The sequence below is a fragment of the Streptomyces sp. NPDC059718 genome (assembly GCF_042733315.1).
In the GTDB taxonomy this organism is placed as follows: domain Bacteria; phylum Actinomycetota; class Actinomycetes; order Streptomycetales; family Streptomycetaceae; genus Actinacidiphila.
Window position 1 is genome coordinate 1 of the sequence record NZ_JBHWGA010000029.1, and the last position, 55,204, is coordinate 55,204.

Sequence of the window (55,204 nt, forward strand, 5' to 3'; positions counted from 1 at the left end):
GGGCTAGGGGCGGACGTTGACGGTGTCTCGGGTACGTGTCGACGGCGCGGCGCGGGCGCGGGGGGGGGGGGGCCGGGGCCGGGGGGGGGGGGGGGGCGACCCCCCCCCCCCGCCGCGTGAACGGGTCAGCGGTTGAGGTTCTGCATCCACTCCCGCAGCTCGCGCGCCTGCCGCGCGAGCTCGGAACGCGCCGCAGCGTCGCCGGAGGCCTTGTCGTTCGCCAGGGCGACGATCGAGTTCAGCGCCGGGATGGCGGTGGTGTAGTTGGTTGCCAGGTAGCTGTCCCGCGCGATGTCCAGGGCGGCGTCCGCGGCGTCCGCGGCGTCCGCGGTCAGCAGCCCGGCGGCTCGGTCAGCCTTTATCAGCAGGCTGGTCTCGCGGTAGGACGAGCAGTTGGCGTCCGTGCGGTCGGCGGTCGTCTCGATCCCGCCGAGGATGATCTGCATGAACGCGTCGTCGTAGTACTGCGTCCGGAAGTGGCCGAGGATGTTCGAGAACGCCTTGCCACCGTCCCAGTTCTGGCACCACGCGATCGGGTGGTCGCCGTTCATCAGCCGCAGCGGGGTGGTGGCCGCGTTGCCGCTGTTGAGGCTGCGCTGGTAGCTGTCCTCGTTGAGGCTCAGCAGCGTGTGCACGTCGGCCCGCATGTTGCGGTCGAAGTTGTAGAGTTCGTCGACCGTCATCCACCGGGCAGGGAGATGCGCGGTCGCCGGGTGCGTCTTGTCCTCGGTCACCACCTCGGCGTGGATGCAGCTGCCGCACTGGCCGAACCCGTTCTGGCCGTTCGGATGGCTGGTGAAGAACCCACCGGCGAGGTTGCCGTACCACGGCCAGGTGCCGACCTCGAACGAGTCGGCGGCGCCGTGGATGCCGACATAGCCGCCGCCCTGCTTCATGTAGGCCTCGAAGTTCGGCTGCTCGGTGGTCGCATTGAGCGGGCCCGGGTGCCCGACGTTGGACTCGAAGACGATCGTGTCGTACTGCTTGAGCGTGTCGAGGCTCAGGAAGGGGCTCGTGGGCAGCGTGACCGTCGGGAGTTGCGGGTCGTAGACGTCGACGTTGAAGTTGTTCGCGATGCCGAGCTTTTGGATCGCGGCCACGGTGTGCGGGATGTGGTCGTGCCGGAAGCCCGTCGTCTTGGAAAAGATGAGGACGTTGTAGTCGGCGTCCGGCTTGTGCGGGAGCGGGGCGAGCACCGGGTCCGGGATGAACTTCGGGCCCTCCGCGGGCTCGGACGTGAGGCCCGTCGCGGGCTCCGGCGCGAGCCGGTCGTTGAGCTGGTCGATCAGGTAGCGAGCATCGCCCACGAGTGTGCTGCGGGCCGAGCCGGGCGGGATCCGGCCGGCGATCGAGACGAACCCGTTCAGGACCTGGGTCGCGCGATTGGCCGAACCGGCGTCGGCGAGCGCCTTCGCCTGGTCGACCTTGGCTTGGAGCGCCTCGCCGACCTCCGCCGGGACGCTGCCGGCGGCCACGAACTGGTTGATCAGCGTGCCGACGTCCGCGAACGAGGTCGTCACGATGAACGTCTGCGTGTACTTCGCGCTGCTGGAAGCAGCGTCGGAGAGATGCACCGCGAGCGTGTGCACGCCGAGCGACAGGTCGGAGGTCTGCACCGGCAACGGCGGGACCAGCTTGCCGTCGAGGTACATGTTCAGCACAGCCACTGCGCCCGAGCCGGGGGTGGGGTCCGTGCGCGTCGGGATGAGCGTGGCGACGTGACCGACGTGACCGTTGGTGATCGCCGGGTACGATGCAGCCGGCGCGCGCGTGTCGATCCGGACCGAGATCGAGCGGAACGCCGCGATGTTTCCGGACGTGTCGACCGCGCGGTACCGGACGCTGGTGTTGCCCTCCTGCGTGATCACCGCCGACGCGGTGGCCGACGTCGGCGCCCCCTCGACGGGAACGTCGATGTAGGCGGCGCCGCCGTTGAGCGAGTACTGGAACTTGGCGATGCCGACGTCGTCGGTCGCCGACACGTTCAGCGTCACCGGGCCGGTGTACCAGCTGTTCTGGCCGGTCGGCGCAGAGGGCGACAGCGTCGCCACGTTGATCGTCGGCGGTGTCGTTTCCTGTGCCCATGACGGTGTCGCGGGGGTGAGTGCGGCCGCCGTCAGGAAGGCGGCCACTGCCGATGTGCGAAATCTTCTCCGCATGAGTGTCTTCTCTCCTGCCGCTATACAGGCGGGTGGGCTGGGTGCGGATGCCCGTGCCGACGAATTCGGTTCGTCGGCACGGGCGGGTTCGCTAGGTGCCGACGCCCGTGCCGATGAACTCGGCCCAGTTGAGGTTGAACAGGTTGCCGCCCGTGGCGCCGGACGAGACCGAGCGGAACACCAGGAACAGCTCATGCGTCCCGGACATCGAGACCGGGAACGTTTGGCTCGTCCAGGTTCCCGTCCCGCCGGTGGACACGAGGTCGGCCGTGGTCAGGATCGGTCCGGTGACCGAGTCCTGACGGACCTCGATTGCCGCCAGCGGCGACCCGGCCGTGCGGCCGTTCGCCGCGTCCGCCGCGCGGAACGTCATCGAATCGATGTTGGTCAGGTTGAATGGGCCGTTGAGCTGGAGCCAGTCGCCCGAGCCAAGGCTGCCGCGGTGCACGCCGGCGCCGCCGTCGGTGTTGGTCGCCGTGTTGGTGCCGGACTGGTTGACGACGAACTCCACCTCCTGGTGCTTCTGGCGTATCTGGTGCTGGCCGGTCGTGGTCAGCTGCGGGACGCCGCCCGGACCGCCGTGGTCGGTGTAGCGCGCCTGGACCACGCCGGAGACGTTGCCGCCGTGTGAGACGTCGTCGGCGTCCGTGTGGAGCACGCCCGAGCAGCCGTTGACGGACTCCTCGGCGTGGCCGTGCGCGTCGTGGCCGAGCACGAACGTCACCTGCACCTCGGAGCAATCCACCGTCCCGTCCTCGGGGTCGGTGACCGTGACCGAGAACGGGATGTCCTCGCCGAACGCGAACGTCCCGCCCTCCACCGGCGTATCGACGACCACCGTCGGGCTCGTGTTGCCCACGGTGATCACGGTGCTGGTCGAGGTTTGCTTGCCGGACGAGTCGAGGACGGTCAGCACGGCCGTGTAGCGGCCGGACTGCGTGTAGGTGTGTGTCGGGTTCGGGTCGGTCTCGATCGCCGAGCCGTCGCCGAAGTTCCACTCGTAGCGGATCGAGTCGCCGGGATCCTCATCCAGCGAGCCGGCGCTGGAGAATTTCACGGCCAGCGGCGTTGAGCCGTCGGTGCGGTCCGTGGTGAGCACGGCCTTCGGCGCGCGCTTGCCCTTGACGTACTCCCACTTGTACATGCCCGCGTCGGGGCTGATGACGTTGAACCCGTTGCCGTAGGTCAGCAGGTAGAACGCGCCGTCAGAACCGAACTGCAAGTCCATCGGGTTGTCGCACTCGAACCGGAACGTGCCTGCCCCGGCGTTCGCACGGCTGCCGCAGTCCAGGAAGTTGTTGATCTTCTGGACGTGGTTGGTGCCCTTGTCGAGCTTGACCTCGCGCAGCGTGTCCTGCGTCCACTCGCTGATGATCACCGAGTCGTCGTAGTACGGCGGGAACTTGTGAGGGTTCGGGTTCTTCGGGTCGTAGTGGTACTTCGTGACCCCGTGCGGACCGACGCCGCCGGTGTAGAGCTCGGGGAACAGCCGCGGGCATTCGCTCGTCGAGCCGGTCGCGATCGGGCCCGGGGTCGGCGCGTAGTAGGCCTCGCACGGGGTGCCGAGCGGCGCGCTCGTGTTGTTGTCGCGGTAGGAGTACCAGATGTCCGGGTCGGTGACCGGCGGGACGTCCCTCAGGCCCGGCTCGACCGTCGGACCGCCCTCGATGTTCCACAGCGAGTCGTTGCGCTGCGTCGGCCCGTTGCAGTCGAACTTCTGAGGCGGGTCGTTCAGCGGCGTGCCCGGTGTGGTGGTGCCGGGCGCGAACTCGTGGAAGTTCCACTGGTAGTGCGCGAGGTCGCGCTTGTAGCACGTCGGCCAGCCGTAGTTGGACGGCTTGCGCACGATCTCGTAGCGGCCGGTGCCCGCCGGGCCGTGCGAGCGCTGCGGTGTCTGGGCGTCGGGCGAGTAGTCGCCGATGTAGGCCACGTCGTTCTCGTCGACCTGGATCCGGAACGGGTTGCGGAACCCCATCGCGTAGACTTCCGGCCGCGTTTTGTCTCGCGGCTTGCCCGCGACCAGCGGGAACAGGTTGCCCGGCGGGATCGAGTAGGCGCCCGTGCCGGGGCCGAAGGCGGCCTTGTTGGCGTCGGCGGCGGAGATGTTGCCGTCCTTGACCTTGATCCGCAGCACCTTGCCGCGCAGGTCGTTGGTGTTCAGTGCGGTGCGGCGCGAGTCACCGGTGAGCCGCTGATACCAGCCGCCTTCCTGCGCCGTGTTGGTGGCGATCGCCGGCGTGGCGGTGCCGCTCAGGCCGGCGCCGTCGGCGGTGATCTGCGGCTGAGCGGACTGCTGCTTGCCGCGGCGGAAGAACACGTTGACGCTCGACGTGTTGACCGGGCCGCCGCTGGTCTGGATCTCGTCCGCCTCGATGTTCGAGAGCGCCTCGAGCGCCGCGTCGATCGCATTGCGATCCGCGTTCCACGCGATCGGCTCCGTCGTCTGGCCCTCGAAGGTCAGCGTGAACGTGCCGCCCGTCGCGTTGGTGACGCGCACGGTCTGCTGCTCGTCGGTCTTCTGCGAGTTGTACGGCCCGTAGCCGCCGCCGTTGATGCCGCCCGCGGGCGTGTCATCGCCGGTGACCATCCAGAGGTTGCCGTGCTTGTCGAAGTCGATGTCGCCCCCGACGTGGCAGCACTCCTGGCGGTTGACCGGCACGCGCATGATCTGCTGCTCGGAGCCCATGTCGAGGTGCGCCGGCGTGCTGTCGGTGGCGTCGACGAACTTGAAGCGGCTGAGCTGGAAATAGCCCACGTACGGATCCCACGCGGTCTTGGACGCTGCCACGTTCGGCGGGGTGGTGTTCGGCGTGATCTGGGTGACGACCGATCCGTCGCTCAGCTTGACGTCGGTGACCTCCTTCGCCGAGTAGTAGAGGTAGACCCACTTGTTGGTCGCGAAGTCGGCGTCGACCGCCGGGCCGTAGAGCCCGTCCTCGCCCGCGGAGTAGATCTGCTGCGTCATCGGCAGGCTCGGATCGGCGAAGTTGGCGACGACCGTGGTGACGCCCGTGGTCGAGTCGTGCATGCGCAGCGAGCCGAGGCGGTCCGTCTGCAGAACGCGGCCGTCAGGCAGCTGGTCGAAGCCGATCGGCTCCTGCAGGTTCGGCGGCGAGCCGATCTTCGTCTGCTGGTAGTTGGCCAGCACGGTCGCGCCGCAATCGCTGTAGGCCGGGTCGGCCTGGCCCGCGGCCCAGCCGATCGCGCCCTTGAGGTGCTTGGTGAGGCCGGGGTCGAAGCTCGCGGCCGTGTTGCCCAGGCCGGTGTAGAACGAGCGGCCGCCCTGGTAGTCCTTGCACCACGAGACCGGGTGATCGGCGCCCATCGTGCCCCCGGCGATCCCGTCGAGGTCGGCGCCCTGTGGCTGCGGCCCGAACGGGTCCTCGACGACGGTGTCGAGGACGTGTGACACACCGCGGACGTTCTTCTTGAAGTTGTACCACTTGTCGGTCCGCGACCAGATCTGCGGCAGATCCTTGCTCGCGTCGTGGACGCGGTCGGCGACCTTCACGTCACCCGATTGCACGTCGGTCATGCCGGACGCACGTGTCCCCAGGATGTCGGTCAGGAACGACCAGGACTCGTCGGTCTCGACCGCCGAGCCGACGCCGACGAAGCCGCCGCCGTCGCGGAAGTAGCTCTCGAAGTTCGCGCGTTGCGCGTCCGTGAGCGGGCTCGCGAGACCCGTGTCCAAGAATACGACCGCGCGGTACTGCGCCAGCTTCTTCTCCGTGAAATGGTCGCCCACGTCAGCGGGCCCGGGCGCCACGGCCGTGAAGTGACCGGTTCTTGCCGCATCCTGGATCGCGGCGAGGCCGGCCGACGACACCGCGTCCTGGGTGCTGCGCACCACGAGCACCTTGAAGCGGGCGTCTGGTGGTGCGGGCTTGGCGGGAGGCGCGGGCTGCTGCGGCGGCGCCGGTGCAGCGACGGAAGCGGGCTCAGCCGCCGTGGGGGTCACGGCGCTCACCGGCGTCGCGAGGAGTGTGAGGAAAGGGGCGATGAGGGCTAAGGCCATCGTGGTCGCGGTGCGACGTCTCGGGCGTCGTCCGCTTTCTGGCAGGGCTGCGTCGAGCAGCCCGGCCCACGTTCGATGACGTGGTGACATGAAAAACCCTTCCTGGGGATGTCGGGCACAGCGCGCGCCGTCGCGCTTATTGCCACGTGGTGGTAGCGCATATTGCGGTTGCTGGAGGGTGCCGTCTCCAGGTCTGTGGGGCCGTCAGTAAGGTGCCGGCCTGGGGAAATCCACGATCGCGGTGGGGTCGTCGATGATGTGGTGGATCACCATGCTCGCCGCGCCACGGGAGGCGGCGCCGAAGCCGAGCGTGGAGGCGACGAATCGGCACTGGGCGGCTGGAGCTGCCACCACGAGCCGTCGCAGCTGAACTTGTGCGTGGAGCAGCGGCCAATGGGCCGGCGAGGCGAAACAGCCTCCGATGACGATCACTCGCGGGTTGAACAGGTTGGCCGGGATCGAGCCACCAGGTGGCCGACATCGCCAGAGGCCTGGCCTCTGGCGACCGGCGCATGACAATGGCGGTGGCACAGGTCGGCGAGTGGCTCGGGCTTCATCAGGGCAGGCCAGGTGTGGTCATGCCGATGCGGAGTTGATGGATTTCGCAAAGAGCTCCATCATCGCCCTGCCGAATTGCGGCATGTCGGGCCATCCCCGGCAGGAGACGAGGTTGCCGTCCACGACGTCGGGAGCGTCGATGACCGTCGCGCCCGCGTTCTCCATGTCGCCGGTGATGGGAGGGAAGCACGCTGTCTTCCGGCCCTTCAGCAGTCCGTACACAGCCGGGACCTGCGCGCCGTGGCACACCAGCGCGATCGGGAGGTTGCGCGCGAAGAAGTGCTCGGTGATGCGCCTGACGTCGGCGTCGACCCGGATCCACTCGGGGGCACGTCCCCCGGGGATGATGAGGGCGTCATAGCGCTCGACGTCGACCTCGGCCCAGGGAACGTCGACCGGCAGCTTGCGGCCGTTCTTCTCCACGTAGGCGTCGGAGTTGGGGTCGAACTCGTGGATGACCAGCTGAACGTCACGCATGGTCCGTGACGAGACGTCAACATCCCAGCCGCCCTCCTGCACGCGATAGTAGGGATACATGGTGTCGAGCTCCTCGGCGGCGTCGCCGGTCAGGAGTAGCGCTCTGGGCACCTGCTTCTCCTCGCATCTGAGGCAGATCCGATCCGATCCGATGTGTGAGCATTCCTCGGCCCAGTCCGCCCGTCAAGCCTTTACACCATTCCGTCCGAGCCCTCGGCCTCGTCGAGCAATCGTCGGAACCGCTCGCCGGACAGCAGGATGTGCCGACGCATGGCGTAGGCGGCGGCGTCGGGGTCGCGCGCGGCGATCGCGGCCACAACTTCTTCGTGCTCGGCCATGGCCAAGTGAGTGACCTGGGAGTCGTGGAGAAGCCGGAACAGGTGCACGTGCGTGTGCAGGCGGGCAAGCGCGTCGCGGATGACCTGGTTCTCCGCGCTCAGGGCGACGAGATCGTGAAAAGCGGCGTCGCGGAGCCCGAAGGCGCCATAGGCCATGGGCCCGCTGCCCCCCTCCAGCTCCGCCATCTCCTCCAGCATGTGTCGCAGACCGGCCACCTGCTGCAAGGATGCGCGTTCGGCGGATCTGCGCGCCGCTGCCGGCTCGAGGAGCAGGCGGAGCTCAAGCATGTCCTCGAATCGCCGGCGGGTGATCTGGGGGGGGATGTGATAGCCGGCGTGGGGGACGCGCACGACCAGGCCCTCGGCCTCCATCCGGTTCAGAGCGTCTCGGATCGGCGTCTGCGAGACCCCCAGCTCTCGCGCCAGGACGTCGATCGTGACGCGGGAGCCAGGCTCGATCCGTAGCGACATCAGCTGTCCGAGCAGCGTGTCGTACACGTCGTCGGCAAGCCGGCCACGAGATCTTCCCGGCGGCGTTTCGCCCGTCATGGCCCCACGGCCCCTCGCGATCATCGCTTCGTCGTCCATCGTGACGTGAGGTCCTTTCTTACGTCTTTGCGAACCTGTTGACACGGGTCGCATGCTGCGGGATGTTGATGCCGCCGCTTGGATCGTATAGGAAACGTGACGGACGCCAGCCATCCTTCACCCCATCGCGGAACCGCCCTCCAGCGCTCCGCTTCGACCACCTGAAGCTCCCCTGAGCATGCTCGACGTCCTGCTCGGTTCGCCATCGGGCCACACAAGGACCGAAGGGCCTCTCGACCGCCTGAAGCCCCCATGACGTCGCGGCGCACTCGTGACGCCGGTCCGCCGGTCAGCCCCCGCGACAGCCGGCGACACGCCTGCACCCAGCAACTGCGCGGCGAAGCACGCAGCAAGGCTCCAGAAGTCCCGACCCAGAAAGCAGGCACGAGGATGCGGTATCCCAAGCCAGTAGGACGACTGTCCGTTCCCGGTCGAAAGGTGCAGCTGGCGACGGCGGCCATATTGGTGGCCACGACCGTGGCGGCTTGCGGCGGCGACACGCAGGCGAGCGCCCCCAAGGCACCGGCGACCATCCCGGAGCTCACCAAGGACCCGCTGACCCTCAGCTTCATCTGGTTCGACTGGCCCCCCGCCCACGCGCTGGAAGCCTTCGCGAACGCGGAGTACGCCAAGGAGCGGCCGAACGTCACCATCAAGGTCAACACCGTGCCGAACGCGAACTGGCACGACGCGATGTTCACCCAGTTCGCAGCGCACCGTACCGACTTCGACATCCCGATCCTGGACTCGCAACACATCGGCGAGGCCGTGACGAACGGCAACATCCTCGACATCACCGACTTCGTCAAGAAGAACATCGACGTCCAGGCCTACAACCCGTACCTCCTGGCGGCCTACGGCCAGTTCCCCCAGGCGGAGACCGGCAAGCGCGACGAGAACGCCAGCATGTACGGACTGCCGCTGCTCGGCGACACCTGGACGATGATCTACCGCAAGGACCTGATCGGCGACAAGCCACCGCAGACCTGGGACGAGATGATCTCAGTCGCCGAGAAGTGCCAGGCGGACCACCCCGGCGTCAGCGGGCTGGCTTTCCACCAGGCCAACGGCTCCGACGCCGCGGCCGTAACCTACAACACGGTCAACGGCGTCTACGGCGGCAACCTCTGGGACTCCAAGACGCGCAAGATCGACGGCGTCCTCAACGACACCGCGGGCCATGAGGCGATGGACGTCCTGGTCAACAAGATGAAGCCGCTGACCGCCAAGGGCTCCGGCAACTGGTTCATCGACGAGGTGAACGCGGCGGTCGCCCAGGGCAAGGCATGCATCGCGTTCAACTGGATCGCCGCGAGCGGCGGCCTGCTCGACCCGAAGCAGTCGACGCTCGGCACCACGCGGGAGCAGATCCTCGACAAGCTCGGTTTTGCCACCCTGCCGAGCCAGAAGACGAACCTGGTGCCTCTCGGCGGCATGGGGATGCACGTGTCGGCCTACTCCTCAGAAGCGAAGCAGGCGGAGGCCCTGAACTTCATGAAGTGGTTCGAGCGGGCTGACATCCAGAAGAAGTGGGCCGCGGCTGGTGGCGTGCCCGCGCGCACGGACGCCCTGCAGTCGCCCGAGTTCCTCAATGCCGGGCCGTTCAACCAGGTGTACGCCGACTCGGTTCCGCGGATGCGGGACATGTGGAACGTGCCCGAGTACGCGCGCCTCGTCGACATCGAGAACACCAACGTGAACGCGGCTCTCAACGGCGCGGAAAAGCCGAAGGACGCGCTCGACGACATCGCCAAGGAACAGCAGAGCGTGCTCGACTCCGGCAGCCGCAAGGGCGGCGGCGGACTGTGAGTGACCCCATTCCTCTGACGACCGACCACGCCCGGCAGGTGGCGTCCACGACGCCGCCTGCACCAAGTCGGTCCCGCCGCTTGAGCGACCGCGGGCTCGCCGTGGCCTTCATCTCCCCGGCGCTGCTGCTGCTGCTCGGCATGTCGGTGTTCCCGTTGCTGTGGGCGTTGTACCTGTCGTTCACCGACTACTCGGCCACCCGCGGGGGGCCGGCCCATTTCATCTGGTTCGAGAACTACACCGCCATCCTGACGTCGGCGCAGGTCCACCTGAGGGCCCTGACGACGTTGATCTACGTGGTCGGCGCGGTCACCCTGCAAACCGTGCTCGGCTTCTCCATCGCCTACCTGATCTCACGGCGCACGCACGGGCGAGGACTGCTGACCACTTTGTTCCTGGTCCCGATGATGCTGTCGCCGGTCGTGGTCGGGCTGTTCTGGCGATTCATGCTCGACGCGCAATTCGGCGTGATCAACAGCTTGCTCGGCTCGCTCGGCATGGGGCAGGTGGAGTGGCTCACCCAGCAGCGAACGGCACTGATGTCCCTGATCGTGGTCGACACCTGGCAATGGACGCCGTTCATCATGCTCATCGCACTCGCGGGCCTCACCGCGGTTCCCAAGTACCTGTACGAGGCCGCCTCGATCGACCGGGCGTCCGAGTGGTTCCGGTTCCGCACCATCACTCTTCCGCTGGTGTGGCCGCTGCTCCTCATTGCGGTGTTGTTCAGGGCCATCGAGGCCTTCCGGCTGTTCGACCTCGTCTACATCCTCACCAGCGGAGGTCCGGGGGTCTCCACCGAGACGTTGTCGTTCCACGTCTACAAGGTCGCGTTCCTGGGCTTCAACACCGGAACCGCCTCGGCGTACGGGATCCTCATGGTCCTCGTCGTCATCGTCCTCACGCAGCTCTACCTGCGCTACTTGAACAAGCTCAAGGAGGACTGATGGCCGTATCCGTCGACAAGGCCGCGTCCACAGATCCTGTCCGGGATCACACGCCGCCCGCGCGTCGCCTCCGCGGCCGGGGCCGGGGCCGTTCCGTGCTGGAGGTCGCGCTGCTGACCGTACTGGCCGTCGTGATGCTCTTTCCGGTGCTGTGGATGATCGAGACATCCGTCAAGGAGAACCGGGACGTCTATGCCGTCCCGGCCAAGTTCTTCGACTTCAAGGTCACGATGGGCCATTTCAAGGACGTGTTCGTCGCCTCCGGCGGCGGTCGCTCGGCCTTGTCCGTCTCGTTCCTCAACTCCGTCGTGGTCGCCGGGGTCTCCACGGCGCTGGCCACCGTGCTGGGGGTCCCGGCTGCCTGGGCCTACTCACGCTTCGCCGTGAAGGCCAAGAAGGACCAACTGTTCTTCATCCTGTCCACCCGCTTCATGCCGCCCGTGGTGGTCGTGATCCCGATCTTCCTCATGTACCGCCAAGTCGGACTCATCGACACCAAGCTCGGCCTGATCCTCATCTACGCCGCGTTCAACGTCCCGTTCACGATCTGGATGATGAAGGGCTTCGTCGACGAGGTGCCCGCAGAGTACGAGGATGCCGCCATGCTCGACGGCTACACCCGCTTGCAGGCGTTCCGCCGATTCACCCTTCCCCTGCTCCTGCCCGGCATCGCCGCGACAGCGGTCTTCGCACTCATCTTCTCGTGGAACGAGTTCGTGTTCGCCATCTTCCTCACCTCCAGCGACAGCGTCCGGACAGCCCCGCCTGCCATCGCCGGCCTCATCGGTGGAACCACCGTGGACTGGGGTCTCGTGGCCGCCGCCTCCGTCGTGTTCGCCCTACCGGTCCTCGTCTTCGCCTACCTGGTCCGCAAGCACCTCGTCGCCGGTGTGACGCTCGGGGCGGTGCGACGCTGATGGCGGGCATCGAGGTGACCGCGCTGCACAAGCGCTACCCGGACGGGACGGTCGCAGTCGATCACGTGGACCTGTCCATCGGCGACGGCGAGCTGTTCGTGATGCTCGGCCCATCGGGCTGCGGCAAGACGACCACGCTGCGAGCCGTAGCCGGCCTGGAGAGGCAGACGACGGGCGACATCCGCATCGGCGACACGCTGGTCAACGACCTGCCGCCCGCCGAGCGCGACATCGCCATGGTGTTCCAGTTCTACGCTCTCTACCCCCACCTGAGAACCCGCGACAACCTGGCGTTCCCCCTGCGGGCCGAGGGACTGCCCAAGGCGGAGGTGCGCGAGCGGGTCGACGAGGCCGCCCGGCTGATGCGGCTCGGTCCGCTCCTGGACCGGCGACCGCACCGGCTGTCCGGCGGGGAGCAGCAGCGCGTCGCGCTTGCTCGCGCCCTGGTGCGACGACCGCGCGCCTTCCTCATGGACGAACCCCTCACCAATCTGGACGCGGAGCTGAGGGCGGACATGCGCACGGAGATCAAGCACCTGCAGGGGGAACTGGGGACGACGATGGTCTACGTCACCCACGACCAGGTCGAGGCGATGTCGCTCGGCCACAGAATCGCCATCCTCAACAAGGGCCGCGTCGAGCAGATCGGCACGCCGCTGGAGGTCTACGACCGTCCGGCGAGTCTTTTCTGTGCCGCGTTCATCGGCTCCCCGCCGATGAACCTGATCGAGGTGGAGGTGGCCGACGGGAAGCTGCGCAGTCAGGGCGGACTGGTCCTTCCGCCACCGCCGAGCCTGCCGCGCGACCGTCGCCTGGTCGCAGGCGTCCGGCCGGAGGCGCTGGAAGTCACAGAACCAGGGGCGGAGCGTTCGGCCCCGGGCCGCGTGGTCTCGGCGGAGTGGCTGGGAGACGAAGTCATCGCCGTGGTCGACCACGGCGGCCGGCGCGACGTACGGGTTCGGATGCCACCGACTGTCCGTTTCGCCGCCGGCGCGCCGGTAGGGCTGCGGCACACCGGCGGGCCCCCGCCGGTCTACGACGTGAGCACGGAAGAGCTGGTGGCCTGATGGGAACCGTGGCAGTGCACGGGCTGTGCAAGTCCTTCGGCAAGGTCCAGGCCCTGGACGGGGTGACGCTGGACGTGCCGGACGGCTCCTTCTTCGTCGTGCTCGGGCCCTCCGGGGCAGGCAAGACGACGACCCTGCGAGCGATCGCCGGCCTTGAGCAGCTTGACGCCGGGTCGGTGCATCTGGACGGGAGGGACGCGACCGGTGACTCCCCGGCCGCACGCGACCTGGCCATGGTCTTCCAGAGCTACGCCCTCTACCCGCGACTCACGGCGTACGAGAACATCGCTTCGCCGCTGCGGGCACGCCGCTGTTCCTCGAGCGAGATCGCCGCTGCCGTCGAGCGGATGTCGAGTCTGCTGCACATCGAACGTCTGCTGCAGCGTCGTCCCGCGCAGATGTCGGGCGGTGAGATGCAGCGTGTCGCCCTGGCCCGGGCGCTGGTCCGTCGCCCGCGCGCGTTTCTCATGGACGAGCCGCTGACGAACCTCGACCTCAAGCTCCGCGTCGAGATGCGCACCGAGCTTACCCGCATCCACCGGAGTCTCGGGGGAACCTTCGTCCACGTGACCAACGACCAGGTCGAGGCCCTGTCCATGGCCGACCAGGTCGCGGTCCTCAAGGAGGGGAAGGTGCAACAGGTCGGAACGCCGACCGAGGTGTACGAGCGACCAGCCAACCAGTGGATCGCAGGCTTCGTCGGGAGCCCGCCGATCAGCCTCCTCCCCTGCCACGCCGAGGGGGATCGTCTGGTCGGGGCGGAAGGCTGGACGCTGCCGCGGCCCCGCTGGACCACGGCTGAAGACCGTCGTCCGCTGCTGCTGGGCCTGCGGGCAGAGGACCTGTCCGTCGAGCAGCGCGGGGACGCGTCGTTGTCGGGTGAGCTCTACGGCCTTGAGCCGCTCGGCGACCGAACGGTGGTCGACGTCCGAGTGGGGACGGAGCTCCTCAAGGTCAAGGCACGACCCACCGTCACGGGTACGCCGGGCGAGCGGCTCCTTGTCACGGTCGACCTGGACCGTGCGCACCTGTTCGACGCGGGCACCGGGCTGGCACTGTCCGAGGCCGGGAGGTAACCGCGCAGGGTGGCGACGTCACCATGCGCCCGCACGTGGCAATCGAGCCTCGGCGGACCGTCACCGGTGAGCACGCCTTGATGACGCTGAAGCAGCCATGGCCCGAGAAGGCGATCGGTGGCGCGGGGCGTCGCCCTGCAACCAGGGCCACGTTCGACCTGCTCGGCAACCTCGACCCCGACGAGGTCGTGTGACCCGTTCGTCAACGCGCGTGGCGCGATCGCTGAGGTCACGCCGGACATCACCAAGAACATCACAGGAGGCGACGCAATGAGTGACCCGATGGACGTCTTGGACCCTGAACACCGGCGGCTCCGGATTGGCGACGTCTGGCGCGACGCCGCCGGCGGAGGCACCTTTGTCGTCGAGGACCCGGCCACCGGCAAGACCATCGCCGAGGTGGCGGGCGCCGGCGTCGTCGACGGGCTCGCCGCTCTGGACGCGGCGAGCAAGGCAATGGCGGAGTGGGCGGCGACCCCGCCGCGAAAGCGGTCAGAGTTGTTGACCGCGACGTACCGGGCACTGACCGAGCGATCCGAGGAGGTCGCCCGGCTGATAACGCTCGAGATGGGCAAGCCGCTCGCCGAGGCTCGGGGAGAGGTGGCCTACGGTGCCGAGTTCTTCCGTTGGTTCGCCGAGGAGGCGGTGCGCGTCGAGGGGCGCTACAACGCCGCTCCCGCTGGTGGATATCGCATCCTCACCGTGCCGAAGCCGGTCGGACCGTGCGTCTTCGTGACGCCCTGGAACTTTCCGTTGGCCATGGGTGCCCGGAAGATCGCTCCTGCGCTGGCGGCGGGCTGCACGACGATCACCAAGCCGGCAGCCCGGACGCCACTCACCATGCTGTTCCTGGCCCGCATCATGGAGGAGGTCGGCGTTCCCCCGGGCGTCGTCAACGTCGTGACAACCGAGCGTTCCGGCGAGGTGGTCTCCGCACTGCTGGCCGACCGTCGGACCCGCAAGCTTTCGTTCACCGGGTCGACCGAGGTCGGGCGCGTGCTGTTACGACAGGCGGCGGACAACGTGCTGCGCACCTCCATGGAACTGGGCGGCAACGCGGCCTTGATCGTGTGTGCCGACGCGGACCTGGACGTCGCGCTCGACGGTGCCATGGTGGCCAAGATGCGCAACATCGGGGAGTCCTGCATCGCGGCGAACCGAATCTACGTCGAGGAGCCGGTGCGCGAGGAGTTCACGGCGCGCTTCGCCCAGCGGATGGGCGCGCTCTCGGTGGGCCATGGTCTCGACGACGGCGTGGACGTCGGGGCGTTGATCGACGAGGCCTCGGTCACCGAGATCGACGAGCTCGTCGCCGACGCGGTCAATCGCGGCGCCCGTGTCTTGGTGGGCGGCGAGCGTCCGGATGGGCCAGGCCATTTCTACCCGCCTACGGTCATCGTCGACGTGCCCGAAGACGCGCGGATACTGCAGGCGGAAATCTTCGGCCCGGTGGCGCCGATCATCTCGTTCACGTCCGACGAGGAGGTCATGGCGAAGGCCAACGACACCGAGCACGGCCTGGCCGGATACGTCTTCACCCGTGACCTCCAACGGGCGCTCCGGTTCACCGAGGGGCTGGACACGGGGATGGTCGGCATCAACCGCGGTCTGATCTCGGACCCGTCAGCTCCGTTCGGAGGCGTGAAGCAGTCCGGGATCGGCAAGGAGGGGTCGCACGAGGGCATCCTTGAGTACCTCGACGTCACCTACGCGGCGATCGACCTACCGTGACCGGTTTGCTGCTCCGGGTGCCCGCCGAGGATCACCGCGCCCTGTGCACACATGACCTGACCGGCCTCCACCCGTGGGGCGGGACCCGGGCCATGGCCGGCACGAATCCGCCGGCACCCGGGGACGCCGTCGACTCCGCCGGTGTGCGCGCCACAGACGCGACCGCGGCGGTGGATGGGGCGATCAGCCCTTTCGGTGGTCCCAAAGGCTACGCCCTCGGGCTCATGATCGAGGTGCTGGTCGCGACCTTGACTCGTACCGCCCTTGGCGACGATGTCCGCGGGACCCTCGACCCGACTGACCCGCCCACCAGGGGCGACGTCTTCATCGCGATGGACCCGAGGGCGCCCGGGCACGACCGAGTCCGGGAGCCCGGCCCGCGCCTGCGCCACCCGGCAGCCGACGCCGTCCCGGTCTCGCAGGTGAACTGGACGTCCGCCCAGCAGATCACCGCCGACGTTCCAGAGAGGCACTGACATGCTTGAGACCGTCCGCGGACCACGCCAGCTGATAGTGGGCGAAGGGGTCGCGCAGAACATCCCACGAGTGGCGGCCGAGTGTGGCTCGCGAGTCCTCATCGTGACCGACCGGGTTCTTCTGGGGCAGCCGGGCGTGGCCGAGATCGTGGCTGCCGTGCGGGAGAAGGTCGAAGTCGTCGGGGTGTTTGCCGACGCGACTCCGGACGTGCCACTCGCCGATGTCGCCCTGGCCGTCTCGGTCGCCGCAGAGGTGGACGCCGACGTCATCCTCGCCATCGGGGGTGGCACGGTGATCGACCTCGCCAAAATCGTCGGCGTCATCCGGCGCCACGGTGGGACGCCGCGCGACTTCTACGGCGAGTCGAAGGTGCCGGGGCCGACGATTCCTCTCGTCGCGGTCCCGACGACGTCAGGCACCGGCTCCGAGCTCACGCCCGTCTCGGTGTTGACCGACCCGGACCGCGAGCTGAAGGTGGGGGTCTCCAGCGTCCACATCGTGCCCGACTTCGCCATCGTCGACCCCGAGCTCACGTACACCTGCCCTGCGACCGTCACTGCCCACTCCGGCATCGACGCGTTTTGTCACGCGGTGGAGAGCTACACCGCGCGACCCCGGGCCCACGGACCGCGCGACCCGGTGGAGCAGGTCTTCCTCGGCCGCAACCCGATCACCGATCACTACGCGCTCCTGGCCGCGAAGCGGATCGCCCGCAGCTTGCCCCACGTCGTCAGGGACGGAGGCGACAAGGACGCGCGCGCGGACATGTCCTATGGGTCCATGCTGGCCGGGCTCGCATTTTCCCACGCAGGCAACGCGGCTCCGCACGCCCTCCAGTACCCCATCGGCGCAGCCACCCACACACCGCACGGCCTGGGCGTCGGGCTGCTGCTGCCCTACGCGCTGGACGCGGCCAGGGATGCCATCGGCGACCGGTTGACCATCCTCGCCGGGGTGTGCGGGCTCGACGTGACCGACGCCTCGGAGGCCGAGGCCGCAGATACGTTCCTCACCTGGCTCGACGGGCTCCTTGCCGACATCGGCATCCCTGCCACCTTGGCGGACATCGGCGTGGCGCGCGCCGACCTCCCGCGCTTCGCGGAGATGGCCAGTGGCGTCACCCGCTTGATCCAGAACCATCCAGGCCCGACCGACACCGCCAGTCTGACCGCGATCCTCGAAGCGGCCTGGATCGGGGACCGGACCCGACACGTCCTGACTCCGGAGCAGAGATAGTGACGGCATCACCGGACCTGCATGATCTGAACTCCGTACAGGACCTAGTCTCTGTGCGGTCGGGCGCAGCCGGGTGGCACCGCCCAGGTGGCGGCCGGTGGGCCGGGGAAGGACTGATGTGGACTTCGAGCCGATCCTGCGCGCCGAACACGCGTTTCAGCAGGGCCTGTCAGCGCAGGAGATCCAGGCCATCGCCGGCCGCGCCTTCGGGGCCGCGGCCCGGGTCGTCTCGGCCGTGGAGCTGGGCCTGGGGATGTACAACAACACCTACCGCCTCACACTGGCCGGGCAGCAGCGGCCGGTGATCCTGCGGGTCGCCCCGGAGCCACGCAGGCAGTTCGTCTCCGAGCGGCAGCTGATGCGCAACGAGTACGCGAGTGTGCCGTGGCTGTCGGTGGTCGCCCCGTTGATGCCGCGCGTCATCGCCGCCGACTGGTCGCACGAGGTGATCGGGCGGGACTGGATGGTGCAGAGCCTGCTCGACGGTGTGCCCGCGCCGGGCCATCTGGGCACCTACCCCCGATCGGCATGGCCGGGCTTCTTCCGGCAACTGGGCGCGGTGGCCAGGACGGTGCACGCGGTGCGGGGCCCGCACTTCGGGCCGGTCACGGGTCCCGGGTACGCCACGTGGAGCGAGGCGGTCGCCGCCTCGCTCGAGGACATCGCCACCGACCTCGACGGCGTCGGCCTGGACGCGGCCGATCTCCGCAAGGTGGCGGCCGTGGCCATGGAGCACCGCGCGGTGCTCGACGAGGTCACCGAGCCGCGCATGCTCGCCGGCGACCTGTGGACCGTGAACGTCCTGATCGCCGAGGGTTCTCCCGAGCCCCGGATCACCGGGGTCCTGGACATGGACCGGACCTTGTGGGGCGATCCGGCGGCGGACTGGACGATCCACATGGCACGGGCCAGGCCCGGCAGCGAGCGGGAGGCGTTCTGGGACGCCGACGGCTACGGCTCGCCGACGGACTCACCCGCCGCGGTGTGGCGCTCCCACGTGTACCGGGCGCGTCACATCGGTGCGATCCGGCTGGAACACCATCGCCTGGGCAACACCGATGGCGTCCGCGGCACATACGAAGACCTGGCGGCCGTGCGGGCGGAACTGGCCTGACGCGTTGGGACCGGGCAGGCCCTACGGCCGGACGTGCCGGTCGGCGTCCTGTGGCGCGGGCACGTTCCAGCTGGCCAGGATGCGCAGCTTCTCCTCCGACGGCGAGCCCCGGTCGGCCCTGAAGACGATGACGCTCTGGCCCTTGCCGCCGGGCAGGGCCATCGTCTCGTAGTGCAGGCTCATCTCGCCGACGGTCTCGTTGAAGAACCGCTTCACGCCGTACGAGTGCTCGTACAGCCGGTACTCCGCCCAGTACCGCGCGAAGTCCGGCGAGGCCACCGCGATCTCCCCCACGAGCTGCTCCAGCACGGGGTCCGCCGCCCGGTCCGCGGCGACCTGGCGCAGCGCCGCCGCGACCTGGGGCGCGATCTTGTTCCACTCGGGGTAGACGGTCCTGGCCCGGGGGTTGAGGAACGTCCAGCGGGCGAGGTTGCGTTCCTTGACGGGCATGGCGTCGAAGTCGTCGATGAGGAGCCCCGCGGTGTGGTTGACCGCCAGCACCTCCAGTCGCGGCCCGTGCACCATGGCGGGCAGGTCGAGGGCGTGCACCATGGCGACGACGCCCGGCCTGGCCTTCACCGGGGGCGGCGCCGAGGGGGTGGGCCGGCTTCCCGCGTTCCGCACCAGCGTGCGGAAGTGCGCGCACTCCAGCTGGTCGAGGTGGAGTGCCTTCTCCACCGCTCCGAGGACCTCCTCGGAGATGCGGCCGATCCGCCCCTGTTCCAGCTTCGTGTAGTAGGCCACGCTCACGCCGGCGAGGGCCGCGACCTCCTCGCGCCGGAGTCCCGGCACCCGTCGGCTGCCGTAGCCGACCGGCAGTCCCGTCTGCCCGGGGTCGATCGCCGCCCGCCGGGAGACGAGGAAGTCCCGCAAGGCCCTCTCAGCGTCCATACCCCCAGGTATAGCCGAGCGCCGCCGCCGTGGGGCCCCGAAGGTGACTCTGCGAGTAGCACCCTCAGCACGGTCACGCTCCCTCTTCGCCGCGGGCCCCGCACCTGGTGGAGTCGAAGACGGAAGTTCTCCCCGTCCGACGTCGCCCCACCAGGAGACAGACATGCCTTTCGTCGTTCCCGCCCTCGCCGCAGCCGGCCCCGACGCGCCGGTCGAGCTCACGACCATCGAGCGCCGTGACCCGGGCCCTCACGACGTCGTCATCGACATCGCGTACACCGGCATCTGCCACACCGACATCGCCCTCCTGCGCAACCACTGGATGGAGGGCCTCTTCCCCATGGTCCCGGGCCACGAGATCACCGGGACCGTCGTCGCGACCGGCCCGGACGTCACCCGCTACACCGTCGGTGACCGGGTGGGCGTCGGCTGCTACGTCGACTCCTGCCGCACGTGCGTGAACTGCCTCGCGGGCGAGGAGCAGCACTGCCTCAAGGGCGAGGTCATCACCTACGGCGCGCTCGACTACGACAAGCAGCCCACCTTCGGTGGCTACAGCCAGAAGATCGTCGTGGACGAGAACTACGTCCTCCGCATCCCCGACGGGCTCGCCCTGGACGTCGCCGCCCCGCTGCTCTGCGCGGGGGTCACGATGTACGCGCCGCTGCGCCGCTGGGGCGCGGCGGCGGGCAGGAAGGTCGCCGTCGTCGGCATGGGCGGCCTCGGCCACATCGGGGTGAAGATGGCGCACGCGATGGGCGCGGAGGTCACCGTGCTCAGCCGGAGCCTGTCCAAGCGCGAGGACGGTCTGCGGTTCGGAGCGGACGACTACGTGTCCACCGCGGACGGTTCCTACGTCCGCGATCACGGGCAGAGCTTCGACCTGATCGTCAACACGGTGTCGGGCGCCATCGACACCAACGCCTACCTCGGGCTGCTGCGCCTGGACGGCGTGCTGGTCAACGCGGGTGTCACCGCCGAGGCCGCCACCTTCCAGGGCATGCTGCTCGGCAGCCCGCGCCGGAACATCACCTCGACGAAGAACGGCGGCATCCGCGAGTCCCAGGAGATGCTCGACTTCTGCGCGAGCCACGGCATCGCCGCGGACATCGAGACCGTGCCCGCGGACCAGGTCAACACCGCTCTGGAACGGCTGGACCGCGGCGACGTGCGCTACCGCTTCGTCATCGACGTCTCCACCCTCGGGGCGTCGCGGTGATCACCCGGCGGCGCCGGGGCGCGGCGTGATCCGGGTGTTGGTGATGTGCTCGTAGACGATCGAGGAGCGCACGTCCGCGATCTCGGGGCGCTGGGTGAGCTGGTCGATGACGAACGCGTAGAGCGCGTTGTTGTCGGGGACCGCGACATGGATGAGGAAGTCCTCCGTGCCTGAGGTCACGTAGACGCCGAGCGTGTCGGGCAGCGCGCTGACCCAGGTGCGGAAGCTCTCGATGACCGTGCGGGACGGAGGCCGGACGCGCACCGCGATGAGGGCCTGGACCGGGCGGCCGATCGCCGCGAGGTCGACGTCGAGGATCGCGCCGCGGATGATGCCGCGACGGCGCAGTGCCCGGGTGCGGTCGAGGGCGGTGGTGGGAGAGACCCCGACCGCCGCGGCCACCTCCCTGTTGGTCTTCCGTGCATCCGACTGCAGTTCCCGCAGGATCGCCGTATCAATCTCGTCCAGTGCCACCGAAATCGACCCTTCTCCGATACATGTACGGATGCTTTGCATCTGCTTCGTATGAGTGCCTAGCATTTCAGCAATCCACCCGTATTTGATACCCCGAGGAGATCGCAGATGGGTGAGCTGCACGAGGCCCGCCAGGACATGCCCGGCCCGGCGGTCGGCTTCGCACCGGAGGAGGTGGACCTGGACCGGTCGACCCGCGACGCCCGGCTGAAGTGGGTGGTGGTGGTCGACGAGGCGCTGCCGGCGGGCCGGGCGTCGAACGCCGCCGTCTGTGTGGCGGCCCCGACGGCGGCCCGGGTTCCCGGGCTGCTCGGCGTGGACGTCACCGACGCCGAGGGTAACGTCCATCCGGCCCTGCCCTGGGTGGGCTGCACCGTCCTGACCGCCGACGCCGCCGCACTGCGCGCGATCCGCGCCAAGGCCGGCGCCTCCCCCGAGGTGTTCGTCGCCGACATGCCGGCCGCCGCCCAGCGCACGCTGGTCTACACCGCCTACCGGGACGCCGTGGGCAGGACGCCGGCCGAGGCGATGGAGTACTGCGCGGTGAGCATCGTCGGCCCGCGCAACCGCGTCAACAAGATCGTCGGCAGGCTCCCGTTGATGGCCTGAGCCCACCTGTGCGGCGGTGACCGCCGCTCGGGCCGGAAGGCCCTGGCCCTTGGTGGGAAGCGTGCCGCGGCTACGCTCCCGCCATGACCAGCGAGGAGGGGACCGCCCCGCCAGGGCACCAGCCGTGGGCTGCGGCCGCCGAGACACTCCGGAACATGCTCTTCTGCCTCGTTCCCCTGGGGCTCCTGGCGCTGGCCGCGTGGCCTCTGGGCTGGCTGCCGGACAGTCCCGGACCGGTCTTCGCCGGCGCTGCCGCTGCTGGAAGCCGGCCCATCGCCGACCTGTACCGGGCCCGGCCCGCGGGCCGGCGCTCCGCGGTTGCCATGGCCCTCTTCGCCGTGGTGGGACTGCCGGCGGCGGGCGGTGCGGCCGCCTCGTGGATGTCGCCCAGCGCCGAGGACCTCGGATTCGCCCTGGGTGCGGTGGTGGGTCTGCCTCTGGGCGCGGCTGTGTTCGTGTGGAGGATCAACCATCGCGGCCGGGAAGGGAGCAGCCCCCGCCCGGTCCTGGAGGGGAGCCGTCCCGGATGAGGGGGCGTCGCCGTGCACCCATCGCGGTTGCTGTTGCAGGCTGGGGTTATGCGCACCGAGGGGCCGCCGGTGATCGTGGAACCGCCGGTCGACGGACGAAGGGTCGTGATCCGGGGCGAGTACTTCGGCACCGCGCACTCCCTGGCGGACCTGTTGCGGTACCTGTGGCTCGCCGGGTACGACGCGGGGACGGTCAGCTTGACCGACCCGGGTCAGGTGGAGTGGCATGGGGGCGGCCCGGAGGCGTGGTGACGGCGCCCGGCGCACCCGTGAGGGCGCGCGGGAGCGGGGTCAGCGGGGCGAGCTGTAGCGGGAGCCCGGCCGTAGGCGTACGGCCCTGACGCGCTGCTGCCCGGTGAGCCCGTCGTCCTGGCAGTCCCCGCAGAGTTCGTGTCGGCCTTGGTCGGTGATGACGGTTCCCCAGCCGAAGCAGGCTCCGCATTCGCGGGCCAGGTCGACGTTCGCGCGGGGAGTGGGGTACGGCAACCCCTCTGCTCCTCGGATCATGAGACACCCCTCTGCACTGCCTCCGGAGATTTTGCGTGGTTATTACCCACTTGCCACGACATACACCCATTCCGGGGCATTTCTGTGGCGGCGGCCCGTCCTCCCCCGCTACCGGGCACGGCGCAACCGGCGTGCGCTCCACTGCGCGAGGGGCTGCAGGGCGGCGATGAGCGCCTGGCCGTCGGGGGCGAGCGCGTAGCGGACCTGCACGGGGGTGCTCGGGATGACGGAGCGCTCGATGAGGCCCTCGGCCTCGAGTTCCTTCAGGCGCTGGGCGAGCAGCCGGTCGGAGATGCCGGCGATGACGGCGCGGTACTCGCCGAACCGGCATGCGCCCTGGGCCGCCGCGGCCAGGATCGCGCCCGTCCAGCGGCGTCCGACGAGTTCGACGGCACCTTGGAAGCTCGGGCACGCCTCGTCGTGGACCGAGCCGCGCTCCAGGCGCAGCGGCTGGGGGCTGATCGTCTCGTGGGATCGCGTGGTCATCCCTCGGAGCGTAGTTCCGCCCTGCCGCCCGGGCGGCCGTCGTGCCTGGTAAGGCCGGTACCAGGACGGGTCTTCCCTGGCGGCCGGGCATGTTCGCTCTTCGCCCTCGCCTGCATCGCGGTGAGCGTGCCCATCGTGGCGGTCGGCGCGGCGGAGTCGTGGCTCGGCCCACAGGGTGCGTTCACCGCCTTCGGGGTGTTCGTGGGGCTGACCGCTCTGGTCGCGATGATCGTCACCGTCCGCGGCCCCCGCCTCCGTCCGTGACGGGTGACTCCCGTACCCGGGTGTCCCACGCGCGGGCCCGCCGGTGTCCTCATGCCGCACGGCTCGACAGGCCCACGGGATATGGGGTCAGCCGGTGCAGCCGGGGACGAGAACGGGCCCACCGCAGTTGTTCGGGCGGTTGTTGCGCACCGTGGAGCCGGTCAGTGTCACCGTGCCGTCCTTGTGGTGGATGCCGCCGCCGTCGGTTCCAGCCGTGTTGTCGGCCACCGTGGAACCGATCAGCGTCACCGTGCTGTTGATGTCGTTCCAGATGCCGCCGCCTTCGGCTCCCGTCGTGTTGTCGCGCACCGTGGAACTGGTCAGCGTCACCGTGCTGTTGAAGATGTTGTAGATGCCGCCACCGGATCCGGTCGCCGTGTTGTCGCGCACCATGGAACCCGTCAGAGTCAGCGTCCCGTTGAAGTTGTTGTAGATGCCGCCGCCGTCGATCGTCGACGTGTTGTGCTCCACGGTGGAGCCGGTCAGCCTCACGGCGCCGAAGTTGATGATGCCGCCGCCGGAGTGAGAGGTGTTGTCGCGCACCGTGGAGCCGGTCAGCGTCACCGTGCTGTTGACGTCGTTGTAGATGCCGCCACCCGGGCCTGCCGTGTTGTGCTCCACCGTGGAGCCGGTCAGGTCCACCGTGCCCCCGTTGTTGCGGATGCCACCGCCGGTGCCGTTGATGATGGTCAGCGTGTCCAGTCGCACCCGGACGGCTCCGGTCACCGTCACGGTGGAGCCGGCTTGGTTGCCGTCGAGGACGGCGGGTTTGAGGCCGATCAGGGTCAGGTTCTTGTTGATGGTGAAGGGGCCGGTGCAGGTCCCGCTCACCCGGAGCGCCGCCCCCGGGGCGGCGCTGTTGATGGCAGGCTGCAGGGCTACGGGGTTTCCACGGCAGTCGACCACGGTGAATTGGCCGGCCGCGGCCGGAGCCGCTCCGACCAGGCCCACCGCTCCCGCCGTCGCCAGAACCGTCGACGACAGCGCCACACGAGCTGATCCCTTGAGCATGCAGCTTCTCCTGTCTCCGCGCGGGGCACGCCCGGGGTCCTGCGCCGCTGTCGTCCTTCGGGCATGGACGGCCTGCGCACCCACACCCGAAGACCACCGGTGCCCCGGCGGTGTGGGAGGCACGCCGATGCCAGGCCGCACGCCCCCCGAACGGCCTGGGACAATGACCCGTGCGGCCGAAGGACGGCCCGAGGCGAGCTCGATGCAAACCATGGGCACGATGGCTGTGGAGGTCTGCCGGGCGGCTTGCCCAGCACCTTAGAGGCGGTCGTAGTGGGCCGTCGGCTGGATGCGGGGGCGTAGGCGTTCGCCTTGAGGCCCGTACATGATCAGGTATTCGACTGGTGCGCCGAGTCCGGCGTTGGCGAATCCATGAGGGGTGCGGGTGTCGAACTCGGCGACCTCTCCGGAGGTCAGGACGAGGTCTTGGTCGCCGAGTGCCAGCCACAGCCGCCCCGACAGCACGCAGAGCCATTCGTATCCTTCGTGCGACGACTGGCGCGGCCGTGCGGGCTGTTCGTCGGTGGCCGGCAGGACGTGCTTGTGCGCGTGCAGCCCCCCGACATAGCGGGTCAGCGGCAGTACCGCCTTGTCGTCGACCCCACGCTGCCGCGCGGAGCGGGACGGCTTCGGCGTCGCTGCGGGGGTGGTGCCGGCCAGCGTGTCCAGGGAGACGCCATACGCCTTCGCCAGGCGCAGCAGCAGTTCCAGATTCGGTTTGCGCAGGCCGTTCTCGATCCGTGACAGCGTGCTGGAGGCGATCCCGGTCGCCCGGCTGACCTCGGAGAGCGTGTCTCCGCGTTTCTCGCGCGCGGCCCGCAGGCGCGGCCCCATGGCGGCCAAGACTGCGGCGACGTCGTCCGCCATCCCACTTCACCTCCCTCGCGTATCTCCTGACCTGCCATTTTGCCAGTTTGTCAACGCCACTCGCATCCCCGCCCGTCCACACCGCATGATCGACGGGTACCGCGGCCACCGGGGAACCCGAGGAGAAGCCATGCACCAGCCCACGCCGTCCGGCGACCTGCGCCACCACACCGTCGACGCGCCTGCCGGACGGCTGCACCTGGTCGAGCAAGGCAGCGGGCCGCTGGTCCTGCTCGTCCACGGCTTCCCCGAGTCCTGGTACTCCTGGCGCCACCAACTCCCGGCCCTGGCAACGGCGGGATACCGGGCGGTGGCGCTGGACGTGCGCGGCTACGGCCGCTCCTCCAAGCCGACGGAGACGAGCGAGTACCGTATGCGCGCCCTGGTGGAGGACAACGTCGCCCTGGTGCACGCGCTGGGCGAGGAGACAGCGGCGGTCATCGGGCACGACTGGGGTTCGAACATCGCCGCCGCTTCCGCCCTGCTGCACCCCGGTGTCTTCCGCGCCGTGGGCCTGCTCAGCGTCCCCTACGCCCCGCCCGGCGGACCGCGCCCCAGCGACGTCTTCGCGCAGATGGGAGGAGACCAGGAGTTCTACGTCTCCTACTTCCAGCAGCCGGGCCGGGCCGAGGCCGAGATCGAGCCCGACGTCCGAGGCTGGCTCGCGGGCTTCTACGCCGCCCTGTCCGCCGACACCATGCCGGCCCAGGGACAGCCCGACCCGCACTTCGTCAGCGACGGCGGAACCCTGCGCGACCGCTTCCCCGCCGGCCGGCTCCCCTCCTGGCTCACCGAGGCCGACCTCGACCACTACGCCGGGGAGTTCGAGCGCACCGGCCTCACGGGAGCACTCAACCGCTACCGGAACATGGACCGCGACTGGGAGGACCTCGCCCGGTTCAACGGCGCCCCCCTGACCCAGCCGTCCCTGTTCGTCGGCGGCACCCTGGACGCCTCCACCACCTGGATGTCCGACGCGATCGACGCCTACCCGACCACCTTGCCCGGCCTGATCTCCTCCCACCTCCTGGACGGCTGCGGCCACTGGCTCCAGCAGGAACGGCCCCAAGAGGTCAACCACCTGCTGACCACGTGGCTCGCGGCACTGCCCCAGCCGGCACTCCGGCGATAGCGGATCAGGGCGCCGGCGAGGCCGAAGAAGGCGAGGAAATGCTGTACTCGGCCGGGCTGCCGTTACTCACCGAAGGGGATACGGGGCCCCGTTCAGTGGCCGCCGCTGGACCCTACGTGGAACCTGGTCAGCGTGAACACGATGATGAGGTCGAGAACCATCACAGGAATCGCCCATGCGGGGTAATACGGAACGAACATGAACTGGGTGATCAAACTGATCCCTGCCACCGCTGCGCCGGCGCCGCGACCCCAGCTTTTGTTCATCAGGACACCGAACCCCGCGATGACGAGCGCCACTCCGATGACAAGGTGGATGACTCCCCAGACGGTCAGGTCGAACTGGTAGGCGTAGTGGGACGACGTGACGAACAGCGTGTCCTTTGCAATGGCGGCTGCACCCATGAGGATGCTGAGCGGCCCGCTGAGCATCAGCAGGGACCCGGCGGCAACGGACGCGCCACTGAGCATGTCGCCGCTGCCCTTGCCCCCGTCTCCCTGCCGTGCTGTGGGCATCGCTGTCATGACCGCCGCCTTTCCTGTACGGCGCGGCCACCGACGCACACCACTTGTACGAGAGCGGCCACGCTGTCTCTGACAGCATCACCACAAACGTCCGCTACCGCGACCGGATGCCTCCGCAGGGGTTTTCGGCGACTCGCGGGAGGTAGAGCGACCCGAGGAGCCGCAGCCCTCCTGCCCCTACGGCGTTCCCCAGAGGGCGGCGCCAGGGCGTGACGGACGGGAAAGCCCACATGAGCTCTGAGGGAGAAAGCCACGTTGGCCGACGTCATCGCAGCCCGTTGCCGCGACCTGTCGCCGACTGAAAACGCTGGGAACGCGGCCAGGTGTCAATCGCGCCGGTTCACAGTCCGGACATGACCCGGGCGGCCGACTTGTCGCTGGCGTGGCCTTCCAGTGCGGCCCACTCGGCGACGTCGAAGGGCCAGCGCGTGTCGGCGTAGGCGATGACGACGTGGCGGCCGTCCTGCCGGACGGTGTGCTGCGGGTCGCCTGGCTCGGTCCCGGCGGCCACCACAGCGGCGGCCGAAGAAGCGTTGCGGCACTTGAGGCGGGTCTTGGGCATGGTCAGCGCTCCTGCGTTCGCTGGGTCGACACGGCGGACGATCTGTGCGGGAGCCTAACCCGGAGGGTGCTCGGCCTCCTCCGACAAGCTGCAATCGGCGCAAAATCGCTGTCCCCACCTCGCCTGACCCTCGCCGTGGCGCAGCACAGCGGCCTGCACCCCACAAGGGCTCCAAGCCGCTGACGTGCCGAGATTCACCCGGCGGCCAACTGAAGGTGCGCTGTCCGCCGCTCCCCGCCCCGGACGCACGGCTGGGTCGGGCGAAGCCGACCGGATTCGAACCGGCGTCCTCGCGATTTTGGAGACCGCGCGCGACTACCTCTGCGCTACGGCTTCGCCCGGCCGAGATCCTAGTCCCGCCATCCATGCGCGGGGCGTACGGGCGCTCTCCGCCAGGACCCCACACGCTTTGCGAGTTCGTTGGTGCATGTCAGCGGCCGGTCTGTGGCCGTTCGCCTGCGTACACCTCTGTTCGGTGACGGAGAAATTGCGCCGGGGGGCGTCGTTCGCGGACCAATGACCCGTGGGTCCGGACCACTGAAGTCCGGCGGACGGCGGCGGCAGGCACGCGGGTGACCCTGCAGCCTTCGGCGCGCTGCTCGGTGCGGCGATGGGCCTTGATGCACCGCACCTCGTAGGCAGTCACGCCAGCACTGTGCTGACCACGCCATGGAACGAGGTGTTCGAGCCCGCGGAATGAAGACCTCGAAGGGCAAGAATCAAGATGCCGCCATCAGGGCGCGCAGATAACGGCGCCGGAAGAATCGCTGTGCCAATAGCAACGCCGGGAACAACATCCGCCATGGTCCGTGTGGAGCGGCACGGGTCAGGGAGCGAATCGTCAGTGCGACCGTACCGTCGGGTGAGCGGTGGACGACGAAGGCCTCCTCGCCACAGACAGGATGCCCGGGCAGAGTCCCGTAGGCGAAGCCGCAACGGTCCGGCATGTCGACCACCGCCACGACCCGCACGGGCTCCCGCACCACGAACGGGCCGAAGCTTGCGGTGATCCGGTACTCGGCTCCCTCGGCGACCTTCTCCCCGGCGCCGTCGCAGCTCGTGACGGTGAAGCCGCTTCGCCGCTTGACACCCCAGCGCAGAACGGCGTCCGCCGCGGAGCGCCAGTCCGCGTTCCCGCGTCCGATGACGACGGTGCGGGAAAAGGGGCGCAGGCCCGTGCCCTCCGCCGACCATTGCTGCTCCGCGGGACGCGTCGCTCCGACACTGCTGTAGTTGAGCGCACCGCCCGACGGGCGGCTCGTACTGCGCTCAGACATGAGACTCCTACCGAACGGTGAACGGTCATGGGCCCAAGACGTGGCCCGCCCCACAAAATGACCTATCCCGGGCCAGGGGAGCACGGTACAGCTCGGTTCAGAGGTGTTCCCACGGGCTGTCCCTGACCGCGTCGCATCAGTCCTCGTCGCCGAGTCCCATACGCCGCCTGAGGCGGCTGCGACGGAGCCGGAGCCGTACCGAGCCGGGTTGCCTCGTCTTGCGGCGGCATCCGGAAGCCGCATCTCCTCACGGAAGTGCACGGCTCGCATTCCGGTTCGAGCTCGTCCCGCCGACGTCACAAGGTGACGATGGCCAGCGGTCGGGCGGTGGGTGTGGGAGAGCCGCCCTGGGGTTCCGCGGTGATGCCGACCGCCTCGGCCCCTTGGGGAGTGCCCGTGAGCAGTTCGGCGCCGGTGGGCCGGCCGGGGGCGAGGAGTCCGGCGGAGTGCATGGTGCCGTTCTTGCTGTACCAGAGTTGGTAGACCCGGCTGTCGGGCAGGGCCGGCAGTGCGGTGTAGAGGAGGGCGGCCTGGTTCCGCCCGGAGGAGACGACGACGGTCGCCGTGCCGCCGCCGGCGAGATCCGTCGTGTGGAAGGCGGCGCGGGGGTCGGTCATGAGGGCGGCCAGGGTCGCGCTGTGCCGCTCCAGCTGAATGGCCCGCGCGCGCTGCCCTTCGACCGCGTGCTGGGCGTGGACGGCCCAGCCGCCGAGGACGACGGCGGTCACCAGGCAGGCCGCGGCAGCCAGGTGCGGAAGCGTGGGCCGCCGCCGCAGGCGGCGCAAGGGGTTGGTGATGCCTTGGGCTGTCCGCGGTGGGAGTTGCCTGGTCCGGGGCAGTGCGGCCGCGACCCGGGTGTGCAGGGACGGTGGGGGCTTCTCGGCAGTGGCCAACGCGAGGCGGGCCGCCGTCTCGTGGAACTCCCGTACCTCCAGGGTGCACGTGGCGCATCGTGCGAGGTGTCGGCGGAACGCCCGGGCTTCGTGGTCGGTCAGCGCGTGAAGGGCGTGGGCGCCGGTGAGGGCGTGGGGGTCGGTGGAGGTCATGCCGTGACCCCCAGGCAGTCGCGGAGGCGGATCAGGCCGTCCCTCAGCCGTGTCTTGACGGTGCCCAGGGGCGTTCCCAGCAACTCCGCGGTCTCCTGGTGGGTGTAACCGCGGTAGTAGGCCAGCGTGACCGACTCGCGCTGCAGGTCCGTGAGTTGCTTCAGGCAGCGACGCACCTGTTCGCGCTCCAGGCGCCGTTCGACCTGTTCGGTGACGACGTCGAAGGGTGTCTGGTGTTCACGGGCTGCGGCCTTGTGCTCCCGGTCGGAGGCTCTCTGGGCGGAGCGGATCCGGTCCACGGCCCGGCGGTGGGCGAGTGTCGTGATCCAGGCCATGGCGCTGCCTTTCCCCGGATCGAATCGCGCGGCTGATCGCCACACCTCGATGAGGACCTCCTGAGCGACCTCTTCGGACTGCGCGGCATCGCGGAGCATCTTGCGCACGAGACCGAAGACGGCGCCGGCCGTCGCGGTGTAGAGGGTGTCGAAGGCTTCTTGATCACCGCGTGCGATGCGGTCGACAAGTGACTCGAGGGCTCCCCGGCGTAGTGCCGCGGAGTGTTCACCGGATGCCGTGACGTGCATGGAGACCTCCAGAGCGGGTGACCCGCAGCGGTTCTTCGAAGCGGTACGCGACCTGGACGGGCCGGTGCCGGGCCCGGAAGGGGCACCGGGGAAGGTGTGTGCGGACCGCTGGACGCACACAGCCGTTTGCCTTCCCCGGGCCCGGGCTCCTGGGGTTGCTCCGCGGCGGGCCGGATGACGTGACCGGCCCCGGGGTGCGCCGGCTACTTCGGCATCAGGACGGTGTCGACGATGTAGACGGTGGCGTTGGCGGTGGCGACGTTGCCGCACACGACGTGCGAGGTGCCGTTGACGGTGTAGTCCTCACCGGTGCCGGAGGTGGTCACCTTGCCCTTCTCCAGGGTCTCGAAGGAGCCGTTCTCGAGCTGGGCGGGCGCGAGCTGCTGCCCGACGACGTGGTAGGTGAGGATCTCGGTGAGGGTGGCCTTGTCGTTGAGGACCTTGTCGAGGTCGGCCTTGGGGATCTTCGCGAAGGCGTCGTTCGTGGGCGCGAAGACGGTGATGCCCTGGGCGTTGTTGAGCGTGTCCACCAGTCCGGCCTTCTTCACCGCGGCGACGAGGGTGGACAGCGCCGGGTTGTTGGAAGCGGCGGTGGCCACCGGGTCCTTGGCCATGCCGTCGAAGCTGCCGGCGCCGTCCTCCGGCACCGCGGAACATGCGGCCCCGAAGGGCTTGTCCATGGCCATCGCGTCGCCGGGGTCCTGGCTCGCGGAGTCGCCGTCGGCCGGGTCCGAAGGTGTCGTGGTGGACGAGGTGCCGGAAGCGTTGTCCTTGCCGTCGTCGCCGCAGGCGGTCAGCGCGAACGGCAGGACGGCGGCCGCGGCCACCGCGACGGCGGTACGACGAAAACGCAGGGTGGTCATCAGAAATTCTCCTCGTGCTTCTCTGTCTTCCGGGGGTGCCGGTTCGCAGACCGGCCGGCTTCCTGTGGCGGGTGACGGCACTCGGTCAGTCCACGGTGATCACCACCGAATGTCGTCCGCCGGCCCCGTCGGGTGCGGTGCGGGCGCGCCGCGCGGTCTGGACCTCGCCGGTGCCGTCGGTGGCCCGGACGGTCAGGGTGTGCGGGCCCGGGGTGGCGTCCCAGGTCAGGGACCACAGGCGCCAGGTGTCGGTGGTGGCCTGGGCGGCGAGGTCGGCGTCCCGCCAGGGGCCGTCGTCGATCCGGACCTCCACGCGGTCGATCCCCCGGTGCTGGGCCCAGGCGACGCCGGCGATCGTGACCCGTCCGGCCTTGGGGCGGGCGAACGGCTTCGGTGTGTCGATACGGGCCTGGGTCTTGACCGGGGCCCGGCGCGCCCAGTCCCGCTTCACCCAGTACGCGTCGTAGGCGGCGAACGTGGTCAGTTCGATGTCCTGGATCCACTTGCAGGCCGAGACGTATCCGTAGAGTCCGGGGACGACCATGCGGACGGGGAAGCCGTGCTCCAGCGGCAGCGGCTCGCCGTTCATCCCGATCGCGAGCATCGCGTCGCGGCCGTCCATGACGTCCTCGACCGGGGTTCCCAGGGTCATCCCGTCCACCGACCGGGAGACCAACTGGTCGGCCGGACCACCCTGGGAAGGGGGTCGCACGCCGGCCTCGCGTAGCAGGTCGAAGAGGGGGACTCCGATCCAGCGGGCGTTGCCGACGTAGGGGCCGCCGATCTCGTTGGAGACACAGGTCAGCGTGATGTCCCGCTCGATCAGCTCCCGTTGGAGCAGATCCCGGAACGTGAGATCCAGCGGTGTGCCGACGCCCCGCCCGTGGACGCGCAGTCGCCACCGCGTGGCGTCGACCTTCGGCACCACCAACGCGGTGTCCACGCGGTAGAAGTCCTCGTTGGACGTCACGAACGGGCTGATCCCGGGGATGCGCGGCGCCGCCCCACGCGGGACGGCCGCCGCGGGCGACGCAGGCACCGGCAGCCTGACGGCCGCGCGGGAGGCCATCGCCTGCTTGCCGCTGGACGAGGCGAGGCCGCGTCCGAGCGCACCTGCGGCGGCGGAGGCAGCGGCCGCAGCGGCGGCGACCACCAGGAAGCCCCGCCTGTCCCATCCTCCCGGGGCAGTTCCCGCATCCGACGACCGGACCGATCCGTCGGTCAGGCGCCCGATCAGGACGTACAGCAGCAACCCTCCTGCGACCGCTCCGGCCAGGGACGGCAGGGCGTCGAGAGGACCGTCGGCGTCGGGACGGCTCATCGCCGCCACGGCTCCGATGGCCCCGAACAGGAGCACTCCGGCCGCTGCCGCACGCCGATGACGGATGCCCAGCAGGCCCAGTGCGACGGCCAGTGCGCCCAGCACGAGGAGGATGCCGAGCTGCAGCACGAGCTTGTCGTTGGTACCGAACGAGCGGATCGCCCAGTCCTTCACCGCGGCGGGAGTGCGGTCGATCGCCGCTCCGCCCACCGCCACCACCGGCCCGGCCTGCTGACGCACCGGCCCGGCCTGCTGACGCACCACCCCGGCGACGGCTTCCGCCACCGCGAGCGCGGCGAAGGCGGCCAGCAGACCGGACAGCGCGGCCGGGCCGCCGCGTGCCAGGTGCTGCTTGCTGTAGATCCTCACGCAAGTGATTCGCCACCCGGGCGGCCCGAGATTGGTGCACCACCCAATCGAGTGAAGCGACACGCCCCTGGAATTGCGGAACGTGCGGGCCGCAGCGGCGTGCGGCCTCTACTGAGGCCGTGCCACGACGTGTTCGCCCCACAGACCGTGCACCGGCGGAGGGCCGCAGGCGCGTGGAGGCCGGTGCCGCGTCGTGTCGGCCACGGTCGGGTTCCCCCAGGCGGGAGCATGAAGGGACGGTCGTCGTACGCGGTGTCCCCTGTCCGGGCAGACGCTCTGTGTGGCGAACTGCAGGGGCGATCAGGGAGGCGCGGTGTCGGAGGGTGCTGGTGAAGGTCGGCAGTGGGCGTCCCAGCCGGGATTCTGGCGGCAGGTCGTCGAGCATCTGGGGGTGTCCCTGGTCGTGATCGACCCTGCCGGGCGCGTCGTCGCGGTCAACCCGGCCGCCGAACGGCTGCTGGACCGCGCCGCCGACGCGCTGGTCGGCGAGGACTTCCACGACCTCGTGCACCGGCACACGGATCATGAGCACGCCGGGGGCCGGTGCAGGCTGCTCGAAGCCCTGACCCTCAAGGGTGCGGGGCGTGCGGACGGCGACAGGTACCTGTGCGGTGACGGCAAGCTGGTCGAGGTCTCCTGGTCCGCAGCGCCGGTGACGGACGGCACCTCGTTCAAGGGCACCGCGATGCTGTTCGCCGGCCTCACCAACTACGGCAGTGAACGTGCCGAGCAGATGCACGCCTTGGAGGACCTGACCGGCCGCCTGACGCTGGTCGCGCAGATCACCGCGGTGCTCGGCCAGACCCTCGAGACCGACGAGGCACTCGCCCGCCTCGGGCGCCTGCTGGTCCCCGGCCTCGCCGACTGGGTGGCGGTCGACCTGCTCGTCGACGACAGCGAGACGCACCGGGTGGCGGTCACCGGACCCGGGGGCAGGGACCGTGGGCAGGAAGGCTGGCGCGCCCGACTTCCCTCCGCGGGCGAATCCCGTTCCCCGCTGGTCCAGGCCGTGCGCGGGGCGGTGCCCGTCCTGCAGGACCCGGCCGGCACTGCCGCACGGCCGGACTCGCCACTGGCCGCCCTGCACAACGGCTTCCTCCAGGCGGTGGGCGCGGCATCGGCACTCACCGTGCCGCTCGGCTCGGGAAGGAACTCCACCGGAGCCCTGACCCTGGTCCGCACCGACCCCGCCAACCCCTTCGGCAACGACGACCTGCAGGTCGTCGTGGACATCGGCCGCCGGGTCGGCCAGGTCCTGGAGAACACGCGCCGGTTCGGCCGTCAACGAGACGTCGCCGAGGCCATGCAACGCAACCTGCTCACGCCCCTGCCCCAGCACGGACGGCTGCTCATGGCCGCGCGCTACGAGCCCGCACCCGCCGCGTCCCAGGTCGGTGGCGACTGGTACGACGCGTTCCAGCTCAAAGACGGCGTGACCGCGTTGGTCATCGGCGATGTCGTCGGCCACGACCTGACCGCCGCCGCCGGGATGGCTCAACTCCGGGGCATACTGCGGTCCTTGGCGTGGGATCGCACCGAACCTCCCGGCGCCGTCGTCGACCGCCTCGACGACGCCATGCCCGTGATCACCACCGTCCCCATGGCCACGCTCGTCCTCGCCCGCGTCGAAGGCCCCCAGAACGGCCCATGGACCCTGCGCTGGACCAACGCCGGACATCCCCCGCCGCTGCTGCTCACCCCGGACGGCCCAGGCCGCTACCTCGACGACGCACGAAGTCCGCTGCTGGGCGCCCGCATCGGCGTCCGCGAGCCCCGGCCCGACGCCACCACACCCCTGCCGCCGGGGTCCACGCTCCTGCTCTACACCGACGGCCTCATCGAACTCCCCGGCGCCGACCTCGACACCGGCCTCAGCCGACTCCGCCGCAACGCCCTCGCACTGGCCGACGAGCCGCTGGACGACTTCTGCGACCAGCTCCTGAGCCGCATGCCCCCCGGCAACGTTGACGACATCGCCCTCCTCGCCCTACGGCTGCCCCCGTCATGACGGGCATCCCCGGTCCTCCCGGACCGCAGGGACCGGCCGGTCCCGCAGGTCCCCCCGGCCGGACCGGGCCCGCCGGCCCGCCGGGCCTCAGGGCAACCCCGGTGTGGGTGCCCCCGCCCCGTGTTCCGGCCCACCGGCACACGGGGCGGATTGATGCCCGCGTTCGGGAAGACTTCGGCTTTGCGCTCAGTTCTAAAACAGGTAGCTCCGACTACGCGATGTAGAAGTGTCAGCGCTCCTGGAGGAGGCCACATGAGCCGCTCTTACGAACAGATCTGCCACATCGCCCGGGCACTGGACGTCCTCGGGGAGCGATGGACACTGCTGATCGTGCGAGAGCTCACCTTGGGGCCCCGCCGCTACACCGATCTGCTCGGCGCCCTCCCGGGGATGGGCACCAGCCTCCTCGCCGCACGGCTGAAGCACCTGGCGGATCACGACGTCGTACGCCGGACCACGCTGCCCGGCCCGGGGCGTGCCGCGGCCTACGAGCTCGGGGCCCGAGGTGCGGCCCTGATGCCCATCCTGGGCTCCCTCGCCGAGTGGGGCGGAGGGCTGGAAGATCCACCGCCGGGATACGCCGACCGCGCCGCCTGGAGCGTCGTGGCCATGCGCCTGACGGCGCCAGGCGAAGCGGCAGGATTCGCCACGCTGACGGAGCTGATCGTGGGCGAGGAGACCTTCTGGCTGCAGGGCGACGGTGAGCGGGTGCGGGCGGAGATCGGGCCCGCCCCGGTCACGCCCGGTCTGCGGCTGACCTGCGAGAAGGAGACCTTCTACGCCCTGGCCAAGGGCCGGGTGTCCGTCGGCGACGCGATGGCGTCCACGGACCTCGCGGTGGACGGCGACCCCGGAACCGCCCGGCTGTTCTTCGAGCTGTTCACCCTGCCCGACGGCCATCCCACGACCGCCCGATGACCTTGCACGAACAGGAAGATGCCATGACGAACCGCACACTTCTGGTGGTCGGAGCCACCGGCCAGACCGGCAGGTACACCACCGAATCGCTGCTGCAGCGCGGCCACCGCGTCCGCGCCCTGGTACGCCGCGTCGACGGACGTTCCGAGGCGCTCGCCGAGCTCGGCGCGGAGGTCGTGGTCGGCGACGTCCACGACCTCGGCTCCCTGGCCCACGCGACCGAGGGCATCGACGCCGCCTACTTCACGTACCCCATCCTCCCCGGCCTGATGGACGCCACGGCGAACCTCGCCCAGGCGGCCGAGGAGAACGAGGTGGGAGCGATCGTGAACATGTCGCAGGTCTCCGCCCGCCGCGAGGCCGCCAGCAACGCGGCGCGCCAGCACTGGGTCGCCGAACGCCTGTTGGACCGCTCCCCTGTCGCGGTCACCCACCTGCGTCCCACCTTCTTCGCCGAATGGCTGACCAACATGTGGAACGGGACCGGCGAACTGCGGTTCCCCTTCGCCGACGGGCGGCACGCCCCGATCGCCGCCGAAGACCAGGCGAAGGTGATCGCGGCCATCCTCGAGGACCCCGCCCCGCACGCCGGCAAGATCTACCCGCTCTACGGAGCCGTCGAACTCGACCACTACGAGATCGCCGAGGCCATGTCACGCGCCCTGGTCCGTCACGTCAGCTACGTGCCGATCGACCTCGACGAATTCGCCGCCATCCTGGAGAAGCGCGGCGCCTCCCCCCACCTCATCCAGCATCTCCTCGCCGTCGCCGTCGACTACCGCGACGGCGTCTTCTCCGGCATGAACGACCTGGTGAAGCGGATCGGCGGCGACGACCCCCTGGACGTCGAGAGCTTCGTCCTCCGGCACCGGGCCCTCTACGACGACCACTCCGCCTGAGCCCGGTCGGAACCGTCCGCCGCTCCGGGGACACGCGGCAGCGCGGGACCGTACGGCATCCGGCCCGCCCCGCGCCGCCGGGCCCGGCCGCGGCGTATCAGCTGCGCACGATGCCGTGGAGCAGCAGGTCGATGAGCCGGGTGGCCAGGTCGCGGTGTTCCTCGCTGGCGGCCATGAGGCTGATCCCGCCGAGGGCCATGAGGACGTCCGGGGGGTCGACGTCCGGGCGGGCCATCGGCCCGCCTCCCCCGTCCCTGGGGGCGAGCAGGTGGGTGATGGCCTCGGCGAGCAGGGCCCGGGTGTGCATCTTCTCGCTGTCGTCGGTCAGCACCACGCGCAGCGCGTCGGCCATGCCGTGCTTGGCGGCCATGAAGTCGATGAAGGACTCCATCCAGGTGCGCAGGGCCTCCTCCGGTGGGCGCGTGGCCGCCAGGCGGGGCGCCGCCTCGCACAGGCGCCGCACTTCGTGCCGGTAGGTCGCCTCCACCAGCAGTTCCTTGGAGGGGAAGCGGCGGTAGAGCGTTCCGACGCCGACGCCGGCGTCGCGGGCGATGTCCTTGACGGAGGCGCCGATGCCGTCCTGCGCGAAAGCCGCGGCCGCCGCCTCCAGCACCCGGTCCTCGTTGCGCTGCGCGTCGGCGCGCAGGGGTCTGCCGCGCCGTGCCGGGGCCTCGTCGTCGCCGGTCAATCCCGTCTCCCTTCCCACCGCCACTTGCAAGCGGAACCGGTTCCGCTTACAGTCCTGAAGTGAACCGGAACCAGTTCCGGATACGAGAGTACGGCGGCACCGTGCCCGTGCGCCACCGGCCGCACGCGTGCCCCGCATCACCGCCTTCCTGGAGAACGTCATGACCGACCAACTCATCACCACGCCCTTCGGAGCGCAGACCACCGCCGCCGACGTGCTCGCCGGCGTCGACCTCGCGGGCCGGCGTGCCATCGTCACCGGGGCGGCCTCCGGCATCGGCCGCGAGACCGCGCGCACCCTCGCGGCCGCCGGGGCCGAGGTCACCATCGGCGTCCGCGACCTGGCCGCGGGCACCCGGGTCGCCCGGGAGATCACCCCGGCGAGCGGCCCGGGAAGCGTGCGCGCCGCCCTGCTCGACCTCGCCGACCAGGGATCCGTGCGTGCCTTCGTGGATTCCTGGTCGGGACCGCTGCACGTCCTGGTCCTCAACGCCGGGGTGATGGCCTCGCCGCTGGAGCGGACCAAGGAGGGCTGGGAGCTGCAGTTCGCCACCAACCACCTCGGCCACTTCACCCTCGCCACCGGCCTGCACGACGCCCTCGCCGCGGCACGCGGGGCACGCGTGGTCGCCGTCAGCTCGGTCGGCCACGTCAACGGCGACGTGCTGTTCGACGACTTCCACTTCGAGCACCACCCCTACGACCCCTGGGCGGCCTACAGCCAGTCCAAGACCGCCAACGTCCTGTTCACCGTCGAGGCGGCCCGCCGGTGGGCAGCGGACCTGATCGCCGTCAACGCCCTCAACCCCGGCCGGATCACCACCACCCGCCTCGGCCGCCACATCGGTGACATCTCCAACAGCCCCACCACCTTCGATGCCACCAGCACGGACGTGTCCTGGAAGGACATCGAGCAGGGAGCCGCCACCTCCGTGCTGCTCGCCGCATCGCCGCTGGTCGAAGGGGTCTCCGGCCGCTACTTCGAGGACTGCAACGAGGCCGCCCCGCACACCCCCGGGGTACGCCGCGGCGTCGCCGCCCACGCCGTGGACCCCGACCGGGCGGCGCTGCTGTGGCAGGTCTCCCTCGACATGATCGCGTCCTCCGTGACCAGCGCCTGACACCGCCTCCGCACGAGCGGCGGGCCCGCCCGGCGACGCGGAGCTGGTCCTGGAAACGGCGTTCCGCGTCCGCGACATCGCCGGCGAGTGCCACGAACTGCGCCCGGAACGGGGGCGGACCTCGCCCCGGTGCTGGACCTGTTCGGCCAGTCGGTCACGTCCGCCCACGTGCGCGACGACGGAGCGGTCGCCCTGGGCTTCGACAGCGGGGCACACCTGTGGATCGAACCGGACCCCCGGCTCACCTCGTGGCACCTGACCGGTCCTGACGTCCCGGCGCTCGACGTCGGCCCTGACCGATGAGCGGCCTCGCCGGCCAGGGCGGAAGGCGGCGAGGCCGCACGTCCAGGATGCGGCGCCATCGGCTCTCGGGCACGCTGGAGAGGCGAGCCGGGGCATAGGCTCGCACCGGTCGGCGCGTCGACGGCGACCCCTTGGAGCCCTTCGAGGTCCCGGCGGCGCGCCGACCTCGCCATCCCGGCCTCGCGCTACCGGCGCCGGTTGAGCACGCCGATGAGAGTGGCCAGGTCGGCGGCACCCGCCGGGTCGTCCGCGTAGCGGGTCGTCTGGAGCGGGCCGACCTCCGGGAGGACGATGTCCTCGCGGGCCAGGACATGGACCAGGGTCAGCAGGGCCGCACGGGCATTGCCGTCGGTGAAGGGGTGGAAGAACGCCACGTCGAGGTACGCCCGGGCCGCACGTGCCGCCGGCGGGAACTGCGGGTCGGTCGCCTCACGCAGGCAGGCGGCGAAGTCGGCCTGGGTCGTCGACGTCAGGCCGTAGCGTTCGCGGCCGGCCTTCGCGTAGGCGTCCGTCTCGCGGAACGGCGCCTGTCCCCCGCCGAAGACCTCGCGCTGCCAGCCGGCCAGCAGGGCGAAGTCCAGCGGTGCCCGGCGGGCGGCGTCGGCGCGGGCCAGGGTGTGGGCGGCGAGCAGGCGCTCCGCACGGACGGGGTCGCGCCGACGTACCGGTCCTTCGCACCAGGCGCGGAACCCGTCGCGCGCGGGCCGCACCCGTCGCAGGGCGGGTGCCTGGTGCCAGGCGGACTCGCGGCGTACGCGCAGCCAGGTCGGGAGGCTGTCAGGAGCGGTCATGGCGGTCCTCCAGGTCCGCTCGCTCACGGTGGTCCTGGTAGGGGGCGTGGCCGGTGAGGCCGAGGGCGAGGTCCTCACCGACCGATTCGATCAGTGTCCGCGCAGGGGCGACCCAGCTCCGGAACCGGCCGCCGATCGCGGCCTCGACCGCCCGTCCGGCGTCGGCCTGGCTCATGCCGCTGGTGGTCAGGTACCAGCGCAGGAGCAGACCTGCCTGCCCGTGCCAGCCGCCCTCCGCGCCGGAGTCGAGTGCGTACGTCACGAGCCGGACGCAGGCCCGCTCGAGATGCCAGCTGAGATCCTCCGGGGAGGCATCCGGCGGCGGTGCCAGCTCGACGAAGCGCCGAGCCGTCGTCTCCAACCACTCCCGCCACTCCAGCAGCGCGGCGACGACGCGGGCGGCGGTCTCGTCGGGGGTCGTCACCGAGCCGGCTCCGGTGACCCAACTGCCGATCACCCCGCCGTGCCGGTAGCACCAGTTCCATCCCTGCGCCCAGGTCCCGTACCGCTCCCGGATGATCGCGTCCACCTGGCGTTCGCACCAGTCCTCGCCCTGCCACCAACCCGCCATACCGGAGAGCACGGGTGGCACCCATTCACGGACCAGCGCGCGGAGACGGGCCTCCTCTTCCTCGTCCCAGGCGAAGGGGTGGCGACCCGGGTCGAGATGGGCCCAGTCGTGCATGCTCGTGCGGGAGGCGGGAGGCACGCGGTTCTCGGGAAAGGGAAGGGTGTCCCGGTTGTACGTCAGTTCTGGCCCCGCTCTGTCCGTCCGGCGTGATGAGCCCTTCAGTCTCGGCCCTCGGTCACCAGGTCGGCCAACGGTTTTCGCGGGGCTCAGGCGAAGTCGTCCCTGTCGACCGCCGCCTCCTCCATCGCCTTGCGGAGGGCGTCCCCGACGGTGCCCTGCTCACGGGGCGAGGCGTCGCGGCGTCCTTCGTCCTGGGATTCCGTACGGGGCCGCAGGGTGACGTCGTCGGTCCTGGCGCTCTTCCGGCGGTCTTGTTCTGGCGTGGCCATGAGTCCTCCTCGGTGCATGGCCGGTGACGGCCATGACCTGCCCCTTTCCGGCCCTTCGGGTTCCATGCCGAAAACGGCGGTCCCGTTCGCACGCCATCCGGTGCCCTGTGGTCCACGCATGGCGATCGCGCGCCGGGGCAGACGCGGGGTCAGGAGGTTGACGACATGGTTCCTTTGCTTCTTGTCCTGCTGCTGGCCCTGATCCTGTTCGGCGCCGGGTTCGCCCTCAAGGCCCTGTGGTGGATCGCCATCATCGTGCTGGTGGTGTGGCTGCTCGGGTTCGTGTTCCGGGCCGCCGAGGGCGGCGGGCGCCGCCGCTGGTACCGATGGTGACCTGACGCCTCTCCCCCGTGCCAGGGTGGGGTTCGTGCTGCCGGAAGGGCCGCGAACCTCACCCTTTGCACTGCCCGGACGCGTCGCGGTGGGCGCGCCACGGGTGGCTCGCCGGCGCCGCGTTCGCCATCAGCGCGGAGCCTCCCCGGCGGCCACACCGCCGTTGGAGTGACAACCGCCCAACACCCCGCCACGCCGCCCGGTTTCACACCTGCTGATCGGGTTGACTCGGAATGCCGCACCGGTGGCGATGACCACCGGTGCACACGGCCCTGTGAGCGGTGGGTTGCAACTGCCGGCCACCCACCGCCGCAGGCAGCCATCCGAAGGGCCGCTTGCCCTGCGCGTTGGGCGCGAGGCTGCCGGGCCAGGCCCTCCCCTTCCGACGGCCGCGGCCTCCCCCTCCTTCGGGTGCGTGCGGCCCGTTCCGGGATCCGTCGCCCACCTGCGGGCCGGCCTGCGCCCTGACCAGCGGTAACACACGCTCACCCCTATGCATCCTTGATCAAGTGTGGTTTTCTCATCGCTCGTGACCAAGGACTCGGCCGGGCGTTCGACCTGAGGGGCAACTCGCCCCGGCGCAGGCCTGCCCAGGCCGTCTCCCGGGTGGCCGGCGACCGCCGGGCACCTCTCTGTCCGCCGCCCGCGTCCCAGGTCTCCCCGGGCGGCCAAAAGGTACTCATACATGCGTATACGAGCCGGATGGGCCCTGGCGTTGGCCGGGCTGGTCGCCGGCGCCGTACCAGGCGCCGCGCAGGCATCCCCGAACTCCGCACCGCCCGTACCAGTCCCGGGCTCCGCCTCGCCCAGTGCCAAGGCGGTCCGCACCCTGACTTTGATCACCGGTGACAAGGTCACCGTCACCCGCGGTGCCGGCGGCGTCCCCGCGGTCAGCGTCACACGCGGACCGGGCCGCGACCGCATCGGTTTCGACATGTCCCACCAGTGGAAGGGCACGGACCACCACATCCTCGTGGTCCCGTCCGACGCACAGCCGCTGTTGACCGCCGGGAAGCTCGACCCGCGTCTCTTCGACGTCACCGAGCAGCTCGACGCCGGCTACGACGACGCCTCGAGCGACTCACTGCGGCTCATCTACTCCAGCCGCAGCGCCTCTTCCTCCGCCGCTCGTGGAGCGATCCAGCGGCACGGCGCCAGGATCACCCGGACCCTGGACGTCCTCCACGGAGGCAGCCTCGCCCCGGCCAAACGCGACGCCACCGCGTTCTGGACGTTCGTCAGCGGGACGCAGGGCCTCCGCGGCCCGCTGGACAAGCTGTGGCTCAACGGCCGCAGCCGCGTCGCCCTCGCCGAGAGCACCGCCCTCATCGGCGCCCCGAAGGTCTGGGACAGCGTCGACTCCACCGGCGCGCACATCACCGGGCAGGGCGTGACCGTCGCCGACCTCGACACCGGCTACGACCCCACCCACCCCGACCTCTCGGACAAGGCCTCCACCGGCCAAACCAGGGACTTCACGGGCACCGGCTCGGTGGTGGACGGCAACGGCCACGGCACCCACACCGCTTCCACCATCGCGGGCACCGGCGCTGCCTCCGCCGGCAAGTACAAGGGCGTCGCGCCCGACGCCAAGTTGCTGATCGGCAAGGTCTGCACCGACGACGGCTTCTGCCCCGACGACGCCGTCATCAACGGCATGACGTGGGCCGCCGAGGCGGGCGCCAAGGCCGTCAACCTCAGCCTGGGGCAGGCCCCGTACGCGAAGACCGACCCGCTCACCGAGGCGGTCGACACGCTGACCGCCGAGCACGGCACCCTGTTCGTGATCGCGGCCGGCAACGAAGGCGCCCCCGCGGCCGACTACTTCGGCGGCACCGTAGGCTCCCCCGGCATCGCCGACTCCGCGCTCACCGTGGGCAGCACCACCAAGCAGGACACGCTCAGCACCTTCTCCAGCCGCGGCCCGCGGATCGAGGACTTCGCCGTCAAGCCGGACATCGTCGCGCCCGGCCAGGACATCACCGCGGCCCGCGCGGCGGGCACCACCATGGGCGACCCGGTCGGCTCCTCCTACGTCACCGCGTCCGGCACCTCGATGGCGACCCCGCACGTCACGGGAGCGGTGGCGCTGCTCGCCCAGCAGCACCCGGCCTGGAAGGCCGCCGACTTCAAGGCCGCCCTCACCAGTGCCGCCAAGGGTCTGCCCGGCCTGACCGCGTACGACCAGGGCACCGGCCGGCTGGACGTCGCCCGGGCCAGCGCGCAGAACGTACGCGCCACCTCCGGCAGCATCAGCCTGGGCAAGGCCGACTACCCGCACCAGGACGTCACCCGGACCGGCACCGTCACCTACACCAACGACGGCGCAGCCGACGTCACGCTCCACCTCTCCGTCGACGCGTACGGGCCCAGAGGCACAGCCGCTCCTGCGGGGGCCTTCGCCCTGTCGGCCGACACGGTGACCGTCCCGGCGGGCGGTACCGCCTCCGCCACCCTCACCGCCTCCGTCGACGACACGATGGCGGGTGCCTACGGCGGTTCGATCGTCGCCACCACGGACGACGGCACGACCACGGTCCGCGACGCCTTCGGTGTCTACGCCGAGCCGCTCACCCGCGCCCTGTCGCTGACCGTCCTCGGCCTCGACGGCAAGCCCGTCGGCCCGGACATCAACGTCGCCGCCTTCGACAGCCGGACCGGTCTGCAGTACAACGCCTCCACCGACGCCGACGGCAAGGTCGCGATGCAGCTGCCCGAGAGCGAGTACGACATCTCGGCGAGCAAGTTCGACCCCGTCGCGCAGACCTCGGTCCTCTTCTCCCGGCCCGGCGTGGACCTCACGCTCGACACCACGCTCGTCCTCGACGGGCGCACCGCGAAGCCGGTCGACCTCACCGTCGACAAGGGCACGGCGCAGAACGACGGCATCTTCGCCAGTACGACGTCGATCAGCGCGGACGGCCGTTACGGCACCCAGAAGTTCGTGCTGGGCTTCCCGGGCAGCCGCGTCTACGCCACCCCGACCACGACGAAGGTCACCAGCCACCCGTTCTGGTTCCTCGCCACCCAGCGGTGGAGCGGCACCGTCCCCAGGACCGCCACCAAGCCGGCCTGGAGCTACGCCTACAACCTCGCCGTCAACACCAAGGGCAGCGTCCCGGCCGCCCTCACCCGCCCGATCCACGACAGGTCCCTCGCCCGGGTCGAGGAGACCTACGCCGACCAGGGCGGCAAGCCGCTCGGGGTCCGGATCGACACCCCGGTCCCGACCTACGGCGCCATCACGTTCGTGGACGGCAACCAGATCCCGGTCCCCGGCAGGCAGACCCGCTACTACACCGACGACTCCGCGATCGTCTGGGACCGCACCCTCGGCATGCGCGCCCAGGGCACCGCGGGCTACGACGAGATCCAGTTCGCGGGCACCACACGATTCACCCCGGGCAAGTCCTACACCCGAGGGTGGAACCAGGGACCGCTGCGTGCCCGGTCGGTGGACGCCCTGCGGCTCGAGGACGGGCTGTACCTCACCCCCGGCCTGTTCTCCACGGCCGCCGAGAACACCGCGACGCACTCAGGCGAGGCCCGGGACACCACGGGCTCGTCGACCCTGTACCGCGACGGCGAGAAGATCGCGTCGCTGGACTCCCTGGGCCGGCTGCAGGCGGCGGTTCCCTACGAGAAGGCGGCCTACACCCTGACGTCGTCCGGCACCCGCAAGGTCGGCTGGTCGAGTCTGGGCAGCAAGGCCTCCGCCACCTGGACCTTCACCTCCGGACGCCCGACCGGCCCGGAACCGGCCGAACTGCCGCTGATGAACGTCCGGCTGGGCGGCCCGCTGAACGCCTCCGGCACCGTCACGGGCGGCCGCACGTACCTCTTCACCGTCGCCGCCGAGCGCGGCAGCAAGGCCGTCACCACCTCGCTGGGCCTGCGGGTCTCCTTCGACGACGGCAGGAGCTGGAAAGCCCTCAAGGTCTGGCGCGCAGGCGACCGCGGCTTCGTGAAGCTGACCACGCCCTCGGCAGGCGGTTACGCCTCGATCCGCCTCACCGCCAAGGACGCGGCGGGCAACGCCGTCGACCAGACGGTCATCCGTTCCTTCCGGATAGCCCCCCGAGGGTAGGGGGACTCCCGCACGAGGCGGCCTCGCCGACGGCCGGAATCCGTGGGCGAGGCCGCTTCGTGTCCGTGCTGCATCGGCAGCACCAAGGTCAGCCGCGGACGATGTTCTCCGCCTGCGGGCCCTTCTGCCCCTGCGTCACGTCGAACGTGACACGCTCACCCTCCACGAGCTCGCGGTATCCGGTGCTCTGGATGTTGGAGTAATGGGCGAACACGTCCGGCCCGCCGTCCTGTGCGATGAAGCCGAAGCCCTTCTCCGAGTTGAACCACTTCACAACGCCAGATGCCACTGAGTTCGTCCTTTTCATGCTGCTGAGGCGCGCCCTTGGTGCGCCGGCGGACCCCCGTAGTCGGGCCGCCAGGGCACTAATTACCGCATGTCCCTGCCACAGCGCTACCGAATACGCCGATGCAGGACCAAGTGGTCGCTCGAGTGGCCTGCCACCGCGCACCGAGGACGAAGCGACCCGGGAGGGTCGCAATCGGGATGATCGGGGCGCAGGTCAGAGAGCCGCTTCGACGGACTCGGGGCTGCGGCGGGCGGCGGCGACTCGGGCAGGAGGTCGGCGGCGGAGAACGTCGCAGCCGCGATCTTTACGGTGCAGAACACCTTGTCCTTGGCGGACAGTGGACGCGCCCCTCATGGCGCCCGGAGCGGTGAACCGGCGTCGGCACCCATCCGGACCTCGTCCGCCGGGCAGAGGTGGGTGCCCATGTTGCGCTCCATCATGCGCAGTGCCGCGTCTGCCAGGTCGCGGTGGATGTGGGCGACAGCGTCACTCGCGACGGTCGTCGGCAGGTGACGGATGTGCGCGTCGAGCGCCGAGTACAGCACGCACTGCTCGGTGACCTGCCCGCACAGCACGAGATGGCCGACGTTCTGCCGGTCCAGGAGGTACTCCAGCGGAGTCTGGAAGAAGATCGAATGCCGGGCCTTGACGACGAACAGCGAGTCGCCGTCGGGCTTGACCGGTTCGACCAGGTCGCCGTGCGGGCCGGCGAGCGCCATGTCGAGGATCTCGTCGTGATGGGAGCGCCAGCGCCCGAAATTGTCGTTCACGTAAATGACGTCCACGCCGATGTCGCGAGCGCGTGAGATCAGCCTCCGCACGCCTGGGAGCGCCTCCCGCACCGAGGGGAGCAGCAGTTCCGCGTCCTCGTGCTCATACGTGTTGATCATGTCGATCACGACGAGCGCGGTCGTTTCCTTGTCGTGCATGCGTAGCGGACCTCGATGGTTGCCGTGGCAACGGCGGGTGGCCAAGAGCCAAGGCGGCCCCTACCTACTTCGCGGGCCGGCCCCAAGCGTGTCCGAGGTACCGCGACGGTTGCGGCGGAGGCTGTCGGGGCGCAGCGACGCTGCTGCGAGTGCCAGAATCAGTCCGATCACGCCGACGATGACGTTGTTGGTGATGGTGCGTGTGGTGCTGACATTGCCCGTGATGCACCACGGCGAAATGATCGTCCACAGGGCGATGATCGCTGCCGCCCAAGCCCTGGAGTGGGCCCGTTCGAATCCGCGTCCCATGCCTCCCATGAGCAGGGCGTACGCGATTCCGGCGACGAGGTTGTTGACGGCGATCGTCGACAGCGCGTTGAAGCCGAACAGTGCGTTGAAGCCCACGATCCACGGTGAGGCGGCGAGGTAGGTACCGGTGAGCAGACCCATGGCCTCTATCGCCTGGCTGCGGTTGGTGGCGGTCGCACGCTCGTAATCTGCGCGAAGTTCCAGCAGGTCAGGGTGCTGCTCGATGCCGGGTTGCGTCCGTGACATACGGACCATCTCCGTTCATTTCGAACATTTCATTTATCTCCCTACCCGAACTCATGCATCCGAGTCCAGCCAAACGCGCCGAAGAGCAGCGACCCCATCGTGGCGGTCTCCGACCACTGGTACCGACCCGGGGCACTCCCAGGTGGACCATGCCGCACCACACGGCCGGCGTGCCTCGGACGGGTGTCGTGCGCCCTTCGAACGTACGCGCCGACCGATCGCGGCCGCTGAGGCGTCTCACCCGTGTCAGCGGTTCAAGAGACAGGCCCCCGGCGCTTCGCAGCGGCGGGGGCCCGGCTCTCGGCCGAGGGGACGTCTGGGGGAGGTCGACGAACCCTCAAGCACGAAGCCAAGCCTTGCCCTCGACGCCCACGGTTGCCAGCCGAGCGGGGCAATCGGGTGAGAGGTGGCCCACACTCACGGGCCACGTCTCCGCGGACGCGGGGTCGCCGCCACTCCAGGATGCACCTGCTTGCGCCCAGTTCAGCAGCAGCGATGGCGTGCCGCCTTCATCTCCGCTTCGTGGAGATGGTCGCGCCCCTCGGCGAGTTCGGCGAGCAGGCGGCGTTCCAGATCCGCGAACGGTCGGTAGTACGTGCGGTTGTAGGCCTCGATGATCTGAAAGGTCCAGTGCCCGGGGATGACGTTGCGCCCGAGGATCTCGCGCTCCACGGCGTCGGCTTGTGACGCATGACCGGCCTCCCGCAGCAAACGCACGGCACGGTCCAATTCGAGGTCCGCGGTACCGGTCAATTGGTGGAAGCCGTACAGGTGCCCGCGGGCGCGCTCGGTGGTCTCCAAAGCCTTCGACAAGGACCCGAGGGCCTCGACCGTCAGATCGTCCACCCCTGCCGGACGCCGGTGCGCGGCGTCCGGCGGCTCCCGCTGTGCCTCTGGTTCTTCGCTCACCCCTGCCGTATGCCACGCAGGAGGGCAGATCTATCCCCCGCCTCACCCGCAGGGCGGTGCCGAGGTGGCCCATAAGCCCTGACCTCGGACTCACGGAATCGCCCGGCCTGAAGGACAGCGGGGGCCCTCGGCCGTGTGGCGACCGCCATACGCCGGGGTCCTCCGCCACCTCCTAGACTCGGCTCTGCTGAAAACCGGCTGACTTCTGGCGGTCGCCGATGCCCGGAGGAGTTGCGATGCAGGTAGCCGTGGTGACGTTCGACGGGTTCAACGAGCTCGACAGCTTCATCGCCGCCTCCTTGATCAACAGGTGCCGCAAGGACGGCCTGGAGGCCTTCATCACGACACCGACGCCGGTGGTCAGCTCGATGAACGGCGTCGAGGTGACGGGGCAGCGCCCGATGGAGTTCGTGCGCGAGGCCGACGTCGTACTCATCGGAAGCGGCGTGAAGACACGCGACGTGGTCGCCGACGACCGGTTGCTCTCGATGCTGCCCCTCGACCCTTCGCGACAGCTGATCGGTGCGCAGTGCTCCGGCGCGCTGGTGCTGGCGCGCCTCGGGTTGCTGGGTGACATGCCGGCGTGCACCGACAAGAAGAGCAGGCCTTTCGTCGAGGCCTGCGACGTCACCGTGCTGGACGCGCCGTTCCACACCGAGGGGAACATCGCCACGGCGGGCGGCTGCCTGGCGTCCCAGTACCTCGCGGCATGGGTGATCAGCCGGACGCTCGGGGAGGACGCGGCGCGCGGCGTCATCGACTACGTGGCTCCGGTCGGTGAGAACCAGGAGACCGTCGAGCGCGCCATGCGGGCCGTCCGCGCGGGCGAGGTCGCACTGCACTGACACCCCACGGGTCCGCGGGCTTCGCGCCTGAGGGCCCGAGGGCGCGCGGGCCCGAGGGCGCACGGGCGCGCGGGCGGTCAGGCCATGCCTGCCGCGTCCAGCATGGCCGTGGCGGTGGCGACGGCCAGCCCGCCCAGACCTTGGGCCTGGGCTACGGCGCGGGAGCTGGATCCGTCGAAGGCGATCGTGAGCTGGCGCGCCAGCACATCCGGATCGCGCGCGGCACCGCGGCTCGCCTCCTCACGGAAGAAGTCGGTGAGCGCGTCCTTGTAGCGTCGCGCCACCACCCTGGCGGGGTGGACGGGGTCCTTGAGTTCGAACGCGGTCGCCAGGAAGGGGCAGCCCAGGTACTCCGGGGACGCGGACAGCGACTCGAGCCGTTCGAAGACATGCATGATGCGGTCGCGCGGTGGCAGGTCGGCCCCGGACGCGGGCAGCAGCTGGGCCAGGTAGCGGGACCCCGCGCGCTCCAGGCTGGCCGCGAGGACGTCGTCCTTGCTTGTGAAGAGCTGGTACATCGACCGCTTGGAGACTCCGGCCGCCCGGCACAGCGCCTCGACGCCGATGTTCACGCCCTCCCGGTAGAAGAGCGCGGCTGCGGAGTCGAGGAGCCGCTCACGGCTTGGGCTCGTCGCAGTCGCAGCCGCCGCCGCGGAATCGGACGAGGCCCGTGCGGTCGAAGTCATACGCCACAGGCTACGCCCGCTGCTTGCCAGGGAGAAACCGATCGGTTTACGGTGCAGAAAACCGATCGGTTTCCGCCGTCGGCCGCAACGCAACCGGGAGCAGCTCATGACCGCGATCGCAGGTTCGACAGTTCTCGTCACCGGAGGGAGCCGGGGCATCGGCAAGGCCTTGGTCGAGTCCCCGTACGCCCGGGGCGCCAAGAAGGTCTACGCCACCGCCCGCGACCCCCGCAGCGTCACCCACCCCGGCGCGGTCGCACTGCCCCTGGAGGTCACCGACCCCGCGTCGGTCGCCGCCGTCGCGGCACAGGCACAGGACGTCACCATCCTGGTCAACAACGCGGGTGGGTCCGTCGGGGCGTCCTTCCTGACCTCCCCGGTGGACGACGTCCGCCGCGAGTTCGAGACGAACTTCTACGGCCCCCTCCAGATGACCCGGGCCTTCGTCCCGATCATCGAGGCCAACGGCGGCGGCCACCTGCTCAACGTGCACTCCGTCCTGTCCTGGATCGCTCTCGCCGGTTCCTACAGCGCCTCCAAGGCAGCGCTGTGGTCCCAGACCAACTCGCTGCGCCTGGAGCTGAAGCCACGCGGCGTCAACGTGACCGGGCTGCACGTCGGTTACGTCGACACCGACCTGGCAGCGCACATCGACTCCCCGAAGTCGTCGCCGGAGAGCGTCGCCGAGCAGGCGCTGGACGGCATCGAATCCGACGCGTACGAAGTGCTGGCCGACGAGCGCTCCCGCCAGGCCAAGGCGGGCCTGGCGGCCGACCCCGCCGCCCTGTACCCGCAGCTGGCTCCCTGAGCGAACGCCTCGAGCGGCGGACCAGCGGAAAAGCGTCGGGCCCGGCGACGTCGTATCGTCAACGTGTAGGAGTTTCCTCACCGAACGAGGTCGGTGAGATGGGCACCTTGGATGGGGCATCCCCCGCCCGCACCCCGGCCCTCGGTGGGGGCCCGGCGGCGTTCGTGGTGGACGCGGCGGGCCTGGTGTGCGGTTGGAGTCCGGCGGCCGAGCGTCTTCTGGGGTACGAGACTCCCGAGGTCGTGGGCAGACCGGTGAGCGAGCTGTGCCCGGTGCTTCCGTGGGGCTCCCTCCAGGAGCTGCTGCCGGCCGCGGAAAGCAGCAGCACTCCCTGGCTCTCGGTCGTCCTCATGCATCGGCTCGGCCGTGCTGTGCCTGTCGCGCTCATGGCCTGCTCCGTGACCTCCGCCCTCCCGGACAGCGAGCGAACGGTGATCCTGGTGACCGCCGGCCCACTGCCGCAGATCTCGGAGAACGAGGCGGCGCGCAGCTTGCTCGACCACCATGAGCACATTGCGGCGGTCGGCCTGAGAAGGCGTATGGAGGCCGCTCACGCACCGGACCACAGCGCGGCCGAGATCACCCGCTCGTACGTGCCCGCCCGCAGTGGCACGGGAGTGAACGGCTCATGGAGCGACGTTCTCCCGCTGTCCGGTATGCGCGTCGCCTTCAGCGTCGGTGACGTCTCGGTGTCCGGGGTACAGGCCACCGTCTGCATCGGGTTGATCGGCGCCGCGGTCCGGGCCCTGTCGGAACTCGATCTCGCACCCGAGGAAGTCCTCGCCCGGTTGGACGACATCGTGTCGCGCTATGCCACCGGCGAGCCCGACGAGTGGTCCGCGTGGTTCGTGGAACGGCTGGTCGGCGCGACGTTCCTCTACGCGGTGTGGGACCCGGTCGGGCGCCGCTGCGTGCTGGCCAGCGCCGGCCATCCCCCGCCCGCCGTGGCCGGTCCTGACGCATCCGTCCACGTCCTCGAACTGCCGGGCAACCGGCCCTTGGGCATGGGCGAGCCGGTCTTCGAACCCCTGGACCTGGAGCTCGCCGAAGGCAGCACCCTGCTCTTCCACACGGCCAGTCTGGTGCGCGCGTGCGGCACCGACGACGCCGTCCCCCGGCTGCTGCGCACCGCCATGCGGCGCAGCGGCCGGTCGGTCGAGGACGTCTGCCGGGGCACCGCGGACATCGCGGCGCCGCTCCTGGCGGCCGAGGACGACCTGTCGCTCCTCGTGGTCCGGACGCGCGGGCTCAGCGACGACCACGTGGTCACCTGGGAGCTGCCGCGCGACCCTGCCGGTGTCGCGGGCGCCCGCTCCCTCGTGGTGCGGCAACTGGACCGGTGGGGCATCGGTGACCTCGGCTTCACCACGGAGCTGATCGCGAGCGAACTGGTCACCAACGCCATCCGCTACGGCCGTGAGCCGATCCGGCTGCGGCTGATCCACGACCGGACCCTGATCTGCGAGGTGTCCGACGGCAGCAGCACCTCCCCGCACATCCGCCGGGCGAACACCACCGACGAGGGAGGGCGCGGTCTGTTCCTCGTGGCCGAATGCTCGCGGTGCTGGGGGGTGCGGTACACCGGCCAGGGCAAGACCATCTGGGCCGAACAGGCGCTCGGTGCCCGCGCGTCTCAGACGTGAAGCGGCTCGGCGAAGAGCTCCCGGGCGGCTTCGATGAGTTTGCCGAGATCCCCCGCGGCAGCCCGGTCGCGCCGCCATATCAGGGCGGTCTCCAGCAAGGGCTCGAAATCCTCGAACGGCAGAACGAGCGTGTTCACCATCGCGTAGCCGTGCATGGGGCTTTCCGAGTTCAGTATGGAAAAGTAGAAGGCCATTCCACCGGAAACCACTTCGGCGATTCCGTCATAGCCGGTGTCGGTGAGCTTGATACGTTTCCTGACCCCGCGTTCCGCCATTTCCCGGTCGAGCAGTTCGAAACAGGTGGGCCTGATCTCCCTGGGGGAGATGACGAAGGAAAGGTCGCTCAGGTCGGCAAGGGCCACCGAGTCCCTCCCGGCGAACCGGTCGGCGGGCACCACGGCTCCCAGCCGTTCCGACAGGACGGGCAGGACGTCCAGCAGGGGGTCGCTGATCGGCAGTCGGGCCAGCGCCAGCGCGAGTCTGCTCTCGCAGACGCCCGTGATGAGGGCCTTGGAGCTGCCCGGCCAGGTGAGGAGCTCGCACCACTCCCCGACGCGCTCGGCGAGCGAGGTGACCTGCTCCCTGGTCCGCGGGTGCACCCCGGGAGGGATGCCCACGAACATGGTGCTGCGCACCGGCCCGGTCGCCTCACGCAGCCGCCAGGGAATGGAGTTGATCTGCTCCAGGACGTCCCGCGCGATGGGCAGCAGTGCCTCGCCGGCCGGCGTGAGCGTGACGTGGTGCGTGGTGCGGTCGAAGAGCCGCTCGTCGAGCTCCCGCTCGAGGTCCCTGATCCGCTGGCTCAGCGGCGAGGCGGCCATGTGCATCCGGCGGGCCGCCGCAGAGAAGTTCAGCTCCTCCGCAACCGCAACGAAATACCGCAAATGGAATATCTCCACTCCCACACATTAACCCTGATCCACCGGCCGGGAGCCGGCGCGCGATCGAGCCTTCCGGGGCTTCGGGAAGCGTGTGGGCGGACTCGCGCTCACGCCGGCTCGGCCGTGGCCCCGGTCGGCCGGTCCGTCGGCAGGACCCACGGCGCTGCGCGCGGAGAAACCCGGAAGCTTTTCCTGGATAAAAGCACAACGGCCCATGCCGCATCATTGTGCCCGGAAACCCGAGGTCGCTTCACACGGCGGGCACGGCGGTCCGCACTTCGGTGTGACCGCTGCGGTCACACCGTTGTCAGCAATTCGATAATTCCGTTGCCCGCAATATGCGCTTAGCGTTTCTTTCGTAGCCGGTCGAAGCAGCGAAAGGACGCGACAATGGCGGAAAAGCACTTCTCCGGACCGCTCGACGGGGTGCGGGTCATCGACCTCTCCACCGTGGTCATGGGCCCCTACGCGGCCCAGATCCTGGGGGACCTGGGCGCCGACGTCATCAAGATCGAGTCACCCTCGGACTCCCTTCACGTGGGCGAGTACCGCAACACGCCGGGCATGACCCCGCTGCACCTCAACGTCAACCGCAACAAGCGGAGCGTGGCGCTGGACCTGAAGGACGAGGCCGAGCACGCCAAGGCGCTTGAGCTCATCCACTCCGCCGACGTGCTGATCACCAACATGCGCCCCCGCGCACTGGCCCGGCTGGGCATCACCTACGAGGACCTCGCCGTCGCCAACCCGGGCCTGGTCTACGCGCATGCCGCCGGCTTCCGCGCCGACTCCGACCGGGCCGACGCCGCCGCCTACGACGAGACCGTGCAGGCCGCCTCCGGACTGGTCGACATCTCCAACCGCGCCCTGGGCACGCCGCTCTACCTGCCGTCCATCCTCGCGGACAAGGTCTCGGGGCTGACCATCGTCTACAGCGTGCTCGCCGCCCTGGTGCACCGGGACAGGACGGGGTCGGGTCAGCAGATCGAGATCCCGATGGCCGACACCCTGATCACGTTCAACCTGGTGGAACATCTCGCCGGGCACACCTTCGATCCCGCGACGGGCCCCACAGGCTACCCGCGGTCGCTGTCCGAGCACCACAGGGCACGACGTACCAGGGACGGCCTGGCCGCCGTGGTCCCGTACAACCCCCAGAACTACCGCGACCTCTTCGCCGCCGCCGGCCGCCCGGACCTCGCCGCGGACCCACGCGTCAACGGCCCCTCCCTCAACGTGGCCGACGTGGACGACCTGTCGGACCTGGTCGACGAGTGCACCCCCGCGCTGACCACGGCCGAATGGGCCGAGGTGTGCGCCAAGCACAACATCCCGATGGCTCCGGTGCTGGAGCTGGACCACTCGCACGAGGACCCCTACGTCCGCGAGGGCCACCTGCTGGAGACGGTCGAGCACCCGACCGAGGGCCCGGTGCGCACGATCGGGATCCCGGTGAGGTTCTCCGCCACGCCCGGCTCGGTCCGCCGGCTGGCCCCGGTGCCCGGCCAGGACACCGCTGAGGTCCTCGCCGAGCTGACGGACGCCGGCTGAGCCGCGCGGAACAGTGGGAGAAACCATGAGCAACAGCGAAGTGCGCGTCCAGCGGATCTGCTCCACCCTCCTGATCACGATCGACCGCCCGCAGGCACGCAACGCGGTGAACTCCGCGGTCGCCGCCGGCCTGGCCGCCGCGCTCGACGAGCTGGAGGGCGACGGCACCCTGCGAGCCGGTGTCCTCACGGGAGCGAAGGGCACCTTCAGCGCCGGTATGGACCTCAAGGCCGCCCTCAACGGCGACCTGCCCGTGATCCCGGGCCGTGGATTCGGCGGCCTGACCGAAGCCGAGCTGACCAAGCCGCTGGTCGCCGCCGTGGAGGGCTTCGCCCTGGGCGGCGGCTTCGAACTCGCCCTGGGGTGCGACCTCATCGTCGCCGCCGAGGACGCGACGCTCGGCCTGCCCGAGGTCAAGCGTGGTCTGATCGCCGCGGGCGGCGGCGTCATCCGGCTGCCCCGGCGCATCCCGTACCACCTGGCCATGGAGTTCCTGCTCACCGGCGAGCCGGTCACCGGCCGCCGCGCCGGGGAACTGGGCTTGGCCAACCGGGTCACCGCGCCCGGTGAGGCGGTCGCCACCGCCCTGAAACTCGCCGAGCAGCTCGCGCACAACGCGCCGCTCGCACTGGCCGCGGTGAAGAACCTCCTACGGCACACCGACGGCACGCCCGAGACCGACGCCTTCGCCGCGCAGCGCGAGGCACAGGACGCCTTGATGGCCTCGGCCGACGTCCGCGAAGGCATGACCGCCTTCGCCGAGCGCCGCGCACCGCGATGGGCGGGGAAGTGACATGCGGATCCCCGACGTACGCCGCCACGCGACCACCCCACTGACCAGCCCGGCGTTCGCACCCGTGGTGCCTCGGTTCACCGACCGTGAATACCTCAGC

The 55,204-nt window shown here is 70.0% G+C and carries 57 protein-coding genes and 1 tRNA gene (1 of these 58 cut by a window edge); 29 read left to right on the top strand and 29 right to left on the bottom strand.

The features are described 5' to 3' along the window. Positions 1-125: 125 nt before the first annotated feature. From ACFV3E_RS28910 to ACFV3E_RS28930, 5 genes are all read right to left on the bottom strand, one after another. Positions 126-2,159, bottom strand: coding sequence for a ThuA domain-containing protein (locus ACFV3E_RS28910; protein ID WP_500537306.1), 2,034 nt, complete (start codon positions 2,157-2,159; stop codon positions 126-128). Positions 2,160-2,250: 91 nt separating this feature from the next. Then, the gene (locus tag ACFV3E_RS28915; protein WP_500537307.1) at positions 2,251-6,009 is read right to left on the bottom strand and encodes a ThuA domain-containing protein; all 3,759 of its coding nucleotides are present in this window, start codon (positions 6,007-6,009) and stop codon (positions 2,251-2,253) included. 372 nt (positions 6,010-6,381) lie between these two features. Continuing rightward, positions 6,382-6,609, bottom strand: coding sequence for a hypothetical protein (locus ACFV3E_RS28920; protein ID WP_500537308.1), 228 nt, complete (start codon positions 6,607-6,609; stop codon positions 6,382-6,384). 144 nt (positions 6,610-6,753) lie between these two features. Continuing rightward, positions 6,754-7,323, bottom strand: a complete 570-nt coding sequence (locus tag ACFV3E_RS28925) for a DJ-1/PfpI family protein (RefSeq protein ID WP_500537309.1) — start codon at positions 7,321-7,323, stop codon at positions 6,754-6,756. An 80-nt stretch (positions 7,324-7,403) separates the two neighbouring features. Continuing rightward, entirely contained in the window at positions 7,404-8,138 is a 735-nt protein-coding gene (locus ACFV3E_RS28930; RefSeq protein ID WP_500537310.1) for a GntR family transcriptional regulator, read from the bottom strand. 438 nt (positions 8,139-8,576) lie between these two features. Here ACFV3E_RS28930 and ACFV3E_RS28935 point away from each other — a divergent pair, with 438 nt between their 5' ends. The 10 genes from ACFV3E_RS28935 (at position 8,577) to ACFV3E_RS28980 (ending at position 18,512) form a co-directional block, all read left to right on the top strand. Then, positions 8,577-9,947, top strand: a complete 1,371-nt coding sequence (locus ACFV3E_RS28935; RefSeq protein WP_500537311.1) for an extracellular solute-binding protein — start codon at positions 8,577-8,579, stop codon at positions 9,945-9,947. An 80-nt stretch (positions 9,948-10,027) separates the two neighbouring features. Continuing rightward, a complete protein-coding gene (locus ACFV3E_RS28940) occupies positions 10,028-10,894 on the top strand; it encodes a carbohydrate ABC transporter permease (RefSeq protein WP_500537312.1) in 867 nt (288 codons plus the stop codon). Further along, positions 10,894-11,811: a carbohydrate ABC transporter permease gene (locus ACFV3E_RS28945; RefSeq protein ID WP_500537313.1), complete on the top strand. Its 918-nt coding sequence runs from the start codon at positions 10,894-10,896 to the stop codon at positions 11,809-11,811. The genes ACFV3E_RS28940 and ACFV3E_RS28945 overlap by 1 nt, the downstream gene beginning before the upstream one ends. Continuing rightward, positions 11,811-12,878, top strand: a complete 1,068-nt coding sequence (locus tag ACFV3E_RS28950; protein WP_500537314.1) for an ABC transporter ATP-binding protein — start codon at positions 11,811-11,813, stop codon at positions 12,876-12,878. Before ACFV3E_RS28945 ends, ACFV3E_RS28950 begins: the two co-directional genes overlap by 1 nt. Next, complete coding sequence (locus ACFV3E_RS28955) at positions 12,878-13,954, top strand: ABC transporter ATP-binding protein (RefSeq protein WP_500537315.1); 1,077 nt, start codon at positions 12,878-12,880, stop codon at positions 13,952-13,954. The genes ACFV3E_RS28950 and ACFV3E_RS28955 overlap by 1 nt, the downstream gene beginning before the upstream one ends. Before the next feature lie 35 nt (positions 13,955-13,989). Next, the gene (locus ACFV3E_RS28960) at positions 13,990-14,148 is read left to right on the top strand and encodes a hypothetical protein (protein WP_500537316.1); all 159 of its coding nucleotides are present in this window, start codon (positions 13,990-13,992) and stop codon (positions 14,146-14,148) included. A gap of 76 nt (positions 14,149-14,224) precedes the next feature. After that, positions 14,225-15,685, top strand: coding sequence for an NAD-dependent succinate-semialdehyde dehydrogenase (locus tag ACFV3E_RS28965; protein WP_500537317.1), 1,461 nt, complete (start codon positions 14,225-14,227; stop codon positions 15,683-15,685). Next, entirely contained in the window at positions 15,682-16,161 is a 480-nt protein-coding gene (locus ACFV3E_RS28970; protein WP_500537318.1) for an Ldh family oxidoreductase, read from the top strand. Before ACFV3E_RS28965 ends, ACFV3E_RS28970 begins: the two co-directional genes overlap by 4 nt. A 1-nt stretch (position 16,162) precedes the next feature. Then, positions 16,163-17,398, top strand: coding sequence for an iron-containing alcohol dehydrogenase (locus ACFV3E_RS28975; RefSeq protein ID WP_500537319.1), 1,236 nt, complete (start codon positions 16,163-16,165; stop codon positions 17,396-17,398). 118 nt (positions 17,399-17,516) lie between these two features. Further along, positions 17,517-18,512, top strand: a complete 996-nt coding sequence (locus ACFV3E_RS28980; RefSeq protein ID WP_500537320.1) for a phosphotransferase family protein — start codon at positions 17,517-17,519, stop codon at positions 18,510-18,512. Between the two features lie 21 nt (positions 18,513-18,533). Here the strand turns inward: ACFV3E_RS28980 and ACFV3E_RS28985 are convergent, their stop codons facing one another. Then, positions 18,534-19,403, bottom strand: coding sequence for a helix-turn-helix domain-containing protein (locus ACFV3E_RS28985; RefSeq protein ID WP_500537321.1), 870 nt, complete (start codon positions 19,401-19,403; stop codon positions 18,534-18,536). Positions 19,404-19,566: 163 nt separating this feature from the next. On the opposite strand from ACFV3E_RS28985, the gene ACFV3E_RS28990 reads away from it, so the two are divergent. Beyond that, the gene (locus ACFV3E_RS28990; protein ID WP_500537322.1) at positions 19,567-20,622 is read left to right on the top strand and encodes an NAD(P)-dependent alcohol dehydrogenase; all 1,056 of its coding nucleotides are present in this window, start codon (positions 19,567-19,569) and stop codon (positions 20,620-20,622) included. Here ACFV3E_RS28990 and ACFV3E_RS28995 read toward each other — a convergent pair whose 3' ends face one another. Further along, positions 20,623-21,096 (bottom strand): Lrp/AsnC family transcriptional regulator, encoded by a 474-nt coding sequence (locus ACFV3E_RS28995; RefSeq protein ID WP_500537323.1) that lies wholly within the window; start codon positions 21,094-21,096, stop codon positions 20,623-20,625. Between the two features lie 108 nt (positions 21,097-21,204). Here ACFV3E_RS28995 and ACFV3E_RS29000 point away from each other — a divergent pair, with 108 nt between their 5' ends. The 3 genes from ACFV3E_RS29000 to ACFV3E_RS29010 all read left to right on the top strand — a co-directional run bounded on the left by ACFV3E_RS29000 (position 21,205) and on the right by ACFV3E_RS29010 (position 22,487). After that, positions 21,205-21,705 carry a DUF2000 domain-containing protein gene (locus ACFV3E_RS29000; RefSeq protein ID WP_500537324.1) on the top strand — a complete coding sequence of 167 codons (501 nt, stop codon included), beginning with the start codon at positions 21,205-21,207 and terminating at the stop codon, positions 21,703-21,705. A gap of 83 nt (positions 21,706-21,788) precedes the next feature. Then, positions 21,789-22,235, top strand: a complete 447-nt coding sequence (locus ACFV3E_RS29005; RefSeq protein ID WP_500537325.1) for a hypothetical protein — start codon at positions 21,789-21,791, stop codon at positions 22,233-22,235. Between the two features lie 48 nt (positions 22,236-22,283). Next, positions 22,284-22,487 carry a hypothetical protein gene (locus ACFV3E_RS29010; RefSeq protein WP_500537326.1) on the top strand — a complete coding sequence of 68 codons (204 nt, stop codon included), beginning with the start codon at positions 22,284-22,286 and terminating at the stop codon, positions 22,485-22,487. 39 nt (positions 22,488-22,526) lie between these two features. Here the strand turns inward: ACFV3E_RS29010 and ACFV3E_RS29015 are convergent, their stop codons facing one another. Both ACFV3E_RS29015 and ACFV3E_RS29020 read right to left on the bottom strand, forming a co-directional pair. Further along, on the bottom strand, positions 22,527-22,742 hold the full coding sequence (locus ACFV3E_RS29015; RefSeq protein ID WP_500537327.1) for a hypothetical protein: 216 nt from the start codon (positions 22,740-22,742) through the stop codon (positions 22,527-22,529). A 108-nt stretch (positions 22,743-22,850) separates the two neighbouring features. Beyond that, positions 22,851-23,228, bottom strand: a complete 378-nt coding sequence (locus ACFV3E_RS29020; RefSeq protein ID WP_500537328.1) for a winged helix-turn-helix transcriptional regulator — start codon at positions 23,226-23,228, stop codon at positions 22,851-22,853. A 120-nt stretch (positions 23,229-23,348) separates the two neighbouring features. Here ACFV3E_RS29020 and ACFV3E_RS29025 point away from each other — a divergent pair, with 120 nt between their 5' ends. Next, a complete protein-coding gene (locus tag ACFV3E_RS29025) occupies positions 23,349-23,492 on the top strand; it encodes a hypothetical protein (protein WP_500537329.1) in 144 nt (47 codons plus the stop codon). Between the two features lie 87 nt (positions 23,493-23,579). Here the strand turns inward: ACFV3E_RS29025 and ACFV3E_RS29030 are convergent, their stop codons facing one another. Then, a complete protein-coding gene (locus tag ACFV3E_RS29030; protein ID WP_500537330.1) occupies positions 23,580-24,503 on the bottom strand; it encodes a right-handed parallel beta-helix repeat-containing protein in 924 nt (307 codons plus the stop codon). Between the two features lie 258 nt (positions 24,504-24,761). Continuing rightward, positions 24,762-25,370, bottom strand: a complete 609-nt coding sequence (locus ACFV3E_RS29035) for a helix-turn-helix domain-containing protein (RefSeq protein WP_500537331.1) — start codon at positions 25,368-25,370, stop codon at positions 24,762-24,764. Positions 25,371-25,500: 130 nt separating this feature from the next. On the opposite strand from ACFV3E_RS29035, the gene ACFV3E_RS29040 reads away from it, so the two are divergent. Further along, positions 25,501-26,502 carry an alpha/beta fold hydrolase gene (locus ACFV3E_RS29040; RefSeq protein ID WP_500537332.1) on the top strand — a complete coding sequence of 334 codons (1,002 nt, stop codon included), beginning with the start codon at positions 25,501-25,503 and terminating at the stop codon, positions 26,500-26,502. 92 nt (positions 26,503-26,594) lie between these two features. Here the strand turns inward: ACFV3E_RS29040 and ACFV3E_RS29045 are convergent, their stop codons facing one another. From ACFV3E_RS29045 to ACFV3E_RS29080, 8 genes are all read right to left on the bottom strand, one after another. Further along, positions 26,595-27,026 (bottom strand): DUF7144 family membrane protein, encoded by a 432-nt coding sequence (locus ACFV3E_RS29045; protein ID WP_500537333.1) that lies wholly within the window; start codon positions 27,024-27,026, stop codon positions 26,595-26,597. Between the two features lie 340 nt (positions 27,027-27,366). Next, positions 27,367-27,588: a hypothetical protein gene (locus ACFV3E_RS29050; RefSeq protein ID WP_500537334.1), complete on the bottom strand. Its 222-nt coding sequence runs from the start codon at positions 27,586-27,588 to the stop codon at positions 27,367-27,369. Between the two features lie 261 nt (positions 27,589-27,849). Continuing rightward, a tRNA-Trp gene (locus tag ACFV3E_RS29055) sits at positions 27,850-27,924 on the bottom strand. A gap of 383 nt (positions 27,925-28,307) precedes the next feature. Continuing rightward, entirely contained in the window at positions 28,308-28,865 is a 558-nt protein-coding gene (locus tag ACFV3E_RS29060; protein WP_500537335.1) for a DUF1990 domain-containing protein, read from the bottom strand. 296 nt (positions 28,866-29,161) lie between these two features. Next, the gene (locus ACFV3E_RS29065; RefSeq protein WP_500537336.1) at positions 29,162-29,911 is read right to left on the bottom strand and encodes an anti-sigma factor; all 750 of its coding nucleotides are present in this window, start codon (positions 29,909-29,911) and stop codon (positions 29,162-29,164) included. After that, the gene (gene sigK / locus ACFV3E_RS29070; protein ID WP_500537337.1) at positions 29,908-30,495 is read right to left on the bottom strand and encodes an ECF RNA polymerase sigma factor SigK; all 588 of its coding nucleotides are present in this window, start codon (positions 30,493-30,495) and stop codon (positions 29,908-29,910) included. Before sigK ends, ACFV3E_RS29065 begins: the two co-directional genes overlap by 4 nt. A gap of 203 nt (positions 30,496-30,698) precedes the next feature. Beyond that, positions 30,699-31,358 carry a fasciclin domain-containing protein gene (locus ACFV3E_RS29075; protein ID WP_500537338.1) on the bottom strand — a complete coding sequence of 220 codons (660 nt, stop codon included), beginning with the start codon at positions 31,356-31,358 and terminating at the stop codon, positions 30,699-30,701. A gap of 85 nt (positions 31,359-31,443) precedes the next feature. Next, positions 31,444-33,048, bottom strand: coding sequence for a molybdopterin-dependent oxidoreductase (locus ACFV3E_RS29080; protein ID WP_500537339.1), 1,605 nt, complete (start codon positions 33,046-33,048; stop codon positions 31,444-31,446). 313 nt (positions 33,049-33,361) lie between these two features. Here ACFV3E_RS29080 and ACFV3E_RS29085 point away from each other — a divergent pair, with 313 nt between their 5' ends. The 3 genes from ACFV3E_RS29085 to ACFV3E_RS29095 all read left to right on the top strand — a co-directional run bounded on the left by ACFV3E_RS29085 (position 33,362) and on the right by ACFV3E_RS29095 (position 36,873). Then, entirely contained in the window at positions 33,362-35,056 is a 1,695-nt protein-coding gene (locus tag ACFV3E_RS29085) for a SpoIIE family protein phosphatase (RefSeq protein ID WP_500537340.1), read from the top strand. A gap of 252 nt (positions 35,057-35,308) precedes the next feature. Then, positions 35,309-35,974 carry a winged helix-turn-helix transcriptional regulator gene (locus tag ACFV3E_RS29090; protein WP_500537341.1) on the top strand — a complete coding sequence of 222 codons (666 nt, stop codon included), beginning with the start codon at positions 35,309-35,311 and terminating at the stop codon, positions 35,972-35,974. Between the two features lie 23 nt (positions 35,975-35,997). Then, entirely contained in the window at positions 35,998-36,873 is an 876-nt protein-coding gene (locus tag ACFV3E_RS29095; RefSeq protein WP_500537342.1) for an NmrA family NAD(P)-binding protein, read from the top strand. 97 nt (positions 36,874-36,970) lie between these two features. Here the strand turns inward: ACFV3E_RS29095 and ACFV3E_RS29100 are convergent, their stop codons facing one another. Continuing rightward, positions 36,971-37,561 (bottom strand): TetR/AcrR family transcriptional regulator, encoded by a 591-nt coding sequence (locus ACFV3E_RS29100; RefSeq protein WP_500537343.1) that lies wholly within the window; start codon positions 37,559-37,561, stop codon positions 36,971-36,973. A 160-nt stretch (positions 37,562-37,721) separates the two neighbouring features. Between ACFV3E_RS29100 and ACFV3E_RS29105 the strand changes: the two genes are divergently transcribed. Then, a complete protein-coding gene (locus ACFV3E_RS29105; RefSeq protein ID WP_500537344.1) occupies positions 37,722-38,681 on the top strand; it encodes an SDR family NAD(P)-dependent oxidoreductase in 960 nt (319 codons plus the stop codon). 87 nt (positions 38,682-38,768) lie between these two features. Further along, positions 38,769-38,984 carry a DUF6188 family protein gene (locus tag ACFV3E_RS29110; protein WP_500537345.1) on the top strand — a complete coding sequence of 72 codons (216 nt, stop codon included), beginning with the start codon at positions 38,769-38,771 and terminating at the stop codon, positions 38,982-38,984. A gap of 185 nt (positions 38,985-39,169) precedes the next feature. Here ACFV3E_RS29110 and ACFV3E_RS29115 read toward each other — a convergent pair whose 3' ends face one another. The 3 genes from ACFV3E_RS29115 to ACFV3E_RS29125 all read right to left on the bottom strand — a co-directional run bounded on the left by ACFV3E_RS29115 (position 39,170) and on the right by ACFV3E_RS29125 (position 40,795). Further along, a complete protein-coding gene (locus ACFV3E_RS29115) occupies positions 39,170-39,775 on the bottom strand; it encodes a Fic family protein (RefSeq protein ID WP_500537346.1) in 606 nt (201 codons plus the stop codon). Further along, complete coding sequence (locus ACFV3E_RS29120; RefSeq protein WP_500537347.1) at positions 39,762-40,460, bottom strand: hypothetical protein; 699 nt, start codon at positions 40,458-40,460, stop codon at positions 39,762-39,764. The genes ACFV3E_RS29115 and ACFV3E_RS29120 overlap by 14 nt, the downstream gene beginning before the upstream one ends. 152 nt (positions 40,461-40,612) lie before the next feature. Then, complete coding sequence (locus ACFV3E_RS29125) at positions 40,613-40,795, bottom strand: hypothetical protein (RefSeq protein ID WP_500537348.1); 183 nt, start codon at positions 40,793-40,795, stop codon at positions 40,613-40,615. A gap of 165 nt (positions 40,796-40,960) precedes the next feature. Here ACFV3E_RS29125 and ACFV3E_RS29130 point away from each other — a divergent pair, with 165 nt between their 5' ends. Beyond that, positions 40,961-41,128, top strand: a complete 168-nt coding sequence (locus tag ACFV3E_RS29130; RefSeq protein WP_018561957.1) for a DUF5670 family protein — start codon at positions 40,961-40,963, stop codon at positions 41,126-41,128. 685 nt (positions 41,129-41,813) lie between these two features. Continuing rightward, positions 41,814-45,215 (top strand): S8 family serine peptidase, encoded by a 3,402-nt coding sequence (locus ACFV3E_RS29135; RefSeq protein ID WP_500537349.1) that lies wholly within the window; start codon positions 41,814-41,816, stop codon positions 45,213-45,215. Positions 45,216-45,303: 88 nt separating this feature from the next. On the opposite strand, the gene ACFV3E_RS29140 is transcribed toward ACFV3E_RS29135, so the two are convergent. The 4 genes from ACFV3E_RS29140 to ACFV3E_RS29155 all read right to left on the bottom strand — a co-directional run bounded on the left by ACFV3E_RS29140 (position 45,304) and on the right by ACFV3E_RS29155 (position 47,897). Next, positions 45,304-45,504: a cold-shock protein gene (locus tag ACFV3E_RS29140; RefSeq protein WP_499509724.1), complete on the bottom strand. Its 201-nt coding sequence runs from the start codon at positions 45,502-45,504 to the stop codon at positions 45,304-45,306. Positions 45,505-45,854: 350 nt separating this feature from the next. Then, entirely contained in the window at positions 45,855-46,433 is a 579-nt protein-coding gene (locus ACFV3E_RS29145; RefSeq protein ID WP_500537350.1) for a cysteine hydrolase family protein, read from the bottom strand. A 60-nt stretch (positions 46,434-46,493) separates the two neighbouring features. Next, positions 46,494-46,988, bottom strand: a complete 495-nt coding sequence (locus ACFV3E_RS29150; protein WP_500537351.1) for an SPW repeat protein — start codon at positions 46,986-46,988, stop codon at positions 46,494-46,496. Between the two features lie 483 nt (positions 46,989-47,471). After that, complete coding sequence (locus ACFV3E_RS29155) at positions 47,472-47,897, bottom strand: hypothetical protein (protein WP_500537352.1); 426 nt, start codon at positions 47,895-47,897, stop codon at positions 47,472-47,474. A gap of 236 nt (positions 47,898-48,133) precedes the next feature. Between ACFV3E_RS29155 and ACFV3E_RS29160 the strand changes: the two genes are divergently transcribed. Beyond that, positions 48,134-48,742 (top strand): DJ-1/PfpI family protein, encoded by a 609-nt coding sequence (locus ACFV3E_RS29160; RefSeq protein WP_500537353.1) that lies wholly within the window; start codon positions 48,134-48,136, stop codon positions 48,740-48,742. Between the two features lie 77 nt (positions 48,743-48,819). Here ACFV3E_RS29160 and ACFV3E_RS29165 read toward each other — a convergent pair whose 3' ends face one another. Next, positions 48,820-49,428 (bottom strand): TetR/AcrR family transcriptional regulator, encoded by a 609-nt coding sequence (locus ACFV3E_RS29165; RefSeq protein WP_500537354.1) that lies wholly within the window; start codon positions 49,426-49,428, stop codon positions 48,820-48,822. 106 nt (positions 49,429-49,534) lie between these two features. On the opposite strand from ACFV3E_RS29165, the gene ACFV3E_RS29170 reads away from it, so the two are divergent. Then, entirely contained in the window at positions 49,535-50,236 is a 702-nt protein-coding gene (locus ACFV3E_RS29170) for an SDR family oxidoreductase (RefSeq protein WP_500537355.1), read from the top strand. 98 nt (positions 50,237-50,334) lie between these two features. After that, positions 50,335-51,879 carry a SpoIIE family protein phosphatase gene (locus tag ACFV3E_RS29175; protein WP_500537356.1) on the top strand — a complete coding sequence of 515 codons (1,545 nt, stop codon included), beginning with the start codon at positions 50,335-50,337 and terminating at the stop codon, positions 51,877-51,879. Here ACFV3E_RS29175 and ACFV3E_RS29180 read toward each other — a convergent pair. Further along, positions 51,870-52,784 carry a LysR family transcriptional regulator gene (locus ACFV3E_RS29180; protein ID WP_500537357.1) on the bottom strand — a complete coding sequence of 305 codons (915 nt, stop codon included), beginning with the start codon at positions 52,782-52,784 and terminating at the stop codon, positions 51,870-51,872. The genes ACFV3E_RS29175 and ACFV3E_RS29180 overlap by 10 nt on opposite strands. A gap of 366 nt (positions 52,785-53,150) precedes the next feature. On the opposite strand from ACFV3E_RS29180, the gene ACFV3E_RS29185 reads away from it, so the two are divergent. The 3 genes in view from ACFV3E_RS29185 to ACFV3E_RS29195 are tightly spaced (at most 25 nt apart) and all read left to right on the top strand, a layout consistent with a single transcriptional unit that may run on beyond the window. Continuing rightward, positions 53,151-54,311 carry a CaiB/BaiF CoA transferase family protein gene (locus ACFV3E_RS29185; RefSeq protein ID WP_500537358.1) on the top strand — a complete coding sequence of 387 codons (1,161 nt, stop codon included), beginning with the start codon at positions 53,151-53,153 and terminating at the stop codon, positions 54,309-54,311. A 25-nt stretch (positions 54,312-54,336) separates the two neighbouring features. Further along, a complete protein-coding gene (locus ACFV3E_RS29190) occupies positions 54,337-55,104 on the top strand; it encodes a crotonase/enoyl-CoA hydratase family protein (RefSeq protein WP_500537359.1) in 768 nt (255 codons plus the stop codon). A 1-nt stretch (position 55,105) separates the two neighbouring features. After that, positions 55,106-55,204, top strand: the 5' portion of a protein-coding gene (locus ACFV3E_RS29195; protein WP_500537360.1) for an acetoacetate decarboxylase. The gene runs 648 nt beyond the window's last position; the window shows 99 of its 747 coding nt (coding positions 1-99); it begins with the start codon at positions 55,106-55,108; its stop codon lies beyond the right edge, outside the window.

Excerpts from the sequence above, each read along its gene's own strand:
- ACFV3E_RS28985 (WP_500537321.1), bottom strand. The coding sequence starts at position 19,403 with ATGGACGCTGAGAGGGCCTTGCGGGACTTCCTCGTCTCCCGGCGGGCG.
- sigK (WP_500537337.1), bottom strand. The coding sequence starts at position 30,495 with ATGCACGTCACGGCATCCGGTGAACACTCCGCGGCACTACGCCGGGGA.
- ACFV3E_RS28990 (WP_500537322.1), top strand. The coding sequence starts at position 19,567 with ATGCCTTTCGTCGTTCCCGCCCTCGCCGCAGCCGGCCCCGACGCGCCG.
- ACFV3E_RS29160 (WP_500537353.1), top strand. The coding sequence starts at position 48,134 with ATGCAGGTAGCCGTGGTGACGTTCGACGGGTTCAACGAGCTCGACAGC.
- ACFV3E_RS29050 (WP_500537334.1), bottom strand. The coding sequence starts at position 27,588 with ATGCCCAAGACCCGCCTCAAGTGCCGCAACGCTTCTTCGGCCGCCGCT.
- ACFV3E_RS29150 (WP_500537351.1), bottom strand. The coding sequence starts at position 46,988 with ATGTCACGGACGCAACCCGGCATCGAGCAGCACCCTGACCTGCTGGAA.
- ACFV3E_RS29045 (WP_500537333.1), bottom strand. The coding sequence starts at position 27,026 with ATGACAGCGATGCCCACAGCACGGCAGGGAGACGGGGGCAAGGGCAGC.
- ACFV3E_RS28945 (WP_500537313.1), top strand. The coding sequence starts at position 10,894 with ATGGCCGTATCCGTCGACAAGGCCGCGTCCACAGATCCTGTCCGGGAT.
- ACFV3E_RS28955 (WP_500537315.1), top strand. The coding sequence starts at position 12,878 with ATGGGAACCGTGGCAGTGCACGGGCTGTGCAAGTCCTTCGGCAAGGTC.
- ACFV3E_RS29090 (WP_500537341.1), top strand. The coding sequence starts at position 35,309 with ATGAGCCGCTCTTACGAACAGATCTGCCACATCGCCCGGGCACTGGAC.
- ACFV3E_RS29075 (WP_500537338.1), bottom strand. The coding sequence starts at position 31,358 with ATGACCACCCTGCGTTTTCGTCGTACCGCCGTCGCGGTGGCCGCGGCC.
- ACFV3E_RS29020 (WP_500537328.1), bottom strand. The coding sequence starts at position 23,228 with ATGACCACGCGATCCCACGAGACGATCAGCCCCCAGCCGCTGCGCCTG.
- ACFV3E_RS29185 (WP_500537358.1), top strand. The coding sequence starts at position 53,151 with ATGGCGGAAAAGCACTTCTCCGGACCGCTCGACGGGGTGCGGGTCATC.
- ACFV3E_RS29145 (WP_500537350.1), bottom strand. The coding sequence starts at position 46,433 with ATGCACGACAAGGAAACGACCGCGCTCGTCGTGATCGACATGATCAAC.
- ACFV3E_RS29125 (WP_500537348.1), bottom strand. The coding sequence starts at position 40,795 with ATGGCCACGCCAGAACAAGACCGCCGGAAGAGCGCCAGGACCGACGAC.
- ACFV3E_RS29015 (WP_500537327.1), bottom strand. The coding sequence starts at position 22,742 with ATGATCCGAGGAGCAGAGGGGTTGCCGTACCCCACTCCCCGCGCGAAC.
- ACFV3E_RS29030 (WP_500537330.1), bottom strand. The coding sequence starts at position 24,503 with ATGCTCAAGGGATCAGCTCGTGTGGCGCTGTCGTCGACGGTTCTGGCG.
- ACFV3E_RS29115 (WP_500537346.1), bottom strand. The coding sequence starts at position 39,775 with ATGACCGCTCCTGACAGCCTCCCGACCTGGCTGCGCGTACGCCGCGAG.
- ACFV3E_RS28965 (WP_500537317.1), top strand. The coding sequence starts at position 14,225 with ATGAGTGACCCGATGGACGTCTTGGACCCTGAACACCGGCGGCTCCGG.
- ACFV3E_RS29065 (WP_500537336.1), bottom strand. The coding sequence starts at position 29,911 with ATGACCTCCACCGACCCCCACGCCCTCACCGGCGCCCACGCCCTTCAC.
- ACFV3E_RS29035 (WP_500537331.1), bottom strand. The coding sequence starts at position 25,370 with ATGGCGGACGACGTCGCCGCAGTCTTGGCCGCCATGGGGCCGCGCCTG.
- ACFV3E_RS29190 (WP_500537359.1), top strand. The coding sequence starts at position 54,337 with ATGAGCAACAGCGAAGTGCGCGTCCAGCGGATCTGCTCCACCCTCCTG.
- ACFV3E_RS29005 (WP_500537325.1), top strand. The coding sequence starts at position 21,789 with ATGACCAGCGAGGAGGGGACCGCCCCGCCAGGGCACCAGCCGTGGGCT.
- ACFV3E_RS29120 (WP_500537347.1), bottom strand. The coding sequence starts at position 40,460 with ATGCACGACTGGGCCCATCTCGACCCGGGTCGCCACCCCTTCGCCTGG.
- ACFV3E_RS29165 (WP_500537354.1), bottom strand. The coding sequence starts at position 49,428 with ATGACTTCGACCGCACGGGCCTCGTCCGATTCCGCGGCGGCGGCTGCG.
- ACFV3E_RS29010 (WP_500537326.1), top strand. The coding sequence starts at position 22,284 with ATGCGCACCGAGGGGCCGCCGGTGATCGTGGAACCGCCGGTCGACGGA.
- ACFV3E_RS29170 (WP_500537355.1), top strand. The coding sequence starts at position 49,535 with ATGACCGCGATCGCAGGTTCGACAGTTCTCGTCACCGGAGGGAGCCGG.
- ACFV3E_RS29060 (WP_500537335.1), bottom strand. The coding sequence starts at position 28,865 with ATGTCTGAGCGCAGTACGAGCCGCCCGTCGGGCGGTGCGCTCAACTAC.
- ACFV3E_RS28930 (WP_500537310.1), bottom strand. The coding sequence starts at position 8,138 with ATGGACGACGAAGCGATGATCGCGAGGGGCCGTGGGGCCATGACGGGC.
- ACFV3E_RS29130 (WP_018561957.1), top strand. The coding sequence starts at position 40,961 with ATGGTTCCTTTGCTTCTTGTCCTGCTGCTGGCCCTGATCCTGTTCGGC.
- ACFV3E_RS28910 (WP_500537306.1), bottom strand. The coding sequence starts at position 2,159 with ATGCGGAGAAGATTTCGCACATCGGCAGTGGCCGCCTTCCTGACGGCG.
- ACFV3E_RS29175 (WP_500537356.1), top strand. The coding sequence starts at position 50,335 with ATGGGCACCTTGGATGGGGCATCCCCCGCCCGCACCCCGGCCCTCGGT.
- ACFV3E_RS28975 (WP_500537319.1), top strand. The coding sequence starts at position 16,163 with ATGCTTGAGACCGTCCGCGGACCACGCCAGCTGATAGTGGGCGAAGGG.
- ACFV3E_RS28950 (WP_500537314.1), top strand. The coding sequence starts at position 11,811 with ATGGCGGGCATCGAGGTGACCGCGCTGCACAAGCGCTACCCGGACGGG.
- ACFV3E_RS29040 (WP_500537332.1), top strand. The coding sequence starts at position 25,501 with ATGCACCAGCCCACGCCGTCCGGCGACCTGCGCCACCACACCGTCGAC.
- ACFV3E_RS29135 (WP_500537349.1), top strand. The coding sequence starts at position 41,814 with ATGCGTATACGAGCCGGATGGGCCCTGGCGTTGGCCGGGCTGGTCGCC.
- ACFV3E_RS29095 (WP_500537342.1), top strand. The coding sequence starts at position 35,998 with ATGACGAACCGCACACTTCTGGTGGTCGGAGCCACCGGCCAGACCGGC.
- ACFV3E_RS29000 (WP_500537324.1), top strand. The coding sequence starts at position 21,205 with ATGGGTGAGCTGCACGAGGCCCGCCAGGACATGCCCGGCCCGGCGGTC.
- ACFV3E_RS29105 (WP_500537344.1), top strand. The coding sequence starts at position 37,722 with ATGACCGACCAACTCATCACCACGCCCTTCGGAGCGCAGACCACCGCC.